Source organism: Phaeobacter sp. JH20_26 (genome assembly GCF_048056275.1).
Taxonomy (GTDB): Bacteria; Pseudomonadota; Alphaproteobacteria; order Rhodobacterales; family Rhodobacteraceae; genus Phaeobacter; species Phaeobacter bryozoorum.
This window is the reverse complement of record NZ_JAYMWL010000022.1, coordinates 1-56,835: the sequence shown is the minus strand read 5'-3', so window position 1 is coordinate 56,835 and position 56,835 is coordinate 1. Positions and strand designations below refer to the sequence as shown.

Below are 56,835 nucleotides of genomic sequence, written 5' to 3'. Positions count from 1 at the left end.
CCCCTGGCCTTTGCTGGGGATCCCGCCGGGCTGGTACAAATCCGACGCCTACCGCGCCCGAGCGGTACGCGAGCCGCGCAAGGTGCTGGCGGAATTCGGCGTGAGCCTGCCCGACGGCACCGCGGTGCGGGTCTGGGATTCTACCGCTGAGGTCCGTTATCTGGTGCTGCCGATGCGGCCTGCGGGCAGTGAGGGGCTGAGCGAGGACGCGCTGGCGGCGCTGGTCAGCCGCGACAGCATGATCGGCACCGGTCTGGCACAGCTGCCCGAGGGGGCAGCGACATGAGCAGGCTGCATGACATGGGCGGGCGATTCGGGGACGGGCCGGTGGTGCCCGAGGCTGAGGATGCCCCGGTCTTTGCCGAAGAGGTTTTTGCCGAAGACTGGCACGCCCGTGCCCTGGCGGTGACGCTGGCCTGCGGCGCGCTGGGGCAGTGGAATATCGACACCTCGCGCCACGCCCGCGAGCGGCTGGCACCGAAGGATTACACGCGGTTTTCCTACTACGAGAAATGGCTGGCCGGACTGGCGACGCTGTTGGTGGAAAAGGGTGTGCTGAGCCGCGCGGATCTGGCGACAGCCGAGGCAGGGGGGCGTCAGAAAGACGGCACGGGCGCAGAGGCCGTGGCCCCGCATCCGCTCGCTGCCCGTGCGCTGAAGGCATCGGATGTGGCCGCAACCCTCGCCAAGGGCGGACCGGCGGACCGGCCCTCTGATGTGCCGGTGGTCTTTGCCCCCGGCGATGCGGTGCGCTGTCGCCGCCCCGGTGGCAACCGGCTGGTGGCGGGCGGTCACACCCGATTGCCCGACTATGCAGTGGGCGCCAGCGGTCGCGTGCTGCGCCTGCATGGGGCGCATGTTCTGCCGGACAGTGCCGCACATGGTCTGGGGGAGGCGCCGGAGCCGCTTTATGCGGTGGTGTTCCCGGCGGCCGAGCTGTGGAGCGCGCCGGAGCATCCGCGCGACGAGGTGGTTCTCGACCTGTGGCAAAGCTATCTGGAGCCGGCATGAGCACAACTGACACGCCGGTGGCAGAGCGCCCGGAACCGGCCTTTGAACAGCCGTGGCATGCGCAGGTCTTTGCGCTGACGGTGCATCTGAATGAAAGCGGGGCGTTGTCCTGGGGCGACTGGGTGACGCGGTTTTCTGCCAGCCTGCGCCGCCATGGGCTGGAGCGCGATCTGAACGGGGGCGAGGATTACTTTGCCGTCTGGCTGGAGACGCTGGAGATGTTTCTGGCAGAGACAGGCCGGGTGGCTCCTGCCGATGCCGAGGGGATGCGCGCCCGCTGGGAGGCGGCTTATCTGTCGACGCCACATGGCATGCCGGTTGAGCTGCCTGCGGATTAGTCGGGCGAGTGGCCGGAAATATCGTCTGCGGAGGGCCGGGCGCAGCTGCACCAGTTCGGGGCGCCACCGCCACGGCTGATGGCGCGGCGCGGGGAGATCCGCACCGGGTCTGGGTCGTTCGGGTCTGGGTCGTTCGGGCCTGTGTCGTTCGGGCCTGTGTCGTTCGGGCCTGGGTGTCTCTTCTGTCGCTCTCTCGTGTCCTTCCTGTCTCTGTTTCGCCGTCCCAGTCTATCGGTCTGTTTGTCTGTCTCGTCTCGGTTGCGGTCTCGCGCTGTGCCAAAAGCAGGGATGGCGGCGCCGCCGGTGGAGGTGGACAGGCCCGGATGGGGCCTGCGCAGGCAGGATATCCTGACACGCCCCCGATGGGATCGGGGCCGGTCTCCTGTGCGTGTGGGTGCGCCGGGCTTAAGTGACCCTGACGCGGGGGATCGATCCGCGCCCAGACTGACATATCCTGGTCCCGAAGGGGTGAAGAGGGCGCGCGCTGCGGACGCAACGGCCCTGCGACGGGCGCTCCACGCGCAACAGCGCTGCGCGGCGGCCTGATCGTCCATTTTCGCCACGCAGCAGGGGGCTTTGCCGTGGATTCCCGCGCCTGCGACGAAAAACCGGTTCCCCTGTCTGCGCGGTCTCGTTATACGGAGCGTCGGTTTCAACCAGCATACATGAGGACCTGAGATGGCCAATGTCGTGGTAGTCGGCGCCCAATGGGGTGACGAAGGTAAAGGCAAGATTGTCGATTGGCTCAGCGAACGCGCTGATGTCATTGCGCGTTTTCAAGGCGGCCATAACGCCGGTCATACGCTGGTGATCGACAGCAAGGTCTACAAGCTGCACGCGCTGCCCTCGGGCGTGGTGCGTGGCGGCAAGCTCTCGGTCATTGGCAACGGCGTGGTGCTGGACCCCTGGCATCTGATGAAGGAGATCGAGACCGTGCGCGCCCAGGGCGTGGACATCTCTCCCGAGACGCTGATGATTGCGGAGAACACGCCGCTGATCCTGCCGCTGCATGGCGAGCTGGACCGGGCGCGCGAAGAGGCGGCCTCCAAGGGCACCAAGATCGGCACCACCGGTCGTGGCATCGGCCCGGCCTATGAGGACAAGGTGGGCCGTCGTGCGATCCGTGTCGCGGATCTGGCGGATGAGGCGACCCTGGTCGCGCGTGTTGATCGTGCGTTGCAGCACCATGATCCGCTGCGCAAGGGTCTGGGCATCGAGGCCGTGGATCGCGACGATCTGATCGCGCAGCTGAAAGAGATCGCCAAGGATATCCTGCCCTTTGCCGCACCGGTGTGGAAAGTGCTGAATGAAAAGCGCAAGGCGGGCAAGCGGATCCTGTTTGAGGGGGCGCAGGGTGCGCTTCTGGATATTGATTTCGGGACCTACCCGTTTGTGACCTCCTCCAACGTGATTGCCGGTCAGGCGGCAACCGGTGTGGGCATTGGTCCGGGCTCCATCGACTATGTGCTGGGCATCGTGAAGGCCTATACCACCCGTGTGGGCGAAGGCCCGTTCCCGACCGAGCTTTTGAAGGAAGACGGCACCCCGGATGCCGATGGCGAGCGTCTGGGCACCCGTGGTCATGAATTCGGCACCACCACCGGCCGTCAGCGCCGCTGTGGCTGGTTTGATGCCTGCCTTGTGCGTCAGACCTGTGCCACCTCCGGCATCACCGGCATTTCGCTGACCAAACTGGACGTATTGGACGGGTTCGAGACGCTGAAGATCTGTGTCGGCTATGAGCTGGACGGCGCGCGTCTGGACTATCTGCCGACCGCAGCCGACCAGCAGGCGCGCTGCACCCCCATCTATGAAGAGATGCCGGGCTGGAGCGAGAGCACCGAAGGGGCGCGCAGCTGGAACGACCTGCCTGCCAATGCCATCAAATACGTCAAGCGCGTGGAAGAGCTGATCGACTGCCCGGTTGCGCTTTTGTCCACCAGCCCGGAGCGGGACGACACCATTCTGGTGACCGATCCCTTTGCCGACTGATGTCGGGCGAGGGTGGTCTGAGCTATAAGGCGCGGCGGCGCTGGGCGCTGGTGATCCTGTTGATTGGCATGCCGGTCTATATCGTGCTGGCGGTCAATGTGATCAGCTGGCTGGACCGGCCGTCGCTGCTGGTTGAGCTGATTGTCTATGTGGTGCTGGGTGTCCTGTGGATCCTGCCGTTCAAATTCGTCTTTCGCGGTGTCGGCAAGGCGGATCCGGATGATGCGGATCAGGATCAGGGCTGAGGCGCCGGGATGAGAGCCGTGGAGGGGCGCTGCCCCTCTTGACCTGACGGTCAATTCACCCCGGAGTATTTCGGGAAAGATGACAGGTCGGCAGTGTCACGCCGGGCTGGTCTCAATCTAAAAAGGCGGCCTTTGGGGGCCGCCTTTTTTAGTGTCATCTGGGTCGGGGATCAGCCTGCGGCGCGGTTGCCAGGCTGGAAGCCGATCTGGCCGGAGGCGGTGAAGCGGCCATTGTCGGCGCGTTCGATCTTGCCCTCGCGCAGGAGCTGGCCAAAGCTGCGCAGCCCGTCCTCGCGGTTGAAGTCGGTGCCATCGACATCGCGGACCTTGTTCATCAGCTGCGGACGCGAGAAGTGATCGCGGCCTTCGACAAAGCTCATGTAGGCGGCGGCGGCTTCGAGAAGTTCGGCCAGTTCCACGGCGCCGGATTTCGCAGCATAGGCCGCAAAGCCGCCGTCGCTGCCGCTGTTGCGCGGGGCCTCTTCGGCCAGCACGGCGGCGGAGACCCGGCGCGGGCGCACGGGGGCGGCGGCGCTGTCGTCGATGCGCTGTTCCTGCACCAGTTGCAGCGGTGCGGGGCGGCTCGCCGGTTTGGCGGGCCGCTGGTCGGCGGTCTCGCGGGATTCGGGGCGGCGCGGGCGCACCACGCTGGCCAGATCGTCACGGTAGACCTGAGCGTCGTCCTCGGCCTCCAGCGCGCCACCGGCGGAGCGCTCGGTCGAGGCCGCAGCCATGACCGCGCGCAGCTGGCTGTAGGTTTCGCGCGAGGTGGTGTTTTCGGGGTCTTCCAGGCGTTCGTCAGCGGCGGCCATCAGACGGGCGATATCGCTGTCGGCGGTGCTGGTGGCGCCGCGTCGGGAGCCCGGCGCCACGGCGGCGGCGGCCTCTGCGGCGCTGTTGAGCGGTGCGTCAGTGCGGGGCGAGGCGCGCACAGCTGCGGCCGGTGCGGCGCTGTCCTCGTCCTCGTCATCCTCGTCGTCAAAGAAGGCCTCATCATCATCGCTGCCCAGCAGATCGGCCTCGACGGCGGCGAGTTCGGCCAGCAGTTCGGCCTCGTCATCAGGTGAGAGGCTGCTGTGGGTTTCTGGGTCGGCTTTGGGCGCTGCACCCGTGCGGGTTTCTGGGCGGGTCTCTGGTCGGGCCTCGGTGCCGGCCTCGGATGTTTCGGCGACCTCGGGCGCCGGGGCGGCGGGTGTCGCCGGAGGGGTATCGGGCACAGTCGCAGCGGCAGTGTCGTCTAGTTTTTCCAGCGTGCCATCGGCCATGGCGCCTTCGATATCGCGGCGCTTGATCCGCAGCACGCGGCCACGTTTGCGGGGCGCGGCGGTTTCGGGCGCGGCTGGGGTCTCGGCGGCGGTCTCGCTCTTTGAGGTTTCTTCCGGGGCGCGCTCGGCCTGCTGGACCTCTGCCTGCTGGACCTCTGCCTTCGCAGGCTGTGGCTGGGCAGTTTCCGACAGGGGCGCGACCCTCTCGTCGAGATCGTCCTCAAGGCTGTCGGCCTCGGTGTCATCCGTGGCGCTGCTGCTGTCGGCGAAGAATTCTTCGGCGCCTTCGGGGACGTTGGGCACGCTGGGTGTCGCAGGAACTGACGGGGTGTTGCCGAGGTCGAGCCGGTTCAGCGCAGCGGCGATGGCGGCGTCATCCTCGTCGTTTTCGTCGAGCTCCTGCGCTGCGATCTGGCCATCTGCGGCGCGCGGAGCGTCGACGGCATCGTGATCGGCGGAGAGCGCGTTGGTGATTTCCTTGACCGCCTCTTCGCGGGCCTGTTCGGCGTGCTGGTCTTCGGTGAACTCATCAACCGGGGTCTTGGCCACAACAGCGCGGATGCGGCGCAGCTTGGCGGCGATGCTTTCGGCGTTGGTCTCGGCATCGGCCGTGGCGGCCGTACCGCTATCGTCTGGGGCATCCTGGGCCGCGAGGGCAGAGGCGGCAGCGGCTGCCGGGGCTGCGGCGATTCTGGCGGCGGCAGAGGTGGGTGCGGCCTGCTGGACCGGCTGCAACTTCACCTCAGCCACAGGCGTCGCCGAGGGCTCTGACAGCGGCGCGCGGGCTTTGGGCGCGCTGGCCGGGGCGGTGCGGGCGGTGGGGTCTGTCGGTTCGGCAGCGCTGACAGGGGCCGGGGCAGCAGGGGCGGCGAGGGCGCCGGTGGCGCGATGCTGCGAGGTCTCTTCGCTGGCCTGCTGGGCAGCGGGGCGGGGCGGTGTTGCGCTCTGCGGCGGTGCGGTCTGTTGCGGCGGCGGCGGCAGGGTGGCGGCGCGCAGGTGGATGCCCTCGGCGCTGGTGCGCGCCTCGACCTGGCGGGCGACCTCACGCTGGGCGATGCGCGCCAGCATTTCGGCGTCCGGCTGCGGCGGTTCGGCCCCGAAGTAGCGGTCATCGGAGGCCAGATCGCGGAAATACTCCGCAATGGCCTTCATCGTGCCGAATGAATCGTCGAACCCCTCCAATGTGCAGGAAAAAGTCCCGTAGGAGACTGTCAAAACCTTATTGTTCTGTACCATCGGATAGGTGTCCTCGCCAAAGTCAGTGCCGTCTACGTTGACCGCCCAGGGGGTCAAATTGCGCCCGAATCCGTGCAATTGATCGTATCATTTTGTGTCCACATTGTGGTCTGTTTCCTTTTCTGCGAGTAATCCCAGCATGAAAGAGCTGATTGTTGAACGGTTTGAGCCGGTAACCCTGGTCGGGGCGGGCGCGGTGGATCCCGGGGATCTGGAGGCGGCGCTGGCGCTGGCACCGGTGCTGGTGGCGGCGGATGGTGGTGCAGCCCATGCGCTGGCGGCGGGGCTTCGACCGGTCGCCGTCATTGGCGATCTGGATTCGCTGTCGGCGGATGTGCAGGCGCAGCTCGCCCCCGGCACGCTGCACCATGTGGCCGAGCAGACCACGACGGATTTCGACAAGGCGCTGCGCGTGATCACTGCGCCGGTGGTGCTGGGGGTCGGGTTTCTGGGCGGGCGGATTGACCATCAGCTGGCCGGGTTCAATACGCTGATGCAGCCACATCCCAGCCCCTGCGTGCTGCTGGGGCCGCAGGAGGTGGTGTTTCATCTGCGCGGCGAGATCGCCCTGCCGCTGGTGGCGGGGGAGGTGGTCTCGCTGTTTCCGATGCAGCGGGTGAGCGGCTGGTCGGAGGGGCTGGAATGGCCCATCGAGGGCTTGCAGCTGGATCCGATGGCGCGGGTCGGGACCTCCAACCGGGCGACGGGGCCGGTTCGGATCCGGGCCGATGGGCCGGGGCTGCTGGTGATCCTGCCACGGGCGCGGCTGGGCGTGGTGGTGGGTGCGCTGGCTGCTGGCTGAGGCTGGCGGGTCAGACGGCCGGCTGTTCCGGCGCGATGGGCGGGTCGCGGGTGAGCAGCGCAGCCCGCTCGGCGGCACTCTTGCGGGATTGGATCTGACGCTCGCGCAGGATCACGAAGAGACCGGCCGCAACGGTGATCACAATCCCTAGGGCGGCAATGCCATTGGGGAGGTCGGCAAAGATCCACCAGCCAAACAGCGCGGCCACCGGAATCTCCAGATATTGCATCGAGGCGAGAGTCGCGGCAGGCGCGTAACGCAGGCTCCAGGTCATCAGCAGATGGGCGGCGGTGCCGAGGCTGCCGATGGCGGCCAGCAGCCCCCATTGTTCGGCGCTTGGCGTCACCAGCGACAGGGCGGGGATGTCCGTGACCTGTCCCAGCAGCAGCACCGGCAGCAGCATGACACAGGCCATGGTGCCGGAGACCGCCTGAAGGCCAACCGGATCGGTGTCCTTGGCGATCTGGCGGGTGACCAGCATGAACAGGGCAAAGACCACGGCAACCATCAGGGGCCAGAGCGCATGCAGGCCAACGGCGGCAAAGCTCGGCTGAATGACCAGAAGCGTGCCGCCAAAACCGACGATGCAGGCCAAGAGGCGCATCATGCCGACCTCTTCGCCAAGTACGTATTTGCCCAGCAGCAGCATGATGAAGGGCATCACAAAGGCGATGGCCACCGCATCCGCAAGCGGCAGGTATTTGAGGCCGGTGAACATCGCGCCGATGCCCGCGATATGCAGCAGGGTGCGCAGGAAGGTAAGCCAGAGCACGCGGCCCCGCATCCGCCACAGGCGCCCGGTGGCCCAGATCAGCGGCACCAGCAGCAGGACCTGCGCGGCAAAGCGGACAAACAGCAGCTGCCCCAAGGGGATATGAGCGCCCAGCAGTTTGGCCACCGCGTCACCCAAGGGGGCGACGATACAGAAGCCGAGCATGAGCAGGATGCCTAGTGAGGGGCGGTCATGAGTCATAACGCCACGCTAGGCGTGGTGGCGGGGGGATGCAAGTAGGGGTTGAGCCCGGCTGCGAAACCCCTGCGTGGACCGGGCCGCTATGGGCCCGATCCTGTGGGATTATGGTTCAGCAGTTCGGCACGTTCACGGCGAGGCCGCCGAGGGAGGTTTCCTTGTATTTGTCGTGCATGTCGGCGCCGGTCTGGCGCATGGTCTCGATACAGGCGTCCAACGGCACGAAGTGCTGGCCGTCGCCGCGCAGGGCCAGCGACGCGGCGGAGACCGCCTTGATCGCCGCGAGGCCGTTGCGCTCGATGCAGGGGACCTGGACCAGGCCTTTGACCGGATCGCAGGTCATGCCGAGGTGATGTTCCAGCGCGATCTCGGCGGCGTTTTCCACCTGCTCAGGCGTGCCGCCCATCACCGCACAGAGGCCTGCGGCGGACATCGCGGCGGCGGAGCCGACCTCGGCCTGGCAGCCGGCCTCGGCGCCGGAAATGGACGCGTTGTATTTGACCAGCCCGGCAATGGCGGCGGCGGTCAGCAGGAAATCCTCAACATGGGATTCGGACGCGCCCGGCACGTGGTCGAGATAGTAGCGGATCACCGCCGGCAGGGTGCCTGCGGCGCCATTGGTGGGGGCGGTCACGACCTGACCGCCGGCGGCGTTTTCTTCGTTCACCGCCATCGCATAGACGCTCATCCAGTCATTGATGGTGTGCGGCGCGTTGATGTTCATGCCGCGTTCAGCCAGCAGCGCATCGTGAATGCCCTTGGCCCGGCGGCGCACCTTGAGGCCGCCGGGCAGGATGCCGTCGCGCTCCAGTCCGCGGTTGATACAGTCGTTCATCACCTGCCAGATGCGGGCGGTGCCTTTGGTAAGGCTCTCTTCGCAGCCGCGCGCGATTTCGTTGGCGCGTTTCATCTGGGCGATGGATTTGCCGCTGGCCTTGGCCATCTCCAGCATTTCGGCTGCGGATTTGAACGGGTAGGGGACGGGATCGCCTTCGTCGGTGGCCTTGCCTGCGGCCAGCTCTTCCTCGGTGAGGACAAAGCCGCCGCCAATGGAGTAGTAGACCTGTTTCAGGATCACGTCGCCCTGGGCATCGGTGGCCATCAGGATCATGCCGTTGGCGTGGCCCGGCAGGGCGTGATCATAATCGAAGATCATGTCGGCCTTGGGGTCGAAATGCAGCGCGCCCAGACCCTCGGGGTGCATTTTATGGGTCTTGTCCAGCTCCGCCAGAAAGGCCTCGGCCTTGGCGTCGTCATAGTCATGAGCGACAAAGCCGCCAAGCCCGAGGATGGTGGCGCGGTCGGTGGCATGGCCGACACCGGTGAAGGCAAGCGAGCCATGCAGCGAGGCGCGCAGCCCGTGAAAGTCGAAGGGCGAGGCGCGCATCAGGTCCAGAAACTTCGCGGCGGCCACCATCGGCCCCATCGTGTGAGAGGAGGACGGGCCAATGCCCACTTTGAACATGTCGAAGACGGAGAGAAACATTAGGTCGCTGATCCTTCTGGCGGCTGCGCGAGATGTGGCTGTGTAAACGGGGTCGGGCCAAGGCCTTCGGCCCTGGCGGCAGTAACTGTGCTGGCGCGGGTCTCAAGCCGGGAGAGCAGCCGGGCGAGGTCCGGGGTGTCGCTCAGCCGGAACCAGCTGCGGTCGCTGTTGCGCGGATAGAGCGCCATCCAGCGCATCATACAGGCCAGATAGAGCGCAAGTGCGCTGGGACCGGCGCGATCATCGCTGGCGGAGGGACCGATGAACAAGGTCGGCGCGGTTGCGCAGGCGGCGTCCAGATTGCGCAGATGCGCCGCGATGCGGACCTTTAGCATGGCCTGAAGCCGGCGCTGGTCGTCCGGCGCCGCACCGATGTATTTTTCAGGGTAGAACAACATGCGCAGATCGGCATGAAGCGTGTTGGAGGCATGAAACAGCCACTTCAGGAAGGCGGCGCGCTGCGGGCTGTCGGGGGCGGGCACCAGCGCCGTCTCGGGGTGTGTGTCGCCCAGCCACAGCAGGATGGCGGCGGTTTCAAAGATCGCACCGTCGGGGGTCTCCAGCACCGGGATCAGCCCGGTGGGGTTGAGCGCACGATAGGCAGCGCTATTCTGCGCACCGGCGCGGCGGTCGACCAGCGCGGTGTCATAGCTGAGGCCCATCTCTTCCAGCGCCAGCCGGATCACCAGCGAGGCATTGTCGGGGGCGTAATGCAGGCGATACTTGTCCATCGTGGAACCATTCTAAGATCTCCGCCGCCATGGGTAACGCCCGTTTCCGACGTTTCCAATAGGAAACACGCAGTTTGCGTAGAAGCTGGCACAGGTGGCGGCGCGAATGATGCGCCGGACGGTTGAATTCCCGATGTCCGTGATCCTACTGTGCGGCGCAATATGCGGAATTGGCTGCAAGGATAAACAGGTGAGAGCGGATGTCGCGCCCTTCTTTTGATGACCTGACAGAGGCCCAGAAACTGCGGTTCGGCAATGGGGTTGGCCCCTATTGGCTGCCGGATCGCCTGCGGGCGCTGATTACCGACACCGCAAGCTGGTTTTTCTGCGACGCCAGCTGGCGGCACCATGATTTCGGCTATGCGGTGGGCGGTGATCGCTGGGACCGGGCGCGCTGCGACTGGAAGTTCTTTGTCGCGATGCTGCATGACGCGGTGACACAGCGCTGGCCCCTGGCGCTGGTGACGGTGCCGACGGCCCTGCTGTTGAGTGTGCTGTTCTATCTGGCGGTGCGGATCGGCGGGCAGTTCGGATCCTTCGACTACCGGGAGGAATACGCGACGCTTGCCGAGATCCTGAACACATCGCGCTGACCTGCCACGATCGTCTGGCCAGATATCCTGCCGGGTATCATGCCCGTTTTTCTGCCCGTATTCTGGAACTGCATTTTATGCCCGTGTTGCGAAAACGTGCGCGCGGGCGCTGGCCTCTCGCGCCGGGGGTGGATTAGGCTTATACCACCAGAAGATAGCTTCAGGGAGATGCTGCCATGACAGGAGAACTATCGCCTATCGACAAGGCCAAGTTCGTTGCCGCCAAACGGGCAGCGGAGATGGTCGAGGACGGGATGCGGGTTGGGCTCGGGACCGGGTCGACGGCGGCCTGGCTGGTGCGTTGTCTGGGTGAGATGGTGCAGACCGACGGGCTGCGGATCAAGGGTGTGCCGACCTCGCGCCGTACGGCGGAGCTGGCGCTGGAAGTGGGCATCGAGGTGGTCTCGCTGGATGAGGCGAAATGGCTGGATCTGACCATTGACGGCGCTGATGAGTTCGACCGGGATCTGAACCTGATCAAGGGGGGCGGCGGCGCGCTGTTGCAGGAAAAGATCGTCGCCACTGCTTCGGACCGGATGGTGGTGATCGCCGACAAGGCCAAGGAAGTCGAGACGCTCGGCGCCTTTCCCTTGCCGGTGGAGGTGATCCCCTTTGGCTGGCAGACCACGCAGGCGCTGCTGGAGGAGACACTGGTGGCGATGGACGTGATGGGCCGCAAGACAACGCTGCGGATGAACGGCGATGCGGCGCTGGTGACCGATGAGGGCAACCATATTCTGGATCTGCATCTCAACCGGATCGGCAATGTGCGGCAGATGGCGCTGGTGCTGAACCAGATCCCCGGCGTGGTCGAGAACGGGCTGTTCGTAGATATCTGTGACACCGTGGTGGTCGGCTATGGCGATGGCAGGGTCGAGGTGCGCGACATCAATGAGGGCACGGTGGAAATCGACCGGCTGGATTTTGTCGAGACCGAGAATCTGTTCACGGATCTGATGGATTGAGGTGAAAGCAGCTTTGTTTTGTCCTGATCGGCGGTAACCATGTCTCAATCCCAAGCGAAACCTTCGGCGCCCATGCTTCACCTGCTCTGCGGAAAGATCGCGGCTGGAAAATCCACGCTGGCCTCGCGTCTGGCAGCGGAACCTGCGACTGTCCTGCTGGCAGAGGATAACTGGCTGGACGGTCTGTTCGCCGATCAGATAGCGTCACCTGCGGATTACATGCGCTGCGCGGCAAAGCTGCGTGCTGTCATGGCGCCGCATGTTGCATCGCTGCTGAAGGCCGGGATCTCGGTCGTGCTGGACTTCCCTGCAAATACGATCGACACCCGCGCCTGGATGCGGGATCTGCTGGATCAGACCGGCGCCGCCCATCAGCTGCATCTGCTGGATGTCCCCGATGATATCTGTCTGGAGCGTCTGCGGCTGCGCAACGCCGGGGGAAAACACCCCTTTGCAGCAACCGAAGCGCAGTTTCACCTTTTCAGTAGCTATTTTGCCCCGCCAACTCCACCGGAGGGGTTTAATCTGGTGATACATCGCGCTGCTGAGTGATCCGGCCGGCCTCTTCACGCGCTTTTCACGGTTTCGCGACTAAACCGCCCTTGGGCATAACAATCAGGGCGCAGTGTCCCCACCTGCGAGACTGGCAATTACCTCTGCGCTATGGGATACCTCGCGCAAGATATGAGAAGGGCGACTTATATGAGCTTTGATTACGATCTCTTTGTTATCGGCGGCGGCTCCGGTGGGGTGCGTGCGGCGCGGGTGGCTGCGCAGCAGGGCGTGAAGGTGGCCCTGGCCGAGGAAGACCGTTACGGCGGCACCTGTGTGATCCGGGGCTGTGTGCCGAAGAAGCTGATGGTGTTTGCCAGCGAATACGCAGGGATGGTCGAGGACGCGCAGGCCTATGGCTGGGATCTGTCGCCCGGCAGCTTTGACTGGGATCGGTTCAAGACCAAACTGCACGTCGAGCTGGACCGGCTGGAAGGGATCTATCGGAACATCCTGAAAAACAACGAGGTCGAGACCTTTGATCAGCGTGCCAAACTGGCGGATGCCCATACGGTCGAACTGGCCGATGGCACCCGCAAGACGGCAAAACATATCCTGATTGCCACCGGTGGCTGGCCGATCACGCCGGAGTTCCCCGGCTCGGAGCTGGCGATCACCTCGAATGAGATCTTCCATCTGGAGAAACTGCCCGAAACCATGCTGATTGTCGGCGGCGGCTATATCGCCTGCGAATTTGCCGGCATCATGAACGGGCTGGGGGTCAAGACCACGCAGTATTATCGCGGTGCGCAGATCCTGCGCGGCTTTGATGATGAGGCACGCGGGCTGATCTCCGAAGAGATGTGCCAGTCCGGTATTGATCTGCATCTGGGCACCAATGTGCTGGAGATGCGCAAAGAGGGCGACAAGATCTGGGTGAAAGCGACCAATGGCGATGAGAACCTGTTCGATCAGGTGATGTTCGCCACCGGACGCAGCCCCAATGCCGACAACCTCGGCCTGGAGGATCTGGGCGTTGCCCGTGATCGCGCGGGCGCCATCGTGGTTGACCAGTACAGCCAGACTGGCGTGCCCTCGATCTATGCGGTGGGGGATGTGACCAACCGGGTGAACCTGACACCGGTCGCCATCCGCGAGGGCATGGCCTTTGTCGAGACGGTGTTCAACGGCAATCCGACCAGCCCGGACCATGACCTTATACCGACGGCGATCTTCACCCAGCCGGAAATGGGCACCGTGGGGCTGAGCGAGGAAGCGGCGGCAGAGCAGGAGGAGATCGAGGTCTATGCGACCTCCTTCAAACCGATGCAGCAGGCCTTTGCCGGGCGGGCGCAGCGGGTGCTGATGAAGCTGATCGTCTCCAAGGCTACGCGCAAGGTGCTGGGATGTCATATTGTCGCCCCCGGCGCGGGTGAAATGATCCAGCTGGCTGGCATCGCCGTAAAAATGGGCGCAACAAAAGAAGACTTTGATCGCACCGTGGCGGTGCATCCGACGATGTCGGAAGAGCTGGTCACGATGAAGACACCGGTGCGGACGGCTTGATTTTTCAGGCAGAACACACAGGTAGAACACCAAGCCGCGATGGGCGGCAAGATAGGGATTGGACACATATGGCGGGCAATAATGGTGGCCCCTGGGGGGGCGGCGGCTCTTCTGGCGGCTCAGGCAACAGAGGCAACAACCAGGGCGGTGACGACAACCGGGGCGGCGGACGTCGTCCTGATGAAGGTCAGATCCCCGAGATCGACGAGCTGGTCAAGAAAGGCCAGGAGCAGCTGCGCGTTCTGATGGGCGGTCGCGGTGGTGGCACCGGCGGCGGCGGTCGCGGTGGTGCTGGCGGCGGCGGTGGCCCGCAGCTGACCAAGGGCACCCTTGCGCTGGGCGCGCTGGCTGCGGTTGGCTTCTGGGCTTTTGCCAGCTTTTACACGGTGAAGCCGGAGGAACAGTCGGTTGAGCTGTTCCTTGGGGAGTATTCCGCAACCGGGCAGCCGGGCCTGAACTTCGCGCCCTGGCCGCTGGTGACCAAGGAAATCCTGCCGGTGACCCGTGAGCAGACCGAAGACATCGGCGTCGGTGGCGGTATCAGCTCCGATGCAGGGCTGATGCTGACCGGCGACGAGAACATCGTCGATATCGACTTTCAGGTGGTCTGGAACATCAATGATCCGGCGAAATACCTGTTCAACCTGCGCGATGCCCGCACCACGATCCGCGCGGTGTCGGAATCGGCAATGCGCGAGATTATCGCCCAGTCCGAGTTGGCGCCGATCCTGAACCGGGACCGGGGCGCGATTGCCTCGCGTTTGCAGGACCTGATCCAGTTCACGCTGGATGACTATGACAGTGGGATCAACATCATCCGGGTGAACTTTGACAAGGCCGACCCGCCCGCATCGGTGATCGCGGCGTTCCGGGATGTTCAGGCGGCTGAACAGGAACGTGACCGGCGCCAGAACGAAGCGGATGCCTATGCTAACAACGCGCTGGCCGAGGCCCGTGGTCAGGCGGCGGAACTGCTGGAGAAAGCCGAAGGGTATCGTGCACGTGTCGTGAACGAAGCCCAGGGTGAAGCCAGCCGTTTCTCTGCGGTTCTGACCGAATATGAAAAGGCCCCGGATGTGACCCGCAAGCGTCTTTATATCGAGACCATGGAGAAGGTGCTGAGCCGCGTCGACAAGATCATCCTGGATGAGCAAACCGGCGAAGGACAGGGCGTGGTGCCATATCTGCCGCTTAATGAACTGCGCCGTGGAGGAAGCAACTGATGCGTAAATCAACTCTCTTGCTGCCCGCGCTGGTGATTGTGGCGATCACTGCACTGTCGTCGGTGTTCATCGTCGACGAGCGCGAAAAGGCGCTGGTTCTGCAGTTTGGCCGGGTTGTCTCGGTCAAGGAAGAGCCGGGGCTGGCGTTTAAGATCCCGCTGATCCAGGAAGTGGTGCGTTATGACGACCGCATTCTGAGCCGGGATATCGACCCACTGGAAATCACCCCGTCGGATGACCGCCGTCTGGTGGTAGATGCCTTTGCCCGCTATCGGATCACCGATGTGAACCGGTTCCGTCAGGCGGTGGGTGCCGGTGGTATCGCAACGGCTGAAAACAGGCTGGACTCGATCCTGCGGGCGCAAACCCGTGAGATTCTCGGCTCTGTCAGCTCAAACGACATCCTGTCCTCGGACCGGGCGGCGCTGATGCTGCGGATCCGCAACGGGGCTATCAGCGATGCCCGTTCATTGGGGATCACCATCATCGACGTGCGGCTGAAGCGGACCGACCTGCCCACCGAAAACCTCGACGCGACCTTTGAGCGGATGCGGGCGGAGCGTGTGCGCGAAGCGACCGATGAGCGTGCCCGTGGTAACGAGGCCGCCCAGCGGATCCGGGCGCAGGCTGACCGGACCGTGGTTGAGCTGGTCTCAGATGCGCAGCGCGAAGCGGAGATCATCCGCGGTGAAGCGGACGCCGAACGCAACGCGATCTTTGCGCAGGCTTATGGCGCGGACCCGGAGTTCTTTGAATTCTACCGCTCGCTCAATGCCTATGCGACCTCGTTGCAGGCCGGGAACTCCACCATGGTGCTGTCGCCGAACAATGAGTTTTTCAACTATCTGAAATCCTCAAGCGGCAAACCGGCAGCGGCTGCGCAGCAATGATCGGCCCGCAGAAGCTTTGCGTGGATTGACGAGACATCAGACAGGGGCTGGCCGTGAGGCTGGCCCCTTTTCTGTAAAAGCTTCCCCGGCGGCAGCTCACCGGGTTTCACTTCGAATTGAATACGTGCAACATTCGTTGTGACGGTTCTTGGAAAGACTACATTAACGCCCATGACCCGCAGCGGATCCAGAGGCGCCCGCCCGCCCAGGCCCGCCGCAGGATATGGAATATGGCGACAACTAAGGAGTAGTTTCGTGCAGCCACAGGCAAAGAACAACACAATCAGCGGCGCCCGCGCCCTTGCCCGCGCCCCCGCGCAGCAGGCGACGCAGTGGCGCCTGCTCTGGCTGGCCATGATCAGCACCCTGATGGTGCTGGCGCAGGTGGCCATCGCCCAGGCCCGGCCTGAAAGCCTGGCCCCGCTGGCCGACAAGGTGAGCCGGGCGGTGGTGAATATCACCACGACAACTGTTGTTGAGGGACGCACCGGTCCGCAGGGCATCGTGCCCGAGGGCTCACCTTTTGAGGATTTCTTTCGGGAGTTTCAGGACCGCAACGGCGATCAGGGCGACCGTCCGCGCCGCTCTTCGGCGCTGGGATCGGGGTTTGTGATTTCTGAAGATGGCTATATCGTCACCAACAACCACGTGATCGAAGAAGCCGATGAGATCGAGATCGAATTCTTCCCCGGTGAAGGCCAGCCGTCGCAGCCGCTGCCCGCAAAGGTGGTTGGCACTGACCCCAACACCGATATCGCGCTGTTGAAGGTCGATGCGCCGATGCCGCTGACCTTTGTCAAATTTGGCGACAGTGATCTGGCCCGCGTTGGCGACTGGGTTGTCGCGATGGGCAACCCGCTGGGGCAGGGCTTCTCGCTGTCTGCCGGGATCGTGTCAGCGCGCAACCGCGAGCTGTCGGGGTCTTATGACGACTATATCCAGACCGATGCGGCGATCAACCGGGGCAACTCCGGCGGACCGCTGTTCAACATGGATGGTCAGGTCGTCGGTGTGAACACGGCGATCCTGTCGCCCAACGGCGGCTCGATCGGGATCGGTTTCTCGATGGCTTCCAATGTGGTCAGCAAGGTGGTGAACCAGCTGAAAGAGTTCGGCGAAACCCGCCGCGGCTGGCTGGGCGTGCGCATTCAGGATGTGACCACCGATGTGGCCGAGGCAATGGGGCTGGACAGTGCCAAGGGCGCGCTGGTGACCGATGTGCCGGAAGGCCCGGCGAAAGAGGCCGGCCTGTTGGCAGGTGATGTCATCCTGTCCTTTGACGGGGTCGATGTGAAGGACACCCGCGGTCTGGTGCGTCAGGTCGGCAATACCGAAGTCGGCAAAGCCGTGCGGGTGCGGGTGTTCCGCGAAGGCAAGACCGAAACCCTGCGCGTGACCCTCGGCCGTCGCGAAGATGCGCAGCGCCAGAGCACGCCTGCCGCTGGTGATGACAGCGCGCCGGATATGGCGGAGAAACAGCTGCTGGGTCTGACCGTCAGCCGTCTGAGCGATGAGCAGCGCAGCGAGCTGAACGTGCCCGATGGCATGGATGGTCTGGTGATCACCTCGGTGGATGAAAGTTCGGAAGCCTGGGAAAAAGGCATGCGTGCCGGCGATCTGATCACCGAGGCGGGCCAGCAGAAACTGACCTCGATCAGCGAGCTGGAAGCGCGCATCGACGAAGCCAAGGAAGCCGGTCGCAAGTCGCTGCTCTTGCTGGTGCGCCGTGCCGGTGAGCCGCGGTTCGTGGCGCTGAACCTGTCGGAGTGATCCGTCAAGGGCCGCCCGTCGGTGGGCGGCCCGATCTGTCCGGTCACCTGCCACAGACAGGCCGCAGACAGGCGCCTGACGTGCGCGTAAGGCAGATACCATAACAAGCAGATACAATAACAAAAGGGCCGGGCAGGGATGCTCGGCCCTTTTGCGTGGATCATCACAGGGTGGCGAAATTGCCCCCGGCCCACAGGTCCGGCGTGTCACGGACTCACGCCGACGGGAGGCGTCTGCACATGGGTCCAATGACCCCAGGCACCCCCCAGGCACCTTCTGTTCGATCCAACAAGCTGTTCGTAGATATCCGCCGCCCCAGATGGCGCATTGGTCCCCGGTTGCGCCCGGCGGATGTCCCTGGGTCCCGTCGAGCCATGTGCCGTGACACATGGCTCTTGATGGGACAGGATGCCGTTGGGATGGAACGGATAACGGCATCCTGTCATGACCATGCCCTGCCCGGAGCGGTCTGGTCTGTAACCCAGTTCACAATGGATTAAGATTTGTCCGATTGCCGATCCCGCGCGCGGCGTGCTCCCCGGCTGGCGAGGGCAGTCTTTGGGAAAAGGTGCGTGGGGAGGATCCGGGGCCTGCGGAGATCCGAGCCTGCGGCTTTGTCAGCCGATGTCGGGGTCCGACAGCAGCCGCAGCGCAGCCCGGTCGCGAATGGTAAGACCGCCACGGCTGATGTCGATCACATCGCTGCGTTTCCACTGCGACAGGGTTTTGGACACCGCCTCGCGGGTGGCGCCGACAAATTCAGCCAGCTCGCTCTGTGACAGCGACAGCCGCCCGTCGCCGCCTTCGGTGGTGAGATACAGCAGTTTGCGCGCCAGCCGCACCGGCATCGGCAGAAACACCTGTTCGCTGTATTGCGTGTTCATCCAGCGCATCCGCTGACCAGCGAGGCGCAGCAGATCTCCGGCGAGCGAGGGATGGTGTTGCAGCTTGGCGAGCACGTCGCCGCTGCGCAGTCGGCGCAGGCGGCTGGGCTCCAGCGCGGTTGCGGTCGCGGTGCGGGGGCCGGGGTCAAACAGGGCGATCTCGCCGAAGACGGCACCGGGGCGCATGATGTCCAGCGACAGTTTGCGCCCGGCAGAGGACAGGGTGGAGAATTCAATCGCGCCACTGACGATGGCATAGAGCGCGTCGCCCTCATCCCCCTGTTCAAACAGTTCTTCGCCAGCCTGCAGGAGGACTTCACTGGCCTGGCTGTCAAGCATTTCCAGCAACCGGTCGGAGGCACCAGAGAGGAACCCGCGGTCGGGCAACAGCCATTTGCGGCGGGCCGAGGAGGCCGCGCGACCGGTGCTGTTGCCGGAGGAGCTGCCCGAACTGTGCAGGGCACCGGTGGCTGGCGATGGGCTCATATCAGACCTTCGGTGCTAGGGGACGGGGCGGGGCGGGGATCAGTTCTCAACGGCTACCAACCCCAGTCTGCGGGCGCTGACCAGTGACAGCTGGTCATTGTCAAACCCGTCGCGTTCCTGAAATTTGCGCACGGCGGCGCGGGTGTCGCGATCCAGGATGCCGGTGATTTGGCCTTGGTAGAGGCCACGCACCGCCAGGGCACGCTGGACCGAGCCGACGAATTGCGGTGTCATATCCACCGGGCAGGGGGTTTCAAACCAGCTTTCGCGGCGCGGGCGCACGATATCCTGTCGGGTCTCGCGGCGAAACCGCGCCGGTTCCAGCACCTGCCCGTCGGCGGCGGTTCTGGCCGGTCGGGTCATCACCTGAACGGTGACGGTTTCGATCACGGCGGGTGTGGTATGGGTGCCCCAGCAGCTGCCGGGGGCAGCGCCGGGCGGGGCGGCGGGAGCATTGCGCGACACCTGCAGGCTGCTGCCACCGGTCTGTGGCGCGGTACAGGCCGCAAGCAGCATCACCAGCCCCGCCGTGGCCGGCAGGACTGTGCCTCGGCAGATATGCCGCAAAAAGGCCTGCCCCAGCCAGGGCCCGTGCGGGCGCAAGAGGTCAGACATGAACAAAGTCCCCGTGTCGAAACACCTGTGTCGAAATACCGGCAGCCGTGATGCCGGGATGGCCCCGCGTCGGAGCGCATCCGGGGCTAGGCTACCGCAGTTCGCGCCCCAGCGCAAAGCCCCGTTATCGCCGGGCCTGTTGGTGTGCTATGCTCTGATGGCTCAGCTGAGGCGCGTGACCGGCCACCAACCCAAAGGGGGAGGACGCAGGGAGGGCGGGGGCCTGGTGCAACGCGGTGCAGGAGTTTTGCCCCGCGGGTGGTTTCTGACTGGCGCGGTGGCCAGCGGTTGGCTACAACCTCGGACGCAACGCGAAAAAGGATGCAGCTGACGATGGCAAAGATCACTTATGTCGAACACAATGGTGCCGAACATGTTGTGGATGTGGCCAATGGCCTGACCGTGATGGAAGGGGCGCGCGACAACAATATTCCCGGGATCGAAGCGGATTGCGGCGGCGCCTGCGCCTGTTCGACCTGCCATGTCTATGTCGATGCCGCCTGGGTTGAGAAGCTCCCCGCCAAGGACGACATGGAAGAGGATATGCTGGATTTCGCCTATGAGCCGGATCCCGCGCGCTCGCGTCTGACCTGCCAGATCAAGGTGACGGATGATCTGAACGGTCTCGTGGTGCATATGCCCGAAAAACAGATCTGATGCGGCTGGGGCCGCAGGCGCGGCGTCATCTGTGGCGCGCCTGGCCCCTGTCTCGACGCCGCGCAGGTCAGGCGCTGCGCCCGTGGCGGGCGGGGTCCGGGGCGGGCCCTGCCATTCCTGGCGCATTGGCGCGGGCGATCTGTGCAGGCGGGCTGCTGTCCGCAATGGTTTCGGCTGCGGCGGCGCAGGATCCGCTCCGGCTGACGAGTGCTGAATTCGCCGCACCCACCGCGCATTATCCGCATGGGGTGCTGGGCGATCACATCGAGTATTCGGCCCTGGTGGTGCAGGACAGCCGGGGCACCCGCCATCGTGTGGCCCTGCCGGTCGCTGGCGCGGTCTTCGAGGACCTGGCGCCACGGCTCTGGGATGTGACGGGCGATGCGCTGCCGGAGGTGGTGGTGGTCGAAAGCGATCCGGGCAAGGGCGCGCAGCTGGCGATCTATGGTCTGCATGACGGGGCGCTGCGCAAGATGGCAGCGACGCCGCATATCGGCACGAGATTTCGCTGGCTGGCCCCGATCGCGGCGGCTGATCTGGATGGCGACGGCCATATCGAGATCGCCTATATCGACCGTCCTCATCTGGCGAAAACCCTACGGATCTGGCGCTATCGCGACGGTGCGCTGCATCAGGTCGCACAGCGGTCCGGGCTGACGAACCATCGCATCGGGGAGGGTTTTATCACCTCGGGGCTGCGGGACTGCGGCGATGGCCCGCAGCTGCTGACTGTGGACGCCGGGTGGAGCCGGATCATGGTCAGCACCCTTGTGGCAGGTCGCGTGATCAGCCGGGAGATTGGTGCATATTTGCCTGCGACGGGTCTGGCGGCGGCGCTGCGGTGCGAGGGGCCGGTTCAGGCCGACTGAGCGGGCAGGCGGCAGATGCTCGGCGCCGCTTCGGTAAAGTTGGGTTTATTTTCTTGCCGGCTGTTGCCGCAGTGCGCCCCTGCGTTGCAGATTTGTTCACCACTTTGCGCGTATTCTCTTGATTAAGACACCCCCCGGATTGCGCTGTCGCAGCCGGTGGCGGAACCCGTTTGCAAGCAGGAGACAGGCGCGTGACCTTTTCACCCTATGTGCTGGGAACCGGTATCGCCGGATGGAATTTTCTGGACCGAACCCGCGCCCAGCAGCAGGAGATTTTTGAAAAATCGCCGATCATTGATCGCGCGGTGCAGGACTTCACGCGGAAAATCGACAATATCCAGACCGCCGATCAGCTGCTCGGCGACTATAACGTGCTGAAGGTTGCCCTGGGCGCCTTTGGTCTGGAAGAGGACATCAACAACCGCGCCTTCATCAAGAAGGTGCTGGAATCAGATCTGTCTGAACCCACCTCTTTTGCCAGCCGGCTGAACGACAGCCGCTATCTTGGTCTTGCGCAGACCTTTGGCTTTGGCAGTGAGAGCGGCCCGCAGCTGCCGAGCACAAGCATAGAAAAACCCTATGTGACGGTCGCCAGCCCGGAGGATCTGCTGTCGAACCAGACCCTGCTCAATCAGGCTCTGGATGACTTTGGCCTGAAGAAATACGCCGGTAACGAGTTCTTTCTGATGCGGGTCCTGGAATCCGATACCACCGATCCGAACTCTTTTGTGAACCGGCTGAGCGATACGAAACTGGCGGATTTTGCCAAGGCGTTCGAATTCAACCGGCCGCCGGATTACAGCACCAGCATGGAGGCGCTGGTGGGCGAATTCCTCGCCGTGAACGATGGCAATGGTCCGGCCAATGCGGATGAGCTGCTGGCAAATGAGGATCTGCTGAAGGCAGTCGTCGACAGTTTCGATCTGGAATATACCAACTCGATCTTCCTCAAGCGGATGCTGGAATCAAACCCCTATGATCCGGAATCGCCCGTCAACCAGCAGGAGGATCCGCGCTATCTGGCGATGTCGCGCGCCTTTGGTTTCGGGATCCCCGATATCAACAGTTTCACCAGCCCCGACGAGCTGCTGTCGCAGCCTGAGCTGCTCGCGGATGTGCTGGAGCAGTTCAACCTGAGCAACCCCGGCGAGGATTATATCCGTGATGTGCTGGTGTCCGATCTCTCGGACCCAAGCTCTTTTGTGAATCAGCCCGGAAATCTTGCGTTCTATAACTTTGCCGAGGCGTTTCAGAACGAATGGCCCACCGCGCCAAGCCGGATGAAGGTGCTGGCCGATGAGGTCGACGGTAAATTGGCGGGCTATGAGCTGCCACGGCGGTTCGTATTTGATTTCGATGCCTTTGAGGCGGGGCTGGATGTGTTCAACATCAGCGAGCGGGAACTTGATTTTGACGTGATGATCAGGGCTTTTGAATCGGATCTGTCCTCCGAAATTTCTTATGCAAACCTGCACCGGGATCCGAATCTGAAGGCCATGGCGCATGCCTTTGCTTTTAACCCCGGTACCAATGACCGCACCTATCCCGCTGGTTTCGCTGAGGAGATCGCTGGCCTCTACAAGGATCGGAATTTTGAGGCCGCCATCGGGGAGAGTGACCCCAACATGCGCCTTGCCCTTGCCTTGGAGCGCGAGCTGCAAGCGATCGCGGATGCCGGTGGCAGCGAAGATGCCCATTGGTTCGGCATCATCGGCTCACCGCCGCTGAAAGCGGTGTTTGAGACGGCATTGGGCCTGCCATCCAGCTTTGGCCAGCTGAACGTGGATCGCCAGGTCGATGAGATGAAAGAACGTGCGCAGTCGTCTTTTGGCACCAGCCATCCGGCGGATCTTCTGAAGCCTGACAAGCTGGACGAGTTCAGAAACCGCTTCCTGCTGCTGAGCGGGCTGAACAGTGATCTGGCGTCGAGCGGCTTCAGCGATCCGGTCTTCACGCTGTTCCGATAGCGCGCGGGCATTGCGACAAAGGTGCCGGGCCAGCGTCGGCCCCTGCGGTCACCCTTCGTGACATTGGCGCCTTACCCGGTACGATCAGGGACGCGGGCTGATCTGATCGGCCCGGCCTGCGGAATTTGTGCCGACGCTCGGCCCCGTGATCGACTTCGGCAGCATGAGGCGCGATCTTTGCCGGAACCGGAACCGGAACCGGAACCGGAACCGGAACCGGAACCGGGGAGGGCTATGGCGGATCAACCCGCGCCCAGCCCGTGACAGCGGTTGGATCTTGCGGGCCCCGGCGCGATTGCAAGCGCATTTCACGCGGTCACGGGCTGGGCGTGCCCACCACATGGGCGCCGTCGATGTCACCCAGAGAGGAGAAAAGCGCGGCGGTATTGCTGACGCCGACCTTCTTCAACAGCCGGGCGCGATGAACCTCGACGGTGCGGTAGCTCAGCTCCAGACTTCGGGCGATTTCCTTGCTGGTCTTGCCTTCGCACAGCAGCGAATAGACCTCGCGTTCGCGCCGGGTCAGGGGCTGATAGGGCCGGGATCGGGACAGATCGGCAAAGCTCCAGACCGCGCGTGCCAGCGGCTCTTGCGGTGTGAAGCTATGGCCACGGACCCGGACCCAGAACAGGCTGCCGTCCTTGCGCCGCATCACCCGTTCGTCCCAATAGGGCGCGCCGGCTCCCAATGTGTCATTTCCCCGGTTGCGCAGGTTGAGAAATTCTTCCTGCGATGGATAGAGAAACGCAAAGAGCTGATCTAGTAGGTCCAGCCGGGTGTAGCCGAACATCTCGCAGAACCGCCGGTTGCAGTCGCGCAGGACGCGGTTTTCGGTGACAACGATCCCCACCGGCAGGAAATCATAGGCGAGCTGCATCAGGTCACGGGTGGCAAAGAGCTGGTCGAGCGTCTCGACGCCGGGATCGCCCATGGGCGCTGTGCCGACGTCGAGGCCGGGGCGGGGCTGCTGGCTATTGGCCGTCATCTGGTCCTGCTGTTCCTGCATATGTCCTGCCTGTCGCGGCGACCGCAGCTCCGCGGCAGGGCTGAGCCTTCGGGAGCGGGGGCGGTCGCTGTTACAAGGATCTTAGCGGAGTGAAGGCAGCGTGAAAACAGGTGCTTGCCAGCCGGCATGCTGATCCTGTCGGCGTGTCAGGAGAGGTAATAGTCGATCGGTTGCAGCGGTGGCGGTACCTCCTCGCCCAGCTTTGGGGCCAGGCTGCGTTCAACGGTCCGGCAGATGGCATCCAGCGGCAGGCCGTTCACCGTTTCGCCAAAGGGGTGAGACAGCTCCTCGGTCACCTCCGCAAGGCCGAAGAAGACATAGGCGACAATGCCGACGAAAATCGGTGTCAGCCAGCCCGCGCTGTCGATCAGCGCAAAGGGCAGCAGCAGGCAATAGAGGTAGGTCGTGCGAAACACCAGCAGCGAATAAACATAGGGCAGCGGCGTGGTGGCAATGCGTTCGCAGCCCGCCTGAGCCAGCGCCATGCTGGCGGTGCGTTCGGCCAGCGCCTTGCGGGCAAACCCATCGTCGGCGGCTGTGGCCAGCGTCGCGGCAAGGGCGTCGAGCGCTGCGCAGGGCGGATGTGGCGCGGTGGTGAAATCGTCGCCTGCCCAGCGGGTTGCGGCGCTGGTGTCGCGTTCTTTGCGCAGGTTGATGCGGTGCAGATGCAAAAACGCAAGGGCCAGCCGCAGGATCCGGCGTCGGCTCTGCGGGTCGGCAACAAACAGGTCCACCTCACGGCTGAGGCTGCGCAGGTCCGCGACCAGCTGTCCCCAGAGCTTGCGGCCTTCCCACCAGCGGTCATAGGCGGCATTGTTGCGAAACCCCAGAAACAGCGAGAGCGCGATGCCAAAGACCGCAAAAGGCGCGGCATTGGTATGGGGCAGGCGGGTGATATCGGCGTCAATCCACAGCACCAACGCCGACAGGGCGGAGAGGCCGAGGATACGGGGCAGAATGCGGGGCAGGACAGAGCCGCGCAGCGCAAACAGCAGCTGCATCAGGCCGGGTTTGTCGCGTAGGATCATCGAAAGTGAACTCCGCTTCGCTCAAAGGCGGGACTAGGGCAATTGCGCAGCTGCCTGACGGGGGATCCGAGACCGGGAACTGAGAGTGCCGGTCCCGAAAGGGGAGGCTCGCCTTGGCGCGCCTGCAACCTAGGGCCCGCCCCACCGCTGCACGTGGCCGAAAACGTCAGACTGGGGGGAGTTTGCGCGGTGTCCTGTCGGATTCGACCGGGCGGGTCTGGACAGCCCGGCGTGCGGTATCCTCACTGGGCGTCGGGGCTTGCCGCTTGCGCCGCCGGGCGCAGCAGCGCCCGGCCATGCCCAACTGTGTTGAACCATCTGTGATGGTTCTGAAACAGACGGGAGTGCCTGCTCGGCCGGTCTTACTTCAGCGCGCGCCAGCCGATGTCGCGGCGGAAGAAGCCCTGCGGCCAGCTGACACCCTCCACCATCGCATAGGCGCGGTCGCGGGCTTCTTGCAGTGAAGCGCCACGGGCGGTCACGTTCAGCACCCGGCCGCCAACGGCGAGCACCTTGCCGTCCTGTTCCTTGGTGCCCGCATGGAACACCATATTGCTGTTGTCTTCGGGCAGCGCGTCCAGGCCTTTGATCTCGGTGAATTTTTCGTAAGATCCGGGATAGCCCTCTGCCGCCATCACCACGGTGATCGCATGGTCATCGGCCCAGTTTACCTGCGCGTCACCCAGGCGGCCCTCGGCGGCGGCCTGCATCAGGTCCAGCGCCTGGGCGCCGAGGCGCATCATCAGCACCTGGCATTCCGGGTCGCCGAAGCGGACGTTGTATTCCACCAGCCGGGGCTGTCCGTCCTTGATCATCAGACCCGCATAGAGCACGCCCTGATAGGGCATCCCGCGTTCCGCCATCACCCGCATAGTGGGCTTCACGATCTCTTCCATCGCCTTTGCTTCGACCTCAGCCGACAGAACCGGCGCGGGAGAATAGGCACCCATGCCGCCGGTGTTGAGGCCGGTGTCGCCTTCGCCGACGCGCTTGTGGTCCTGCGCGGAGCCGATTGCCAGCACGTCCTCGCCATCCACCAGCACAAAGAGGGAGGCCTCTTCGCCTTCCATGAATTCCTCGATCACCACCTCGGCGCCCGCACCGCCGAAGACGCCGCCGAACATGTCGTCGATGGCGGCCATGGCCTCCTCCTCGGTCATCGCGATGATGACGCCTTTGCCTGCGGCCAGACCGTCGGCCTTGACCACTGTGGGCACGCCGTGCTCGCGCACATGCGCCTTGGCGGCGTCCGCGTCGGTGAAATGGCCGTAGCCTGCGGTCGGGGCGTTTGCCGCGTCGCAGATTTCCTTGGTGAAGCTTTTGGAGGCTTCCAGTTTTGCGGCGGCCTCGGAGGGGCCGAACACCAGAAGGCCCGCCTCGCGCAGCCGGTCGGCAACACCTGCGGCCAGCGGTGCCTCGGGCCCGACGATGACGAAGTCGATGGCGTTTTCCTCGGCAAAGCTCACCACGGTGCCGCCGTCCTCGATATCAAAGGTGGCGCAATCGGCGATCTGGGCGATGCCCGCGTTGCCCGGTGCCACGATCAGCTTGTCACATTTGGGGTTCTGCATCACCGCCCAGGCGAGCGCATGTTCCCGCCCGCCACTGCCGAGGATAAGGATGTTCATGTCCGTGTTCTCCGATCTGCCTGCACCAATGGCGCCGTCGGCGGTTGCCGGGGCTTGCCTTGCTTGCGGCGGGTTCTATGCTGCGCGCGACTTCAAAACAAGAACCACCTGTGACGCAGGAGAGCAGCCCGCCGATGTCCGACCTGTTTGACGATCCCACCCCGGCTGACCGGCCCGGGCAGAATGCCCCCGAATTCACCGTTTCGGAAATCTCCGGCGAGGTGAAACGCACGCTGGAGGGCACTTTCGGCCGGATCCGGGTGCGCGGCGAGGTGGGCCGGGTATTCAAGGCGCGGTCCGGACATCTTTACTATGACATCAAGGACGACCGCTCGGTGCTGGCCTGCACCACCTGGAAGGGGCAGATTTCCAGCCTTTCGGTGGTGCCGGAGGAGGGGCTGGAGGTCGTGGTCACCGGTCGGCTGACGGCCTTTGGCGGGCAGTCCAAGTACAACATGAACGTCGACGAGGTGGCGGTTGCCGGGCAGGGAGCGCTGATGGCGCTCTTGGAAAAGCGCAAGATGCAGCTGGAGGCCGAGGGGCTGTTTGCGCCGGAACGCAAGAAACCGCTGCCCTATCTGCCGCAGATCATCGGCGTGGTGACGTCGCCATCGGGTGCGGTGATCCGCGATATCCTGCACCGGCTGCGCGACCGCTTCCCGCGCAAGGTGCTGGTCTGGCCGGTCGCCGTGCAGGGCAAGGCCTGCGCGCCGGAGGTGGCCCGCGCCATCGACGGCTTCAACCGGCTGACACCGGGCGGCGCGCTGCCGCGGCCCGATCTGATCATCGTGGCCCGGGGTGGTGGCTCGATCGAGGATCTCTGGGGGTTCAACGAAGAAATCGTCGCCCGCGCCGCCGCAGCCTCGCAGATTCCGCTGATCTCTGCCGTGGGGCATGAGACGGATACCACGCTGATTGATTTTGTGTCCGACCGCCGGGCGCCGACACCGACGGCGGCGGCAGAGCTGGCGGTGCCGGTGCGGTTGGAGCTGATGGGCTGGACCGAAAATCAGGGCGCGCGGCTGGTGCGGTCTGCTGGTCTGGCGGTGCAGCAGCGGCGCCAGCGGCTCAATGATCTGGCCCGCGCGCTGCCCAAACCCGACACATTGCTGGAAACCCCGCGTCAACGGCTGGATCTGTGGGGGGACAAATTGCCCGATGCGCTGATCCGGGGGGTTGAGCGTCGCCGCCTGCGGCTGAGCGAGGCGGCAGCTGCGCTGCGTCCCAGCACCCTGCGCCAATTGGTCAGCACCCGTGGCGACCGGCTGCGCAACCTCTCTTCAAGGTTGAGCCTGCGCCCGATCCGGCAGGATCTAGTGCGTCAGCAGGACCGCCTCGGCCAGCTGGCCCAGCGGCTCGATACCGTGCAGGCACAGCGGTTGGACCGGCAGCGGCAACGGCTGGAGGCAACCGGGCGTCAGCTGGATATTCTGAGTTACAAGGCCACGCTGCGGCGCGGCTATGCGGTGGTGCGCAGCGGCGAGACGGTGATCACCCGCGCCGCAGAGGCGGCATCGCAGGCGCGGCTTCATATCGAATTTGCCGACGCCGAGATCGAGGTGACCCCAACCGTGACAACGACCGCAACAACGACCGCAGGTGGCGAAGCAGCCCCTGCCGTCAAATCCGATGCGGTCGCCGCCGCGCCATCGTCGGACGACCGGTCCAAATCCACCAGCCAGAAGAGCGACACATCAGACCCGGGGGATCAAGGCTCCCTGTTCTGAGCCGGCCTCTGGCGCGCGCTCAGACGCCGACGTCCGGGCCGAGGCAGAGCATCTCCTGGCCCAGCTCCTCCGCCTCGTAAAGCTCGGTTGCCTCCGGGTCGCCTTCGAACTGGGCAATTAACCCGTTGTCGCCAAATGAAAACTGCCAGCATTGCGGCGTGCCGATCTCGTCATAGACAAAACAGATCTGATCGGCCTGCGGATACCATTCGCCGTTTTGGCAGCGGCCATCCAGAAACGACCATATCACCCGGCGGTTGGGCAGATAGCGCTCAACCCCATAGGGCACGCCATCAAAACCGTAGAACAGGGTGCGGCCCTGGGTGTAGCGGTCGAACTGATCCGCTGTCAGAGGCGCACCGGCGGCGGCCGGACGGCCCTGCAGGGCGCTGCTCAACAGGATCGCCGAGAGAATCAGACAGAGCATTCGCATGGATCGACTGTGCCAGAGCCGTATCGCCCTGACCATGGTTTCCGCAGCGGGGGCGATGACAGGCAGAATCGCGCGATGCCTCGGGCACGGCGGCGCGGGCGCAGGGTTGCGCGGCGTCACCTTTGACCGGGGCCGGTGCGCTGGGCAACATCGGTGCGGAAAAAAGCCGCAGCCTCAGGTGGTTGCCCGGTGCAGATCGGTGCAGATCGGTGCGGCTGAGGTCATTGGCCAGAGCGAGGGAGAGAGTGGGATGCCGGAATTGGGAAACAGCCCTATGGGGGATGCGTTGATTGGCGCGGCGGCGCTATTTGCGCTTGTGTATCTGGGGCTGACGGCGCGGCCGACCAGCGTGTTGCGCAGCGCGACCAAGACCCTGGCGGTGCTGCTGCTGGCGATTGCCGCCTGGCTTGGCGGTGGGCCAGTGCTGCTGACCCTCGCGCTTGGGCTTTGTGCCATTGGCGATTTCTGCCTGTCGCGGGATGGCGAAGGCGCTTTCATGGCCGGGGTCGGGGCCTTTGCAGCGGGGCATCTGGTCTATGTGTTTCTGTTCCTCGGTCAGGACAGCAGCGAGGCCGCGCGGCTATTGCAGATGCCGCAGCTGATCGGCGTTGTGGTGCTGGCGCTGGCGGGCATCGCCATGGCGCGATTGCTGGCGCCGCGTGCCGGTGCCCTGAAAGCTCCGGTGCTGGCCTATGTACCGATCATCATCAGCATGGGGCTGGCAGCCCTGACCCTGCCGCTGGGGGGCAGTCTGCAAGGGCTGGCGCTGGTACTGCCTGCGGCGCTCGCCTTCATGGCGTCCGATATCGTTCTGGCCTTTGAAACCTTTGTGCTGACCGAGGATCACCCGGCGCGGCGGTTCACGCCCTATGCGGTCTGGCCGCTCTACTGGGGGGCGCAGGCGGGGTTTCTGCTGGCGTTTCTGTAGCGGCTTAGGCCGGCTCTTGCATCGGTTTTGTGGCAGCCGGCGCACCGAGGTGCTTTGCACTTGCCGCAAAACCGCATTAGGTGTCCGCGTGACAACTCGCACAGACCCAATATGCGGAGACCGACATGGCGTTTTTCTCAAAACTGAAGGACCGGCTGTTCAAGTCGTCGAACAAGCTTGAGGAAGGGCTTGATGCCATCGTCGAAGAGGGCGCGGCCGCACAACAGCCCACACCGGAGAAGACGCCCGAGGTGCCGCCATCCGCACCGCCTGTCGAGGTGCCGTCTGAACAGCCTGTTGAGGCACCAGAGGCGCCGCCAGTGGAGGTGCCGTCTGAAGCGCCGTCCGAGATCCCCGCAGAGACACCCGAACAGCCCGCCCGCAGAGCAGAGCCGATGGCGAAACCGGCGATGAAGCCGATGCCCGCGCCGACTCCGGACCCGGTTCCGGCAGCGCCTGGGCTTTTGGGGCGTCTGATAGGGCGCGGTATGGCGGATGAGCCGCGCCGCGCGCTGGATGACGACATGCTGGAGCAGCTGGAGGATCTTCTGGTTGCCGCCGACATGGGGGTCGATACCGCGCTGCGTGTCACTGCCAATATGGCCGAGGGCCGGTTTGGCAAGCGGCTTTCGACGCGTGAGATCAAGGAGCTGCTGGCCGCAGAGGTGGCCCGCATCATGGAACCGGTCGCCCGCCCGATGCCAATCTACCAGAAACGCCCGCAGGTGGTGCTGGTGGTGGGCGTCAATGGCTCCGGCAAGACCACCACAATCGGCAAGCTGGCCAGCCAGTTCAAGGCCGCGGGCAAGAAGGTGGTGATCGCCGCAGGCGACACTTTCCGCGCTGCGGCAGTGGAGCAGTTGCAGGTCTGGGGCGACCGTGCAGGTGTGCCGGTCCTGACCGCGCCCGAGGGATCGGATCCTGCCAGCCTTGCCTTTGATGCGATGACACGGGCGCAGGAAGAGGGGGCGGATCTGTTGATGATCGACACGGCCGGCCGCCTGCAGAACCGCGCCGATCTGATGGAAGAACTGGCAAAGATTGTCCGGGTGATCCGCAAGAAGGACGAGACCGCGCCGCATAACACCCTGCTGGTTCTGGATGCCACCACCGGGCAGAATGCGCTCAATCAGGTGGAAACCTTCCAGAAACTGGCCGATGTGTCGGGGCTGGTGATGACCAAGCTGGACGGCACCGCCAAGGGGGGTGTGCTGGTGGCGCTGGCGGATAAATTCGGCCTGCCGATCCATGCCATCGGTGTGGGCGAGCAGATCGACGACCTTGCCCCGTTTGATCCCGAAGAATTTGCGGCCGCCCTGACCGGGCTGGAAACCTCCTGAGCCGCGCGCGCCAGCCGCATCTTCTGGCTGAAAATATCCTCGGGGGTCCGGGGGTGGAAAACCCCCGGCGATCTGTTCTGGAGCAAAGGTACTGCGGTTGAGCGACTGGCTGATCTCTCTGGAGGGGACCGAGGCGGGGCATCATGCGGCGCTTGCGCTGGCGCTGATGGCGGCGATCCTGCACGCGGTGTTCGGAGCGCTGCAAAAGGGGCGATATGACCCCTGGCTGTCGCGCGGTGCAATTGATTTCTCCTATGGGTTGATGGCCCTGCCGCTGGCGCTGTTCGTGGTGCCCTGGCCCGAGCCGCATATGTGGCCGATCTTTGCGGGCGTCTGGCTGATCCATGTGCTCTACAAGATCCTGCAGGGGCTGGCCTATAGCAAGGGCAGCTACACGGTGGTCTATCCGGTGGTGCGCGGCACCGGGCCGCTGTTCACCGTGCTGGGCGCGTCGATGCTGTTTGACGAAGGCTTTACAGCGGTGCAGTGGCTGGGGGTTCTGGTGCTGCTGGCGGGGATTTTCGGACTGGCGCTCTACAATTACCGCAATCTGACCGACAATCGCGAAACCCTGGGCAGCGCCCTGGCGCTGGCGGTGGCGACCGGCGTCTTTGTGGCGCTCTATACCACCTATGACGCCTATGGCATTCGCGCGACGGCGGATCCGTTCACCTTTCTTGCGTGGTTCTTCTTCATCGACGGGCTGGCGATGCCGCCCTATGCCTATCTGCGCTGGCGGGCGATGGTGCCGCGCCCGGACCCCGGCCCTCTCATGGCCAAGGGGCTGCTGGGCGGGCTTATCGCCTTTGGCTCCTTTGGGGCGGTCATGCTGGCCACGCGGCTGGACAAGGTGGGAGAGGCGGCGGTGCTGCGCGAAACCTCCACGGTCTTTGCTGCGCTTATCGGCTGGCTGGTGTTGAAGGAAACCGTGGGGCCGCGACGGATTGCCCTGATGGCTTTGATCGCGCTGGGGGCCGTGATAGTGGAGATGGGCGGCTGATCCGGCTGGCACAGCGGCCAGGCCTCGGCGATCACCGCCGGTGAATTCAGGTTAAGAACAGGAATAGAAATGGCGGGAAAACCGATCAACCGAACCCTTAAACTGGTGCTGGAATACGGCCCGCTGGTGCTGTTCTTTGTCGGCTACCTGCGCCTGCGCGATGAGCTGCTGATGATCGGCGGGCAGGAGTACAAGGGCTTTATCGTGGTGACGGCGGCCTTCATTCCGCTGATGGTGCTGTCGAGCCTGGCACTGTGGCGGCTGACCGGTCATATTTCCAGACTCCAGGTCGGGACGCTGGTGATTGTGATCCTGTTTGGCGGGCTGTCGGTCTGGTTCAATGATGAGCGGTTCTTCAAGATGAAGCCGACGATCCTTTATGTGCTGCTGGGCGGTGCGCTGGCGATTGGTCTGATCCGGGGGGAAAGCTATCTGAAGGTGGCGATGGATGAGCTGATGCCGCTGCAGGACGCAGGCTGGATGATCCTTACGCGGCGGCTGTGTTATTTCTTCTTCGCGCTGGCGCTCCTGAATGAGCTGATCTGGCGCACGCAGAGCACCGACACCTGGGTTTATTTCAAGACCTTTGGCCTGTCGCTGGCGATGTTTGCCTTTTTCATGACACAGGCGCGGGTCTTTCAGGCCTATGCGATGCCGGACGCCGAGGTGGACGAGAGCGAGTGACGCGGGCAGGGCCGCAGCGACCCGTCCCGGTGGTGTCGCTGCGTGTCGCGATCTGCGAGCTGCGGACTTGACCAAACGGCGGTTTGGGCTTATCCGGGACGGATATATCGTGGCGATTTGTTACCGGATTGCGGGCCACGTAAAACAATCCCGCTAAAGAGGTCAGGATGTGAAGGACCCCCTTTCGCTTGGCCGAATGGGGGTTTTTTAATGCGCAACGCGCGCAAGGAGACAGAAGATGAGCGAGACCTGGAACAAGCGCACGAAACTGGTGCATGGCGGCACCCGCCGCAGCCAGTACAATGAGGTCAGCGAAGCGATCTACCTGACGCAGGGTTTTGTTTACGACACCGCCGAACAGGCCGAGGCGCGGTTTATCGAGACCGGCCCCGATGAATTCATCTATGCCCGCTATGGCAACCCGACGGTGGCGATGTTCGAAGAGCGCATTGCCGCGCTGGAAGGGGCCGAGGACGCCTTTGCCACCGCATCCGGCATGGCGGCAGTCAATGGCGCGCTGACCTCGATGCTGAAGGCAGGCGACCATGTGGTTTCAGCCAAGGCTCTGTTTGGCTCCTGTCTCTATATTCTCGAGACGATCCTGACCCGGTTCGGGGTTGAGGTGACCTTTGTCGATGGCACCGACCTTGAACAGTGGCGCGCAGCGCTGCGCCCTGACACCAAGGCGGTGTTTTTCGAGTCGATGTCCAACCCGACACTTGAGGTGATCGATATCGCCGCAGTGGCCGAGCTGGCCCATGAGGTCGGGGCCACTGTGGTGGTCGATAACGTGTTTTCGACGCCGGTGTTTTCCAATGCCATCGCGCAGGGCGCGGATGTGGTGATCTATTCCGCGACCAAACATATCGACGGGCAGGGACGGGTGCTGGGCGGCGTCATCCTTGGCACGCGCGAGTTCATCCGGGGCACCGTTGAACCCTATATGAAGCACACCGGCGGCAGCCTCAGCCCGTTCAATGCCTGGACGCTGCTGAAGGGGCTGGAGACGATTTCCCTGCGGGTCAATGCCCAGGCCGATACAGCGCTGGAACTGGCGCAGGCGCTGAGCGGTCATTCCGCACTCAGCCGGCTGATGTATCCCGGCCTTGAGACCCATGCCCAATACGCACTGGTGCAGCGCCAGCTGGGCGGCAAAGGCGGCACGGTGCTGTCGCTGGACCTCAAGGGCGGCAAGAAGGCTGCATTCAGGTTCCTGAACGCGCTGACCATCCCGGTGATTTCCAACAATCTGGGCGATGCGAAATCCATCGCCACCCATCCGGCCACCACCACCCATCAGCGGTTGTCTGATGAGCTGAAGGCCGAACTGGGCATTACGCCTGGTCTGGTCCGGTTTTCGGTCGGTCTTGAGGATGCCGCCGATCTGATCGCGGATCTGACACAGGCCCTGGCGGTGGCGGAGGCCTGATCGGCTGAATAGCGACGGCGATAAGGGGGCAGGGCGCGCGTCGCCGCTGCCCCCGATGCCAAGCGTGATCCAAAAGGATCTGGCGTCAATCGCCGTAAATGCGCAAAACACGACGCTTTTGAATGATCTGTTTTGCGATCTGCTGCGTAACAGACTAAAACTAATCCTGCTGCCTGATGATCGGGCAGCGTCAGCGGAGGTCTCTGTTTCATGAACTCTCACTCGCGTAATCTGACCAAGGCGCCTGATCGAGCAGATGCAGAGGATGCACTCGAGCTGTTGCGCAAATGGGCCAGCACGGCAACCGAGACCGAAATTGCTCAACTAAACCCTGTGGTTGCGCGACTTCTGCCGGATGCACCCGTTGGTAATTATCCCGATCTGTCGCGCCACTACCCTGAGGAGTTTGAGGCCGATAGCAGCTATCGTGCGACCCTGCCGGACCTGCAGAACGGGCCGTCCAGCCTGATCCGCGGCGCCCATGAGCAGATCCAGCACGTCGGAATTTCCAATTTTCGCCTGCCGATTCGCTTTCACACCCGCGACAATGGCGATCTGACGCTGGAAACCAGCGTGACCGGCACCGTCAGCCTGGATGCCGACAAGAAGGGCATCAATATGTCCCGGATCATGCGGTCGTTTTACAAACACGCTGAACGCACTTTCAGCTTTGAAGTGATGGAAGCGGCGCTTGATGATTACCTCACCGATCTCGAAAGCCTTGATGCACGTTTGCAGATGCGGTTTTCCTTCCCGGTGAAGGTGCAAAGCCTGCGTTCTGGCCTGTCGGGCTATCAATACTATGATATCGCTCTGGAAATCGTGGATCACGATGGCGAGCGGACGAAGATCATCCATCTGGATTACGTCTATTCCTCGACCTGTCCCTGTTCGCTTGAGCTGAGCGAACATGCCCGCAGTGCCCGTGGCCAGCTGGCGACGCCGCATTCGCAGCGCTCGGTGGCGCGGATTTCGCTGGTGCAGGAGCCGGGCGCGCCGGTTCTGTGGTTCGAGGATGTGATCGACCATTGCCGCCGCGCGGTGCCGACCGAGACCCAGGTCATGGTCAAGCGCGAGGATGAGCAGGCCTTTGCCGAGCTGAACGCGGCCAATCCGATCTTTGTCGAAGATGCCGCGCGGCTGTTCTGCGAGGCGCTGCAATCGGATTCCCGTATCGGCGACTTCCGGGTGGTGGCCAGCCATCAGGAGAGCCTGCACAGCCATGATGCGATCAGCGTGCTGACGCAGGGGCCGACCTTTGCGGCGCGCAGCATCGACCCGCGGATGTTCGCAACCCTGATCCATCAGGGGTGATCCGGGCGCGCAGGACGCCAATCGTGCCTGTGGCCCCATTTTCCGACATAGACCCGACACCGCTGCCTGATTAGGCGGCGGTTTTTCGCGCTTTTTACGGGCGCCTCTGCAATGCGGCATTATTTATGCTGCAATGCAAAAGGAATCAGATAGAGTTGCAACCTGTGGGGGTGCGCGCTGCGTCGTTCCCCCTGTCCGAGGGGCGGAGGGGGCCTCGTGCCAGGGCTGTCGCGCCGAGCTTACTGGGTTCGGAAGATGGTCAGACCAATGTCTCTTGTTCATCTGCGCCAGCAAGGCCGTCTGATCGCTGGCCCTGATGTCTGGCGCAGCCATATCGCGGCGGATGCCACCCGCCAAACAGGAGATTTTGATGATCCCTCTACTCGACTTCACCGACCTTCCCCGGACACCTGCTGCATTGGCAGGTACGCTTGTTGGGCGCCAGATGCGGTTCTGGCGTGGGGCCGTGGCCCTGATGGGAGCAATGCCCGCCGCGCAGATGGCGGTTGCCAGCCATGCGATTGCGGTGGGGCTGAACCAGACCCGTGTCAAGACCACCGCCGCGCGCAGCACGGAGGCAGCCAGCCGCAGTGCCGAGCCTGCCGCAATCGCTGCGGAGAAACCTGCGGCCGCAAAACCAAAGCCCGCCCCGCAGCGCAAGCCTGCCCGCAAGAAAACCCGCCCGGCACGGACCAAGGCGGCGACCAGCACGCCGACGGTTGCGCCAACGCCGCAGCCCACCGACAAGGCGGATACAGCCGGGGCGTCCGATTTTTCCAGCAAGCGCAAGGTCGCGACGAGCGAAGCGGATGTGGCAAAACCTGCGGCCCCTGCCGCTGCTGCCGCCGTGACACCCGATACGCCCGCCGCCAAGGCCGCCGCCGCCGGACCAAGCCGCAAAACCACCCGCGCGCCGTCGAAACCGGCAGCGATGCCCGCCAAGGATCCGGCCCCGGCATCTTCGCCTGCATCGCAGCCCGCTGCGCGGGCTCAGCTGTCGCCGGTTGGCGCGAAACAGGCCGGAACCACCAGCACTCAGGCGCTGATGACCGGTCAGGGCGGGGGGGGCGGCACGTCGGCCAGTGCGATGACGGCGAAGGTCGGCACGGTGTCACAGAAGTCGACAAAACCCTAACCCCGGGTCGCAACAGTCGCGCAGTCTCTTGACACTCCGCCCGGTGGAGGCCAACGCTGCGCGCATGTTGGATCTGCGTCCGGTTGGATATGTCATTGGCCTTCTGGTGGCCATCCTTGGGGCAACCATGGTGTTCCCGCTGGCTGTCGATCTATACGACGGGCAGGGGGAATGGCCGGTCTTTCTCGAAAGTGCCGTCATCACCATCCTCGGCGGCGGGCTGATTGCGCTGTCCTGTGCCAATGGGGTGCGCGAGGGGCTGACGATCCAGCAGACCTTTCTGCTGACGACGCTGGTCTGGGTGGCGCTGCCGGTGTTCGGGGCGATCCCCCTGATGCTGGGCGCCACTGAACTGCGCTTTGTCGATGCGTTCTTCGAGGCGATGTCCGGCCTTACCACCACCGGCTCCACCGTGATTTCGGGCCTTGATGGTCTGCCGCGCGGACTGCTGCTGTGGCGGGGCATCCTGCAATGGCTGGGCGGCATCGGCATCATCGTGGTGGCCATGGTGTTCCTGCCGGAGCTGCGGGTTGGCGGCATGCAGATTTTCCGCTCCGAAGCCTTTGACACGATGGGGAAAATCCTGCCACGCGCGCAGGCAATCGCGAAGCAGATTTCGCTGATCTATGTCGGCCTGACCGTGGCCTGCATGGTGGTCTATATGCTGTTGGGGATGCAGCCCTTTGACGCGCTGGTGCATGCGCTGACCACATGTTCCACCGGTGGTTTCTCCAATTATGATGCGTCTTTCGGCACCTTTACCGGCGCGCCTGAATACGCGGCATCGGTGTTCATGATCCTCGCGGCGCTGCCCTTTGTGCGCTATGTGCAGATGGTCAACGGCCATTCCAAGCCGCTGTTTCGTGACAGCCAGATCCAGACCTTTCTGGCCACCATCCTGATCCTTGTCGTGGTGACGGCCTGTGTGCTGGTCTATGTGTTTCCTCACCACCCCGAGCAGGCGGTGCGCGAGGCGCTGTTCAATATCACCTCGATCATCTCCGGCACCGGCTACGCCAGCGTTGATTACATGCAGTGGGGCAGCTTTCTGGTGATGCTGTTCTTCTTTATCGGGCTGATTGGCGGCTGTGCGGGGTCAACCGCCTGTTCGGTCAAGATTTTCCGCTATCAGCTGCTGTTCGCCTCGATCCGGGTGCAGATCCAGCGCATTCATTCGCCGCATGGGGTGTTTGTCCCGCGCTATCAGGGCAGGGCGGTTGACGCCGAGGTGCTGAGCTCGGTGATCTCCTTTTTCATGTTCTTTGTGGTCACGCTGGGGATCGTGGCCTGGGCGCTGGCGCTGACCGGGCTTGATTTTGTGACGGCGGTGTCGGGGGCGGCAACGGCTGTGGCCAATATCGGCCCCGGCCTTGGCGACCGGATCGGGCCTGCGGGCAACTTCTCCACGCTGAACGATGGGGCCAAGTGGATCCTGAGCGCAGCGATGCTGATCGGGCGGCTGGAGCTGATGGCGGTCTATGCCATTCTGACCATCCGTTTTTGGCGCAACTAGGCAGATCGACCGAAACGCGCCGCTTTGACGCATCAAAATTGCGTGTTGCACCGGCGTTTCTGCGTGTATCGCTACAATCCGCAGGCTTGCCCTTGTGGGGCCGCTCGCATAAGAGGCGGGGAGTTGAAACCCGCAAGCGCACGGAGAGTTTTGCCCAATGCCCGTTCTTGTGATGAAATTCGGCGGTACATCTGTCGCCAATCTGGACCGCATCCGCCGCGCGGCGAAACGCGTGGGCGTTGAGGTGGCCAAGGGCTATGACGTGATCGTTATCGTCTCTGCCATGTCGGGCAAGACCAATGAGCTGGTCGGCTGGGTCAATGAGACCTCGCCGCTGTTTGATGCGCGCGAATATGATGCTGTGGTCTCCTCGGGCGAGAATGTGACGGCGGGTCTGATGGCGCTGACGCTGCAGGAGATGGATATCCCCGCGCGCAGCTGGCAGGGCTGGCAGGTGCCGCTGAAAACCACCAGCGCCCACAGTCAGGCCCGGATCGAAGAGATCCCGCCGGAGAACATCAATGCGAAGTTCGGCGAAGGCATGCGCGTCGCCGTGGTTGCAGGGTTTCAGGGGATCAGCCCCGAAGGCCGTATCACCACGCTGGGCCGGGGCGGGTCTGATACCACCGCTGTTGCCTTTGCCGCGGCCTTTGAGGCGGAGCGCTGCGATATCTATACCGATGTGGACGGGGTCTATACCACCGACCCGCGGATCTGCGATAAGGCGCGCAAACTGGATAGGATCGCGTTTGAAGAAATGCTGGAGCTGGCCTCGCTGGGCGCCAAGGTCCTGCAAACCCGCTCTGTTGAACTGGCGATGCGCTACAAGGTGAAGCTGCGCGTGTTGTCGAGTTTTGAGGAACAGTCCGACGAGGCCGGAACCCTGGTCTGCGACGAGGAGGAAATCATGGAATCCAATGTTGTGGCCGGTGTGGCCTATTCCCGTGACGAAGCCAAGCTGACCGTGCAATCGGTCGCCGACCGTCCCGGCATCGCGGCACATATCTTTACCGCGCTGAGCGATGCAGGTGTGAACGTCGATATGATCGTTCAGGACATCTCGGCCGAGGGTCGCACCGATATGACCTTCTCCTGCCCGACCGATCAGGTGGCGCGCGCCGAACAGGCGTTGCAGGCGGTAAAGCAGAAGGGCGAACTCAACTACGCCGAACTGCTGGCTGACCGTGATGTTGCCAAGGTCTCGGTGGTTGGCATCGGTATGCGCTCACAATCAGGGGTTGCAGCTAAGATGTTCAAGGTGCTGTCGGACGAGGGCATCAACATCAAGGTGATCACCACCTCCGAAATCAAGATTTCGGTTCTGATCGACCGGAAATACATGGAACTTGCAGTGCAAGCACTGCATGATGCCTTTGAATTGGACAAGGCGGCCTGATCTGGACCTGGCTGCCTGACACCGAAACCTGTGTGAACGGCCCCCATGGTAAAGACGACCGAATCCGAAAGTCGCAATCTGTTGATGCGCTTGCGCGAGGCGATGGCCGGTGATGATGCCGGTCAGGCCCGGCTGGACAAGATCACCCAGCTGATCGCCGATAGCATGCGCAGCGAGGTGTGCTCGGTCTATCTGTTCCGGGACGAGGAGACGCTTGAGCTCTGCGCGACTCAGGGTCTGAACGTTGAATCCGTACACCAGACCCGTATGCGGATCGGCGAGGGGCTGGTGGGCCGTGTGGCGCGCTATGGCAAGGTGGTCAACACCCCGGATGCCCCCAACGCCAAGGGGTTCCGCTATATGCCGGAGACCGGGGAGGAGCGTTATGCCTCTTTCCTGGGGGTGCCGATTCAGCGGCTTGGCGAGATGCTGGGCGTGCTGGTGGTGCAGTCCAAGGACGCGCGCGAATTCTCCGCCGATGCGGTCTATGCGCTGGAAGTGGTGGCGATGGTGATTGCCGAAATGACCGAGCTTGGCGCCTTTGTTGGCGAGGGCGCGGCACTGTCGCCCCTGCACCAGCAACCGGTTCTGCTGCGGGGAACCATCGCGCAGGAAGGCGCTGTTGAAGGCCACGTCTGGCTGCATGAGCCGCGCGTTGTTGTGACCAATCCGATTGCCGATGATCCGCACCGCGAGCTTGAGCGCCTGCATGAATCGGTCGAGGAGCTGCGGGTCGGCGTCGACAAGATGCTGGAGGTCTCCCAGACCGGTGACAAGGAACAGTTGCAGGTGCTGGAAGCCTACCGGATGTTCGCCAATTCCAAAGGGTGGATGCGGCGGATGGAAGAGGACATCGGCCGCGGTCTGAGTGCCGAGGCGGCGGTAGAGAAAGAACAGTCCCAGGCGCGGGCGCGCATGGGGCAGGTGCAGGATGCCTATCTGCGTGAGCGGCTGAGCGATCTGGATGATCTGTCCAACCGGCTGCTACGGATTTTGACCGGGCAGGGCCGTGAAACCGGTGCAGAGCTGCCCGAGGACCCGGTGCTGATTGCACGGAACATCGGCCCCGGTGAACTGCTGGAATATGGCCGCAACCTGCGTGGCATCGTGCTGGAGGAAGGCTCTGTCGGCTCTCATGCGGCGATCATTGCCCGCGCGCTGGCCATTCCGCTGGTGGTTCACACCAAACGCATCACCACCGAGGCGCTGAACGGCGACCATATCATGGTGGACGGGGAGCAGGGCGTCGTGCATCTGCGGCCGGATGACACCGTTGTGGGGGCCTTTCGCGACAAGATCGCGATGCAGGCCAAGGCGCAGGAACGCTATGCCTCGATCCGTGACAAACAGGCGCTGACCCGCGACGGCACACGTGTGAACCTGCTGATGAACGCCGGGCTGATGGCCGATTTGCCGTCGCTGGAAAACTCCGGTGCCGAAGGCGTCGGGCTGTTCCGAACCGAGTTGCAGTTTCTGGTCCGCAACCAGATGCCGAAACGATCCGAACTGGTGGCGCTGTATCAGCGGGTGTTGGATGCGGCTGGCGGCAAGCGGGTGGTGTTCCGCACGCTGGACATCGGGTCGGACAAGGTGCTGCCCTATATGAAGCCGACCGATGAACCGAATCCGGCGCTTGGCTGGCGGGCGATCCGGGTTGGTCTCGACAAGCCCGGTGTGATGCGGATGCAGTTGCAGGCGCTGATGCGCGCCGCCAACGGGCGTCCGCTGACGGTCATGTTCCCGTTTGTGGCGCAGTTCGAGGAGTTCCGCGCCGCCAAGGCCGAGGTCGCCAAGACGCTGGAACGCGAACGGCGCCTCGGGCATCCGCTGCCGGAAAAACTGGAAGTCGGGGCCATGCTGGAAACCCCGTCGCTGGCCTTTGCGCCGCAGAAGTTTTTCGACGAGGTCGAATTCCTGTCGATCGGCGGCAATGACCTCAAGCAGTTTTTCTTTGCTGCGGACCGTGAAAACGAGAGGGTGCGCAAGCGTTACGACACATTGAACGTGAGCTACCTGAGCTTTATCGCGCAAATCGTTGAGCGTTGCGAGATTTCCGGGACACCGCTCAGCTTTTGCGGCGAGGACGCCGGGCGCCCGATTGAGGCGGTCTGCCTGGCGGCGATGGGGTTGCGGGTTCTGTCGATGCGACCTGCCTCGGTTGGCCCGGTCAAATCGCTGCTGATGCGTGTCGATCTGAATGCTATTCGCAAAATCATTGCCGACGCACGCCACCGAGGCGAACAGACGGTGCGTCCGGCAGTGATGCAATATCTGCGAGAGCTCTGAGCCGGGATCCTTCGCACCATAGTCTGCATTGGGACCGCGCAGCCGAGGCTGCGCGGTTTTTTTTGACTGAGGATCAGGTTAGGGGTACAGCCTATGAGTGTGTTGTGGATAGCCGTAGGTAACGGGTCTGGCGGGTGGCTATGGTTTGGTCTTGATGAATCGTGACTGCGCAATCGAATTTACTCTTTAACATTTTGTTAATACCTTCCAAACTTGACTTATCTCGATATTTTTGTCGGTTCTGAATGTCCCGGCAGGGTGTCTCGTTTGGGTTGAGAATGCCCAAACTGTCCCCCAACTTATCCACAGCGCCGTCCCTGTTGTTCAGGTTGTTTTATCTATCTGAAAACATTGAATTAATTGTGGTTTTGCGGGAGATCGGATGACCCGTTTGAGACAAGTTCTCTACATCAATTGTGGGGCTTATCCACTTGAAATTTATCGGGAAATTATGGCTGAATGGCTTGGGTTTTCCGCGCCCATGGCGATGGCGTCCGAGAAAACCGGGGCAAGAGTCATGCTCTTGCCAGTATTGCAGGGCGGAGATGAATATTCCCTTAACGCGGATCTCCTGCAGGTCTGGCAAAAGCTTCAAGTTTAAAAGTTTAAGCTTGAAATTTATTGCCGTGCGCTTATCCTGTGCTCAGCTTTGATCGCAATAGGGGAGTGGCACCATGAAAATCGCCTGTCTGGGAGGCGGCCCCGCTGGCCTGTATTTCGCGATTTCGACCAAGCTGCGTCAGCCGGATGCCGAAATCACGGTTTTTGAGCGTAACAAGCCCGATGATACCTTTGGTTGGGGTGTGGTGCTGTCTGATGACGCGCTGGACAATCTGGCCGCCAATGATCCCGTCAGCGCCGAGCGGATCCGCGATAAATTCGCCTATTGGGACGATATCGCCGTGGTGCATGACGGCGTGCGGACCGTGTCGGGCGGGCATGGGTTTGCGGGCATCGGTCGCAAGGCGATGCTGGTGATCCTGCAGGAGCGGGCGCGCGAACTGGGTATTGATTTGCAGTTCGAAACCGAAGTCGGATCGGCCGCGAGCTATCAGGCGGATTATGATCTGGTCGTGGCCTGCGACGGGCTGAATTCGCGGGTGCGAACCGAGTTTGCCGCGCATTTCAAACCAAACGTCGATGTGCGCCCTTGCAAGTTTATCTGGTTGGGCACACAGCAGAAATTCGATGATGCCTTTACCTTTATCTTTGAGAAGACAGAGCATGGCTGGATGTGGATCCACGCCTATCAGTTCGACGCTGACACCGCGACGGTGATCGTTGAATGCTCGGCCCAGACCTGGGAAAACTGGGGCTTTGAGGCGATGAGCAAGGACGAGATCCTGCGCACCTGCGAGGCGATTTTTGCCGATCATCTGGATGGGCACGCGCTGATTTCCAACGCTGATCACCTGCGCGGCTCGGCGGTCTGGATCAACTTCCCCCGTGTGCTTTGCGAAACATGGTATCATCAGAACGTGGTCTTGCTGGGCGATGCTTCGGCCACGGCGCATTTCTCCATCGGGTCGGGCACGCGACTGGCCTTTGACAGCGCCATCGCATTGGCGGAGTTCATCAGCACCGAACCGACGTTGGAACAGGCCTTTGTTCGCTATCAGGAGGAGCGGCGGCTGGATGTGCTGCGGTTGCAGTCGGCGGCGCGCAACTCCCTGGAGTGGTTCGAGGATGTGGAACGCTATCTGGATATGGATCCGGTGCAGTTCAACTATTCGCTGCTGACCCGGTCGCAGCGGATTTCCCATGAAAACCTGCGCCTGCGGGATGCGGATTGGCTGGCGTCGGCTGAGAAATGGTTCCAGACGCGGGCGGGTGCCAGCGAGGATGCCCCGGTGCGCCCGCCGATGTTTGCCCCGTACCGGCTGCGGGAGATGCAGCTGAAGAACCGTGTCGTGGTGTCGCCGATGGCGCAGTACAAGGCCAAGGATGGCTGCCCGACCGACTGGCATCTGATCCACTACGGCGAACGCGCCAAGGGCGGAGCAGGGCTGGTCTATACTGAAATGACCTGTGTGTCTTCGCAGGGGCGGATCACGCCCGGCTGTCCGGGGCTTTACGCGCCCGAGCATGAGGCCGCCTGGACGCGGCTGACGGAGTTCGTACACAGCGAGACCGACGCCAAGATCTGCTGTCAGATCGGCCACTCGGGCCGCAAAGGCTCCACTCAATTGGGCTGGGAGACCATGGACGCGCCGCTGCCGGAGGGGAACTGGGAGACGATTTCGGCCTCTGCCATTGCGTGGACTGAGGATAATCCGGCCCCGCGTGAGATCACAGCGCAGGAAATGGAGGCCATCAAGGCGCAATTCGTGGCCGCAGCTCAGATGGCGGATCGCGCCGGGTTTGACATGATCGAACTTCACGCGGCGCATGGTTATCTGATTTCATCCTTCATCTCGCCCAAATCCAACATTCGAACCGATGAGTATGGCGGCGCGCTGGAAAACCGTCTGCGCTACCCGCTGGAGGTGTTTGAGGCGATGCGGGCAGCCTGGCCTGCAAGCAAGCCGATGTCCGTGCGTATTTCCGCCAACGATTGGGTCGGCGATGAAGGCGTCACGCCGGAAGAGGCGGTCGAGATTGCGCGGGCGTTCACCGCGGCGGGCGCGGATATCATCGACGTCTCCGCCGGACAGACCACACCCGAGGCACGGCCGGTCTATGGCCGGATGTTCCAGACACCGTTTTCGGATCGGATCCGCAATGATGCGGGCATTGCGACCATGGCGGTGGGCAATATCTATGAGGCGGATCACGCCAATTCGATCCTGATGGCCGGCCGCGCGGATCTGGTCTGTGTCGGGCGGCCACATCTGGCAGATCCCTACTGGACGCTGCATGAGGCGGCGCGGATCGGTGATCGCCATGCAGACTGGCCGTTGCCCTATCAGGCCGGGCGCGATCAGGCCTGGCGTCTGGCCGACCGTGAGGCGGAGGTGATCCGGGCATGAGCGAGATCTGCGGGAAACATGTGGTGATCACCGGCGGCGGCTCTGGCGTGGGTGCCGCCCTTGCGCGGGGCTTTGCGGCGCAGGGTGCGCGGCTAACGCTGCTGGGGCGGCGCAAGGCGCCGTTGGAGGACGTCGCCGCCGAGGTGGATGGCCTGCCACTGGCCTGTGATGTCACCGATGCCGAGGCGGTGCGCGAGACGCTTGCGGCGGCCCGTGAACAGCAGGGCCCGATCACCATTGCCATTGCCAACGCGGGTGCGGCGCCTTCCAAGCCCTTTGCCAGAATGGATGAGGGCGATTTCGCAGCGGCGCTTGCCGTCAACCTGTCGGGGGTTTTCAACTTATGGCAGGCGGCGCTGCCCGATATGAAGGCCGAAGGCTGGGGACGGATGATCGCCGTGGCCTCCACTGCGGGGCTAAAGGGATACCCCTATGTCGCGGGCTATTGTGCGGCCAAACACGGGGTCATCGGTCTGACACGGGCGCTGGCGCAGGAGCTGGCGCGCAGCGGGATCACGGTGAATGCGATCTGTCCTGGGTTCATTGAGACGCCGCTTCTGGAGCGGTCGATTGCCACCATTGTGGCGACCACCGGCATGAGCGCTGACGACGCGGCGAAATCCCTGCGTGCAGGCAATCCACAGGGGCGGTTCATCCAGCCGGAGGAGGTGGCGGATGCCGCGCTCTATCTGGCCGGGACGGCTGCCGCATCCATCAATGGCAGTGCGCTGCCGATCACCGGAGGCGAGATCTGATGCAGACCGACCGCTCCAAGGACCGGCTGCGGCTGTGGCTCAAGGTTCTGAAGGCCACCCGCGCCGTGGAAAGCGAAATCCGCGAGAACCTGCGGCAGGAGTTCAGCACGACTTTGCCGCGTTTTGACGTGATGGCAGCGCTGAGCCAGCATCTTGACGGGCTGAAGATGAGTGAACTCTCCGGCGTGCTTAAAGTCTCCAACGGCAATGTGACCGGCATCGTCGAGCGGCTGGTGGATGATGGCCACGTGCAGCGTGAAAAGGTCCCCGGTGACCGGCGCGCCAGCCGGGTGCGGCTGACCGAGGCGGGGGTGGCGGAATTTGCCCGCCAGGCCGCCGCGCATGAGGCCTGGATCGACCGGATGTTTGACAGCGTGCAGGAGGCGGAGGTTCAGACACTGTCCGACGCGCTGGATCAGGTGGCTAAACGGCTTGAGAATGAAGGACGCAAGGGATGATCTCGACGGATACCAAGTATTTTCTGTGCTCTGTTGACGCGGGTGTCGCAACGGTTGCGCTGAACCGGCCCGAGCGGAAGAACCCGCTGAGCTTTGAGAGCTATGCCGAGCTGCGCGACTGGTTTCGCGAGCTGCATTACGATGACGACGTAAAGGCGGTGGTTTTTGCACCCAACGGCGGCAACTTCAGCTCCGGCGGCGATGTGCATGATATCATTGGCCCCCTGACGAAGATGTCGATGAAGGAACTGCTGGCCTTTACCCGCATGACCGGCGATCTGGTCAAGGCGATGGTGAATTGTGGCAAGCCGATCATCGCCGCGCTGGACGGCGTCTGTGTCGGGGCCGGTGCGATCATCGCGATGGCCTCGGATATCCGGATCGCCACGCCCGAGGCCAAGACGGCCTTTCTGTTCACTCGCGTCGGGCTGGCGGGCTGCGACATGGGCGCCTGTGCTATCCTGCCGAGGATCATCGGTCAGGGACGGGCGGCGGAGTTGCTTTATACCGGGCGATCCATGAGCGCGGATGAGGGCCATGCCTGGGGGTTTCACAACCGTATCGTGGCGGCTGACGAGCTGATGGCTGAGGCGCGCAACTGGGCCGAGCGGATCGTTTCGGGTCCGAATTTTGGTCATATGATGACCAAAACCATGCTGGCGCAGGAATGGTCGATGTCGATCGAACAGGCCATCGAAGCCGAGGCGCAGGCGCAGGCGATCTGCATGCAGACGGCCGATTTCGAGCGCGCCTATCAGGCCTTTGTGAAGAAAGAAAAACCCCTGTTTGAAGGGGATTGATCCGACCCCCGGAGACCCCGGCGCCGGAGGAGGGCGCAGAGGCCTCCGGCGGGAGTATTTGGGGAAAGATGACAGGCGCTGCCCTGTCCCGGGAGGAGCGATATGGCGGATAGGACGTTTCTGAGCTGGCCGTTTTTCGAAGAACGCCATCGGGCGCTGGCGGAGGAGCTGGAGAGCTGGGCTGCCGGAGCGCTGGCGGATATCGATCACGGCGATACCGACGCGGCCTGCCGGGCGCTGGTTGCGGCGCTTGGTGCAGGCGGCTGGACGCAGCATTCCGGCGCCATGGCCGGAGAGGCGCTGGATGTGCGCACGCTCTGCCTGATCCGCGAAACGCTTGCGCGGCACGACGGTCTGGCGGATTTCGCCTTTGCGATGCAGGGGCTGGGGACCGGGGCGATCTCCCTGTTTGGCAGCGCGGCACAGCAGCAGGAGTGGTTGCCGCTGACCCGCTCGGGCAAGGCGATCGCGGCCTTTGCCCTGACGGAGCCGCAGTCGGGGTCGGATGTGGCCAATTCCACCATGACCGCGACGCTGGATGGCGATCATTACGTTCTGAACGGGGAGAAGACCTGGATCTCCAACGGCGGGATTGCCGATGTCTATACGCTGTTTGCCCGTACCGGCGAGGGACCGGGGGCGAAGGGGCTCTCGGCCTTCGTGGTGCCTGTGGGCCTGCCGGGGTTTGAGGTGGTGGAGCGGCTGGAGACACTGGCGCCGCATCCATTGGCGAGGCTGAGGTTCACAGATTGCCGGATCCCGCGCAGCGCCCTGCTGGGGGAGGCGGGGGCCGGTTTTAAGATTGCGATGTCGGTGCTGGATGTATTCCGCTCCACCGTGGCGGCGGCTGCGCTGGGGTTTGCCCGCCGGGCGCTGGACGAGGCGCTGGCACGGGTGACGACGCGCCATGTGCAGGGCGCGCCGCTGGCGGATTTGCAGATGGTACAGGGCCATATCGCCGATATGGCGCTGGATGTGGATGCGAGCGCCCTGCTGGTCTACCGCGCTGCCTGGGCCAAGGACAGCGGCGCGGCGCGGATCACCCGCGAGGCCGCCATGGCAAAGCTGTTTTCCACCGACCAGGCGCAGCAGGTCATCGACAGGGCGGTACAGCTGCATGGCGGTGACGGCGTGCGGCAGGGCCAGAAGGTCGAGGAACTCTATCGCGATATCAGAGCGTTGCGGATCTACGAGGGGGCTTCGGATGTGCAGCGTGTGGTGATCGCCCGTCAGGCGATTTCCGCGTTTCAAAAAGGGGGCTGAGATGCTGGGACCAAGCGCACATATCGACACATTCACCCGCGATAACCTGCCGTCGGCAGATCAGTGGCCGGAGTTCCTGATGGAGGGGTTCGACTACCCCGAGCGGCTCAATGCCGCGGTCGAACTGACCGATGCCATGGTGGCCAGGGGATTTGGCGACAATACCGCTCTGATCGGCAACGGGCGGCGACGCACCTACAAGGAACTAGCCGATTGGACCAACCGGCTGGCCCATGTTCTGGTGGAGGATCTGGGGGTGAAGCCGGGCAACCGGGTGCTGATCCGTTCGGCCAATAACCCGGCCATGGTGGCCTGCTGGCTGGCAGCGACCAAGGCGGGGGCGGTGGTTGTGAACACCATGCCGATGCTGCGGACGGGGGAGCTGGCCAAGATCGTTGACAAGGCTGAGATCAGCCATGCGCTCTGCGACACGCGGCTGATGGAGGAGCTGGTGAGCTGCGCCAAGACCTCGGCGTATCTGACGTCCGTTGTGGGGTTTGATGGCACCTCCAACCATGATGCCGAGCTGGACCGGCTGGCGCTGGAAAAGCCGGTGAGTTTCGAGGCTGTGGCCACGGGCCGGGACGATGTGGCGCTGCTGGGCTTTACCTCGGGCACCACCGGCGCGCCCAAGGCGACCATGCATTTCCACCGTGATCTGTTGATGATTGCGGATGGCTACGCGGCGGAAGTACTGGGCGTGACGCCCGAAGATATCTTTGTCGGCTCGCCGCCGCTGGCGTTTACCTTCGGTCTTGGCGGGCTTGCGATTTTTCCGCTGCGGTTCGGGGCGGCGGCGACATTGCTGGAGAATGCCTCGCCGCCGAATCTCATCGAGATTATCGAGAAATACCGGGCGACCGTCTGTTTTACCGCGCCAACCGCCTACAGGGTGATGTTGCGCGCGATGGAAGAGGGGGCCGATCTGTCGTCGCTGCGGGCGGCCGTTTCCGCGGGCGAGACGCTGCCCGCGCCGGTTTATGAGGAATGGATGGCGCAGACTGGCAAACCGATGCTGGATGGGATCGGGGCGACGGAGATGCTGCATATCTTTATCTCCAACCGGTTCGACGATCATCGCCCGGCATGTACTGGCAAGCCGGTCCGGGGGTATCAGGTGCGGGTACTGGATGCGGAGGGCAAAGAGGCGCCGCGCGGTGAGGTTGGCCGGCTGGCGGTCAAGGGGCCGACGGGTTGTCGCTATCTGGCGGATACGCGTCAGGACAGCTATGTGCGCGATGGCTGGAACATCACCGGTGACAGTTTCGTGATGGACGCTGATGGCTATCTGCATTTTGCGGCGCGCAATGACGATATGATTGTCTCGGCCGGGTATAATATCGCAGGCCCGGAGGTCGAGGCGGCGCTGCTGTCGCATGAGGCGGTGGCCGAATGCGCGGTCATTGGCGCCAAGGATGAGGCGCGCGGAGAGATTGTGCAGGCGCATGTGGTGCTGGCCGAGGGCAGCAGCCCGTCGGATGTTTTGACCAAGGCGCTTCAGGACCACGTCAAGGCGACCATCGCGCCCTATAAATATCCCCGCGATATCGTCTACATCGACGCCCTGCCGAAAACCGAAACCGGCAAGATCCAGCGGTTTCGCCTGAAAGCGGAGTAGCGCAGGGATCCGCCTCGGGGCTCCGGCTGCTAGAGGACAGGCACCTGTTCCAGCCGCCGTATCAGGTCGGGAGAGATTGCGTCCGGGCCATCGTTGAACTGGGCACGGGAGACGAAATTCAGATGCCGTGAAAGCAGCGTCAGCTTTGCCGAGGAGATCTCTTCGTAGAAGGCCTTCATGTCGTCGCGCGCCATCAGCTCGGTGATCTTGCTGCGGTGGGCGGTGACCGCAGCGTCATGCAGCGCCTTGATCCCCTTGAGCCGTTTGAGCCGGGTCAGTTCCTTTTTCGTTGCCGGAAGGCGGCGCTGTATGGTGAGATCCTGTTCCATGTTGAAGTTCATGCGCATCCAATAGGCCAGTCCCTGGTCGCGCTCCACATGGTTCACCCGGCCACGGTCGCGTTTGACAAGGAAGCTTTCGGTGCTGCGTACGGCGTAATGGTTCAGCGTCACCATGTCGTAGCCGTGGTCGCGAATGCCGAAACGCCAGCCCTGATCGGCCATATCCTCGGGCACCGGCTTTCCCGTGCCTGCCACCCAATTCGGCATCCCCTCTATGTGCCGTTTCAGCGGACGGTGGACGCCAATGCGGTCATAACCTCCGGCGACATGGTCTCCTCGCGTTCGGAACAGGGTTTTGATGCCCCAGGCCTGGATCGGGGCAGGGCAGTATTTGGGCGCGCAATAGGTATGCTGCTGTGTCAGAAGCACGTCCTCATAGGAATCGCGGAAACTGTTGCCGAACAGGCGCCATTGCATCGAGATCATGTCTGGATCACCGGTGGCAGCAAAAAGGCTGTCGAGGTCGCCGTCGCCAACGTGAATGTTCACGAACTCATCCACATCAGAGACCAGAACCCACTCGGCCTCCCGGACCAGATCAAGACCTTCTGCGAATTTCAACGCGCCTTTCTGCGGATTATAGCCGCTGCCCATCTCCTGATAGGGGTTGTCCATCCGGGTGACATAGCCACGGGCCGCCAGCGCATCGAGCAGCTCGACAGTTCCGTCGTCGCAGTCATTGGTGAAAACCAGGATATGATCGAACCCGAGGGCGCGGTGGTGGGCGACCCATTCCAGGATGAAGGGGCCTTCGTTTTTCATACAGGTGATGATCAGATGCTGAGCCGTCTTTGCGGGGCGTGTTGTCATGACCTAGCCCTCTGCCTCGGCGAGTTCGGCACGCAGCCGTTCCAGCGAGTTGCGAATGTTTTTCGCATTGCGTTTCTTCAGCGTGTATTCGCAGACCTGAATGGCCAGTTTCCTGTGGTTTTTCTCCTCGGCCTTCATCAGGAGGTCGTGCTGGTATCGGGGCAGGTCGCGGCGTGCGCGCAGCAGTTGGTAGAACCGTTGGGAGGTGAAACGGCCCTCGCAGATTTCGTTCAGCATCGGTTTGAGGATGTTCATATTGGCCAGCGCCTGCGGCAGCTGGTGGCCGAAGAACGGCATCCTCATCTTGCGGATATTGTCACCTGTGAGCCGGTTCACCTGTTCCACATCCGGCGCGAAATAGGGGTCGTACAGGACCACGACATCCTCTGCCGACTGGGTCGCCTGCGCTGCATCCGCATAACGGTCCTCCCAATCCAGACGCGCGGTCCAGCCCCAGCGGTTGTCATCCGGCAGGATGCGACGGTCGAGCGTGGTCTGCGGCGCGATGGCAAAGACCTTGGAGCCTGGCGCGCATTGCGAATAGGTGAGTGCGCCAAAGGCCCCCATGGAGGCGCCATAGAACAGAACCTCGTCAAATTGTGCAAAGAAGCCGCTGTCGCGCAGCTGGTCAAAGCTGTCATGCACAAAGGGGTTGCGGAACCAGTTCCGCTTGGCGCCGATCACGCCAAGCACCGAACAGCCCATGGTCTGCGACAGCAGCTTGTAACCCCAGGGCCAGCGCTGGCCCTCCTTTTGCTGGACGACATGGATATTGTCGAAGCTGACCACTAGCCGCTTGCCAAAAGGCTCGTAAAACAGCGCGTTGTCCTTGTCCTCCCAGAAGAAGCCGGCACGCTGGGCGGCATGGGCGCGCATGTCGGTGAACCGTGCATCACCGGTCATCGGCTGGGCGCTGTCCGGCGCGTCCGGACGCCTGACGGCGGAACGATCAAGGGCGCCCTGATTTTTGATCTGGGCATTGGTGGCGGCCGGCGCGATCGTGACCACGCGGCTGGCAGGTGCCGGGGCAGGCGCGACGACGGCAGGCGCAGGCGCAGAGGGGCGCTGCATCTTCTGGGCGAGGTCGGCGATATCGATATCGGCTCCCAGCTCGGCCTCGCGTGTTTTCAGGTCCGCAACACGGATCTTGCCCTGCACCATCTCTTTCAGCAGCCGGGTCTTGGCCTTGATCTGGGCGGGAGAGAGCAGCAGCGCCTCCGGTTCGGGGATCTGCACACCTGCCGGGGTGCCTGCCTCGGCCTGATCCTCAAGCTTGGTGAGGTAGATCGCATCCGGGCGCGCGACCTCGGTCAGGTTTTCATATAGATTGGCGTATTCCGGCTGAGATTTCAGATCGTCGATTTTGGCCCTATGCCATTGCACGGCCTCTCCGTGCAGGCGTGCCAGCTGCGGATCCGCCATCAGCTGATCCAGTTCGGCCCGCATCATCGGCAGGCGATTGAGCATCCGCCCGTCGGTTTCCGAGGCGTAGTTGCGGCGCGCCCAATAGTCGATCCCCTGATCCTGCTCGGTATGGTTGATCCGCCCACGATCCCGTTTCACCAGGAAACTGTCGGCCGACCGCAGCACATAGTGGTTCAGTGTCGCCATCCGATAGCCAAGCGAGCGTTTGGTGGAGCGCCAGCCGTTGTTGGTGAGCAGCATATCAGGCATGACGCGCCCGGACCCGTTGACCCAGCGCACCTGCGAGACGTTGTCTTCGTTGTCGATCTTCAGCGGGCGGTGAACGCCTATCTTGGTGTAGGGCGCGGATTTATGCACCATGCTCTTGAACCCCCAGCCAAGCCTGGGTTTTGGGATGAACTCGGGCGCGCAGCGGGTGAACTGTTCGATAATGGGGCGGTCTTCATAGGTGCCGACCCCGCCATTGCCGAAGAATTTCCAGGTAAAGGAGATCACATTCGGATCGCCAGCGGCCCTGAACAGATCGGCAAATCTGCCGTCACCGACATGGATGTTCACAAATTCATCGACATCAATGGTCAGAACCCAATCCGCAGCCTTGAAGGCAGGCTGTCTCATGGCGTCCTCCAGCGCGACATGCTGGGGCTTCTTGCCGGAGGCCGGATCCCAGGGATTGTCAACGCGGGTGACCAGCCCCAGTTCTGCCAGACGGTCCAGCATCGCACCGGTATTGTCGCGGCAGTCGTTGGTGTAGATCAGGAAGTGTTTCGCCCCGATTGCCTTGTGATAGGCGATCCACTCCAGAATGAACGGGGCCTCGTTCTTCATCGAGGTGAGGATCAGGATATTGTCGTGGGAAACCGGCTCTGCCAGCGGCGCGAGGCGATCCCCGAGTGTTTCGGTCCGCAGCTCCAGATTGTCGATCGCCCGCTGGTAATGGGCGCTCTGCGTGAGACGATCCAGCGGCATTTTGAGCAGGGGATGCGCGGTCTGATGTGCTGCTGCCCGTGGCGCCGGAGCCGGGGTTTTTGCGGTTGCAGCCGCGGCTTTGGCAAGTTCGGCCTGAGTGGGTTTGCCCTGTGGGGGCCGGTCCGGGATCGGTGCGGCGGCGGCGTCGATATCATGCCGGACCAGCGCGCGGCCGAGATAGCTGTCGGGATGAGGAATGCCGCCTTCATGGGTGATCAGGCGTCGGCTCAGCCGACGGTTCCACAGATGCACACCATAGCAGCCCTCGTCGATCTTCTTCTCTACGGTATAGCCCGGTGACAGCAGGTTCCGGCGTTCTTTGAAAGAGATCTGAAAGAAGGCCATCTGCGGTTTCACATGCGCCATCTCACCGGTTTCATTCAGGAAATAGGTCAGCGCCGACGGCCCCCAGACGCCCCATTTCAATTCGGAGACATGAACCGGGTTGCCAGCCGCATGAGCCGCTTCCAGGGCCGCGCGTTCCTCACCCTTGACCCAGGGCGGGATCGGGTATTCGTTTTCGCAGAACGTGTTCAGCCGCTGTAGCGTCCGCGAAAACCGGGGCAATCCCAGAACTGCATTACAGACCAGCCGTCCCGGTTTTTCCCAGCCAAAGACCCATTGGTCCTGAAAATCCCAGGGTTTGACGCAGAGAACATCGGCATCCACCCAGATCACATTCTGCATCGAAATCATCTTGTAGCGAAAGGCGTCGGCATGAACCGCAGGCGAGCCGGAGACCTTGTGGCGGATGAAATCCGACGCCGGGAAAATCCGGTTTGCATCCATCAGCTCGACACCCGGCGGGCAGTTGTCGACCGTCTCGTAGGTATAGAGCAGGGTGCGATGCCCGTGATCGGCAAAGGATTTCAGACAGGTTTGCTCAAGATAGCTGAGATTGCCACCAATCCAGAGGGAGGCGATTACCGGGAGGTCAGACATAGTATTGCGCACTGCTTCATTCTTATTCTGGGACTGTCGAAGGGGCGCTGGTCTACCGTCCGGGGCCGCGAGATCCGACGCGCGACCGCTGCCAGCTGCAAAGCTGAGCCTGCAGAACGGTTTTCTGTCCGGCAATGCCCTGTTCGACACTCATCCTCGTGACTGCGAGAGGTTCGCGAAGGGGCGTATCGCCACCAGAGCCCCTCTGATTAAGCAGGGACAGCCCAGGCCGCCCGCACGTCCTCAAACTCGTTTTTATCTAACTACCGGAGCCACTTGACCGTCTGCTTGCGATCATTGCCTGAGGTGACCCCACATGTCATAAGCGGACGATAACCTACCTTCAGGGCGCGTTCAAATGATTGTAAGCCACAAGCACAACTTTGTTTACGTCAAGCCCGGCAAGACCGCGGGCAGCTCGATCGAGCTGGCCATTAGCGCCTATTGCGGGCCACAGGATGTGATCACCAGGCTGCGCCCGCGCGAGGAATATCAGCGCGGCGACTGTGCGGCGCGGATCGAAAACCCACAATTCGTGAATATCAATTCCGGCGAGACCATCGAACTGCAAAACCATTCCAGATACAGCGATGCGCTGCGGGTATATGGCGAGCAGATCGTCGACTATGATGTGGTTTGCACCGAGCGGAACCCGTGGGAAAAGGCGATCTCGTCATTCTTCTGGAAGGGAAACAGGCGCCCCGAACGCCCGGTTGAGCCGCGCTTCAAGAGATTTGTCAACGACGGTCGCTGGCCGCAGGATTTCGATGTCTACTCCGTGAACGGTGTCTGTGTCGCCGATCACATCATCCGGGTCGAACGTCTGAAGGAAGACTACCGCGATTTCCTCGGATCATTGGGCATCGTGATCGAGGGGGAGATCAGCTTCCCGGCCTCTAAGGGCTTTCAGCGCCCCAAGGAGGCGACACGGGAGGTCATGTTCACGCGGCCTTGGGTGATCCGGGCAGTTGAGGAGCATTCCCAAGAGCTGCGCTCGGTGCTGCCCTACCGTTTCGAAGAGCGCAGCGCACCGGAGATCCACCTGAGCCCGGACCGCCGAACGGCCCGCTATCGGTTTCTGGAACAAAACGCCTGCGGTCCCGCCTATTGGCAGCGCGTGCCGACATCCACATCGGCCTGATCCGGGGGGGGGGCAGGCGCAGTGCCGATGAGTTCAGTTGACCGCCTGGAGGGAAGTGCCAGATCCACCTTCAGAGGCGACGCGAGCAAAACAGTCAAAGCTGTCGCGGATCGCGCTGTCAAATCTGACGTCTGGAGGCGAGTACCGGAATCGAACCGGTGTACACGGATTTGCAATCCAGAAAGAGCGTAAGCGAAAACAACGACTTAAGGGTGCAAAGCACCCCCTGACAAAAAGTGAGCAAAAAGCGAAAGTTTCAAAGCCAAATTCGCCGGTTCAAAACGAAAAAGGCCCCGTCACAGCGGCAACTGTGAACCGGGGCCAAATAGAAAAAGCCTGTCAGCTTTCGGAAGACATTAACACAGGCCAGCGCCGCACCGCAAACGCTCAGTCGGCTTTTTCGCGGGATCTGACTGGCGAGGTGGTCCAATGAGCTGGCGCATCGCAAATGAATGTGCCGAGCGCCGCTTTGGCAGCGCTGCACGCAAGCAGATCATCATGTTCCTGGCCGATAAGGCGAGCGATGATGGCTCAGGCATCTGGTGCTCCAAAGGAACGATCCAGCGCCACACAGAGCTCAGCGAGAGCACGGTGAAGCGCACCATCATCGACTTCCTGCGCGAAGGCATTCTGATCGAGACGGGGCGGCGGCACTGCAAGAACGGCTACACCGTCATTTACCGTATCGTTCTGGAGCGCGTGGCCGCGCTCGAACCCACAGCCGAGCCCGACATTGAGACGGGGGTCACTGTGAACCCCGTCCAGCCTGAACCCGGTACGGGGTCCACGGTGAACGGGGTACGGGGTTCACGGTGGACCCCAAACCATCCTAAAACCATCCATAAACCACCTACGCGCAGGCGCGAGGCGGCGGCGGAGGTTGAAGATTTTGAATCTGAGAAGATCTTGGCGGCCTATCCCGAGGACAGGATCCGAGACCGGCGGACCAGTCTGCGCCTGATCGCAGCGGCTGTGAAAGCCGGTGTGGAGCCCGATGACCTGCTTCAGGCGGTCAAAGCCTATGCGAAGGAAAGCGAGGGCTACACGCGCAGCAAGGTCTGCTTCTCAGACAACTGGTTCAAGATGGGGCGTTGGGAGAAGGGGCTTGCCCAGGTACAGGCGGACCGAGAGAAGGCGCGAGCGGCCGAAGCCAAGGGCCGTGCGAGCCTCGCCGAGTGGATCCACGGGCGTCATCCCCTGTGCCGCCACATCACCAACCGGCAGATCGAGGATTTGATTGCATCAAAGCTGGTGACGCCCGAACAGGTTCGTGCTGCGGGGCTGCAGGCGTGAAAAGGATCGGCGTGAACAGTGCGTTTCGTGCGCTTGAACTCAGGGCAAAGCCGTTGAGAATTTGCGTCCTCTGGTCAGCTGTTGATCTCGGTCTCGAAGGTCTCGATCATAGCAATGATTTCATCGAAGGTTGGTGCGTCACCGATGATCA

General features: G+C 63.1%; 48 protein-coding genes and 1 riboswitch (1 of these 49 only partly in view). Of the genes, 36 read left to right on the top strand and 12 right to left on the bottom strand.

What is annotated here, in order from left to right; all coding sequences use genetic code 11:
* From nthA to VWY60_RS17155, 5 genes are all read left to right on the top strand, one after another.
* Positions 1-286, top strand: the final stretch of a protein-coding gene (gene nthA / locus VWY60_RS17175) for a nitrile hydratase subunit alpha (RefSeq protein WP_416541260.1). It extends 341 nt beyond the left edge of the window; only the last 286 of its 627 coding nucleotides appear in the window; the start codon falls outside the window, past its left edge; its stop codon occupies positions 284-286.
* Positions 283-1,011: a nitrile hydratase subunit beta gene (gene nthB, locus VWY60_RS17170; protein ID WP_416541259.1), complete on the top strand. Its 729-nt coding sequence runs from the start codon at positions 283-285 to the stop codon at positions 1,009-1,011. The genes nthA and nthB overlap by 4 nt, the downstream gene beginning before the upstream one ends.
* Positions 1,008-1,349, top strand: a complete 342-nt coding sequence (locus VWY60_RS17165; protein WP_416541258.1) for a nitrile hydratase accessory protein — start codon at positions 1,008-1,010, stop codon at positions 1,347-1,349. The genes nthB and VWY60_RS17165 overlap by 4 nt, the downstream gene beginning before the upstream one ends.
* 678 nt (positions 1,350-2,027) lie before the next feature.
* Positions 2,028-3,341 (top strand): adenylosuccinate synthase, encoded by a 1,314-nt coding sequence (locus tag VWY60_RS17160; protein WP_416535050.1) that lies wholly within the window; start codon positions 2,028-2,030, stop codon positions 3,339-3,341.
* On the top strand, positions 3,341-3,586 hold the full coding sequence (locus tag VWY60_RS17155) for a DUF2842 domain-containing protein (protein ID WP_416541257.1): 246 nt from the start codon (positions 3,341-3,343) through the stop codon (positions 3,584-3,586). The genes VWY60_RS17160 and VWY60_RS17155 overlap by 1 nt, the downstream gene beginning before the upstream one ends.
* A 170-nt stretch (positions 3,587-3,756) precedes the next feature.
* Here the strand turns inward: VWY60_RS17155 and VWY60_RS17150 are convergent, their stop codons facing one another.
* A complete protein-coding gene (locus VWY60_RS17150) occupies positions 3,757-6,087 on the bottom strand; it encodes a chemotaxis protein CheA (protein ID WP_416541256.1) in 2,331 nt (776 codons plus the stop codon).
* 139 nt (positions 6,088-6,226) lie between these two features.
* Between VWY60_RS17150 and VWY60_RS17145 the strand changes: the two genes are divergently transcribed.
* Complete coding sequence (locus tag VWY60_RS17145; RefSeq protein ID WP_416541255.1) at positions 6,227-6,889, top strand: thiamine diphosphokinase; 663 nt, start codon at positions 6,227-6,229, stop codon at positions 6,887-6,889.
* Positions 6,890-6,899: 10 nt separating this feature from the next.
* Here VWY60_RS17145 and VWY60_RS17140 read toward each other — a convergent pair whose 3' ends face one another.
* The 3 genes from VWY60_RS17140 to VWY60_RS17130 form a co-directional block, all read right to left on the bottom strand.
* On the bottom strand, positions 6,900-7,862 hold the full coding sequence (locus VWY60_RS17140; RefSeq protein WP_340546135.1) for a DMT family transporter: 963 nt from the start codon (positions 7,860-7,862) through the stop codon (positions 6,900-6,902).
* 109 nt (positions 7,863-7,971) lie between these two features.
* Positions 7,972-9,345, bottom strand: a complete 1,374-nt coding sequence (locus tag VWY60_RS17135; RefSeq protein WP_416535053.1) for an L-serine ammonia-lyase — start codon at positions 9,343-9,345, stop codon at positions 7,972-7,974.
* On the bottom strand, positions 9,345-10,076 hold the full coding sequence (locus VWY60_RS17130) for a glutathione S-transferase family protein (protein WP_416541254.1): 732 nt from the start codon (positions 10,074-10,076) through the stop codon (positions 9,345-9,347). Before VWY60_RS17130 ends, VWY60_RS17135 begins: the two co-directional genes overlap by 1 nt.
* Before the next feature lie 200 nt (positions 10,077-10,276).
* Here VWY60_RS17130 and VWY60_RS17125 point away from each other — a divergent pair, with 200 nt between their 5' ends.
* From VWY60_RS17125 to VWY60_RS17095, 7 genes are all read left to right on the top strand, one after another.
* A complete protein-coding gene (locus tag VWY60_RS17125; protein ID WP_416541253.1) occupies positions 10,277-10,669 on the top strand; it encodes a hypothetical protein in 393 nt (130 codons plus the stop codon).
* A 176-nt stretch (positions 10,670-10,845) separates the two neighbouring features.
* Entirely contained in the window at positions 10,846-11,634 is a 789-nt protein-coding gene (rpiA, locus tag VWY60_RS17120; protein WP_340546131.1) for a ribose-5-phosphate isomerase RpiA, read from the top strand.
* Between the two features lie 39 nt (positions 11,635-11,673).
* A complete protein-coding gene (locus VWY60_RS17115) occupies positions 11,674-12,186 on the top strand; it encodes an AAA family ATPase (RefSeq protein WP_416541252.1) in 513 nt (170 codons plus the stop codon).
* 150 nt (positions 12,187-12,336) lie between these two features.
* Complete coding sequence (gene gor / locus VWY60_RS17110) at positions 12,337-13,692, top strand: glutathione-disulfide reductase (RefSeq protein ID WP_416541251.1); 1,356 nt, start codon at positions 12,337-12,339, stop codon at positions 13,690-13,692.
* A gap of 68 nt (positions 13,693-13,760) precedes the next feature.
* Entirely contained in the window at positions 13,761-14,915 is a 1,155-nt protein-coding gene (gene hflK, locus VWY60_RS17105; protein WP_061049028.1) for an FtsH protease activity modulator HflK, read from the top strand.
* Positions 14,915-15,805, top strand: a complete 891-nt coding sequence (hflC, locus tag VWY60_RS17100; protein ID WP_340546129.1) for a protease modulator HflC — start codon at positions 14,915-14,917, stop codon at positions 15,803-15,805. Before hflK ends, hflC begins: the two co-directional genes overlap by 1 nt.
* A gap of 255 nt (positions 15,806-16,060) precedes the next feature.
* A complete protein-coding gene (locus tag VWY60_RS17095) occupies positions 16,061-17,575 on the top strand; it encodes a Do family serine endopeptidase (protein WP_416541250.1) in 1,515 nt (504 codons plus the stop codon).
* 617 nt (positions 17,576-18,192) lie between these two features.
* On the opposite strand, the gene VWY60_RS17090 is transcribed toward VWY60_RS17095, so the two are convergent.
* The gene (locus VWY60_RS17090) at positions 18,193-18,945 is read right to left on the bottom strand and encodes a Crp/Fnr family transcriptional regulator (protein ID WP_340546127.1); all 753 of its coding nucleotides are present in this window, start codon (positions 18,943-18,945) and stop codon (positions 18,193-18,195) included.
* Between the two features lie 39 nt (positions 18,946-18,984).
* Entirely contained in the window at positions 18,985-19,560 is a 576-nt protein-coding gene (locus tag VWY60_RS17085) for a peptidoglycan-binding domain-containing protein (protein WP_416539085.1), read from the bottom strand.
* A 333-nt stretch (positions 19,561-19,893) separates the two neighbouring features.
* On the opposite strand from VWY60_RS17085, the gene VWY60_RS17080 reads away from it, so the two are divergent.
* The 3 genes from VWY60_RS17080 to VWY60_RS17070 all read left to right on the top strand — a co-directional run bounded on the left by VWY60_RS17080 (position 19,894) and on the right by VWY60_RS17070 (position 23,053).
* On the top strand, positions 19,894-20,217 hold the full coding sequence (locus VWY60_RS17080; protein WP_340546125.1) for a 2Fe-2S iron-sulfur cluster-binding protein: 324 nt from the start codon (positions 19,894-19,896) through the stop codon (positions 20,215-20,217).
* Entirely contained in the window at positions 20,217-21,086 is an 870-nt protein-coding gene (locus VWY60_RS17075; protein WP_416541249.1) for an FG-GAP repeat domain-containing protein, read from the top strand. Before VWY60_RS17080 ends, VWY60_RS17075 begins: the two co-directional genes overlap by 1 nt.
* 191 nt (positions 21,087-21,277) lie before the next feature.
* A complete protein-coding gene (locus tag VWY60_RS17070) occupies positions 21,278-23,053 on the top strand; it encodes a DUF1217 domain-containing protein (protein ID WP_416541248.1) in 1,776 nt (591 codons plus the stop codon).
* Between the two features lie 316 nt (positions 23,054-23,369).
* On the opposite strand, the gene VWY60_RS17065 is transcribed toward VWY60_RS17070, so the two are convergent.
* The 3 genes from VWY60_RS17065 to purD form a co-directional block, all read right to left on the bottom strand.
* Positions 23,370-23,984 (bottom strand): LuxR C-terminal-related transcriptional regulator, encoded by a 615-nt coding sequence (locus VWY60_RS17065; protein ID WP_416535136.1) that lies wholly within the window; start codon positions 23,982-23,984, stop codon positions 23,370-23,372.
* A 221-nt stretch (positions 23,985-24,205) separates the two neighbouring features.
* Entirely contained in the window at positions 24,206-25,087 is an 882-nt protein-coding gene (locus tag VWY60_RS17060; protein ID WP_340546122.1) for a bestrophin family protein, read from the bottom strand.
* Positions 25,088-25,449: 362 nt separating this feature from the next.
* Positions 25,450-26,715 (bottom strand): phosphoribosylamine--glycine ligase, encoded by a 1,266-nt coding sequence (gene purD, locus VWY60_RS17055; RefSeq protein WP_416541247.1) that lies wholly within the window; start codon positions 26,713-26,715, stop codon positions 25,450-25,452.
* Between the two features lie 134 nt (positions 26,716-26,849).
* Between purD and xseA the strand changes: the two genes are divergently transcribed.
* Entirely contained in the window at positions 26,850-28,442 is a 1,593-nt protein-coding gene (gene xseA, locus VWY60_RS17050; protein ID WP_416541246.1) for an exodeoxyribonuclease VII large subunit, read from the top strand.
* Between the two features lie 19 nt (positions 28,443-28,461).
* Here the strand turns inward: xseA and VWY60_RS17045 are convergent, their stop codons facing one another.
* The gene (locus VWY60_RS17045; RefSeq protein WP_340546119.1) at positions 28,462-28,875 is read right to left on the bottom strand and encodes a hypothetical protein; all 414 of its coding nucleotides are present in this window, start codon (positions 28,873-28,875) and stop codon (positions 28,462-28,464) included.
* Positions 28,876-29,125: 250 nt separating this feature from the next.
* On the opposite strand from VWY60_RS17045, the gene VWY60_RS17040 reads away from it, so the two are divergent.
* The 17 genes from VWY60_RS17040 (at position 29,126) to VWY60_RS16960 (ending at position 49,763) form a co-directional block, all read left to right on the top strand.
* Entirely contained in the window at positions 29,126-29,803 is a 678-nt protein-coding gene (locus tag VWY60_RS17040; RefSeq protein WP_416541245.1) for a lysoplasmalogenase, read from the top strand.
* A 125-nt stretch (positions 29,804-29,928) separates the two neighbouring features.
* Positions 29,929-31,143 (top strand): signal recognition particle-docking protein FtsY, encoded by a 1,215-nt coding sequence (gene ftsY / locus VWY60_RS17035; RefSeq protein ID WP_416541244.1) that lies wholly within the window; start codon positions 29,929-29,931, stop codon positions 31,141-31,143.
* Between the two features lie 97 nt (positions 31,144-31,240).
* Positions 31,241-32,143, top strand: a complete 903-nt coding sequence (locus tag VWY60_RS17030) for an EamA family transporter (protein ID WP_340546116.1) — start codon at positions 31,241-31,243, stop codon at positions 32,141-32,143.
* Between the two features lie 69 nt (positions 32,144-32,212).
* Positions 32,213-32,827 carry an inner membrane-spanning protein YciB gene (locus tag VWY60_RS17025; protein WP_416535063.1) on the top strand — a complete coding sequence of 205 codons (615 nt, stop codon included), beginning with the start codon at positions 32,213-32,215 and terminating at the stop codon, positions 32,825-32,827.
* Positions 32,828-32,926: 99 nt separating this feature from the next.
* Positions 32,927-33,005, top strand: a riboswitch (SAM riboswitch).
* 60 nt (positions 33,006-33,065) lie between these two features.
* Positions 33,066-34,256, top strand: a complete 1,191-nt coding sequence (metZ, locus tag VWY60_RS17020) for an O-succinylhomoserine sulfhydrylase (RefSeq protein ID WP_340546114.1) — start codon at positions 33,066-33,068, stop codon at positions 34,254-34,256.
* Positions 34,257-34,466: 210 nt separating this feature from the next.
* Complete coding sequence (folE2, locus tag VWY60_RS17015) at positions 34,467-35,570, top strand: GTP cyclohydrolase FolE2 (RefSeq protein WP_416535065.1); 1,104 nt, start codon at positions 34,467-34,469, stop codon at positions 35,568-35,570.
* 370 nt (positions 35,571-35,940) lie between these two features.
* The gene (locus VWY60_RS17010; protein WP_416541243.1) at positions 35,941-36,705 is read left to right on the top strand and encodes a hypothetical protein; all 765 of its coding nucleotides are present in this window, start codon (positions 35,941-35,943) and stop codon (positions 36,703-36,705) included.
* 64 nt (positions 36,706-36,769) lie between these two features.
* A complete protein-coding gene (locus VWY60_RS17005) occupies positions 36,770-38,218 on the top strand; it encodes a TrkH family potassium uptake protein (protein WP_340546111.1) in 1,449 nt (482 codons plus the stop codon).
* 157 nt (positions 38,219-38,375) lie between these two features.
* Complete coding sequence (locus tag VWY60_RS17000) at positions 38,376-39,614, top strand: aspartate kinase (RefSeq protein WP_340546110.1); 1,239 nt, start codon at positions 38,376-38,378, stop codon at positions 39,612-39,614.
* 45 nt (positions 39,615-39,659) lie between these two features.
* Positions 39,660-41,900: a phosphoenolpyruvate--protein phosphotransferase gene (gene ptsP, locus VWY60_RS16995; RefSeq protein WP_340546109.1), complete on the top strand. Its 2,241-nt coding sequence runs from the start codon at positions 39,660-39,662 to the stop codon at positions 41,898-41,900.
* 382 nt (positions 41,901-42,282) lie between these two features.
* Positions 42,283-42,501: a hypothetical protein gene (locus VWY60_RS16990; protein WP_416541242.1), complete on the top strand. Its 219-nt coding sequence runs from the start codon at positions 42,283-42,285 to the stop codon at positions 42,499-42,501.
* Between the two features lie 73 nt (positions 42,502-42,574).
* Positions 42,575-44,869 (top strand): bifunctional salicylyl-CoA 5-hydroxylase/oxidoreductase, encoded by a 2,295-nt coding sequence (locus VWY60_RS16985; protein ID WP_416541241.1) that lies wholly within the window; start codon positions 42,575-42,577, stop codon positions 44,867-44,869.
* Positions 44,866-45,624 (top strand): SDR family NAD(P)-dependent oxidoreductase, encoded by a 759-nt coding sequence (locus VWY60_RS16980; protein WP_416535068.1) that lies wholly within the window; start codon positions 44,866-44,868, stop codon positions 45,622-45,624. Before VWY60_RS16985 ends, VWY60_RS16980 begins: the two co-directional genes overlap by 4 nt.
* Complete coding sequence (locus VWY60_RS16975) at positions 45,624-46,082, top strand: MarR family winged helix-turn-helix transcriptional regulator (RefSeq protein ID WP_260104930.1); 459 nt, start codon at positions 45,624-45,626, stop codon at positions 46,080-46,082. Before VWY60_RS16980 ends, VWY60_RS16975 begins: the two co-directional genes overlap by 1 nt.
* Positions 46,079-46,882 (top strand): enoyl-CoA hydratase family protein, encoded by an 804-nt coding sequence (locus tag VWY60_RS16970; protein WP_260104929.1) that lies wholly within the window; start codon positions 46,079-46,081, stop codon positions 46,880-46,882. Before VWY60_RS16975 ends, VWY60_RS16970 begins: the two co-directional genes overlap by 4 nt.
* A gap of 102 nt (positions 46,883-46,984) precedes the next feature.
* Positions 46,985-48,145 (top strand): acyl-CoA dehydrogenase family protein, encoded by a 1,161-nt coding sequence (locus tag VWY60_RS16965; RefSeq protein WP_416541240.1) that lies wholly within the window; start codon positions 46,985-46,987, stop codon positions 48,143-48,145.
* 1 nt (position 48,146) lies between these two features.
* Positions 48,147-49,763: an AMP-binding protein gene (locus VWY60_RS16960; protein ID WP_416541239.1), complete on the top strand. Its 1,617-nt coding sequence runs from the start codon at positions 48,147-48,149 to the stop codon at positions 49,761-49,763.
* Positions 49,764-49,792: 29 nt separating this feature from the next.
* Here the strand turns inward: VWY60_RS16960 and VWY60_RS16955 are convergent, their stop codons facing one another.
* Both VWY60_RS16955 and VWY60_RS16950 read right to left on the bottom strand, forming a co-directional pair.
* Positions 49,793-50,914 (bottom strand): glycosyltransferase family 2 protein, encoded by a 1,122-nt coding sequence (locus tag VWY60_RS16955; protein WP_416541238.1) that lies wholly within the window; start codon positions 50,912-50,914, stop codon positions 49,793-49,795.
* A 3-nt stretch (positions 50,915-50,917) separates the two neighbouring features.
* On the bottom strand, positions 50,918-54,250 hold the full coding sequence (locus VWY60_RS16950) for a glycosyltransferase family 2 protein (protein ID WP_416541237.1): 3,333 nt from the start codon (positions 54,248-54,250) through the stop codon (positions 50,918-50,920).
* 358 nt (positions 54,251-54,608) lie between these two features.
* On the opposite strand from VWY60_RS16950, the gene VWY60_RS16945 reads away from it, so the two are divergent.
* On the top strand, positions 54,609-55,391 hold the full coding sequence (locus VWY60_RS16945) for a hypothetical protein (protein ID WP_416541236.1): 783 nt from the start codon (positions 54,609-54,611) through the stop codon (positions 55,389-55,391).
* Positions 55,392-55,820: 429 nt separating this feature from the next.
* Positions 55,821-56,684 carry a hypothetical protein gene (locus VWY60_RS16940; protein ID WP_416541235.1) on the top strand — a complete coding sequence of 288 codons (864 nt, stop codon included), beginning with the start codon at positions 55,821-55,823 and terminating at the stop codon, positions 56,682-56,684.
* The last annotated feature ends 151 nt before the right edge of the window (positions 56,685-56,835 follow it).

What these genes read in the sequence shown, in the direction of transcription:
- nthB (WP_416541259.1), top strand. Translation starts at nt 283, where the DNA reads ATGAGCAGGCTGCATGACATGGGCGGGCGATTCGGGGACGGGCCGGTG.
- VWY60_RS17165 (WP_416541258.1), top strand. Translation starts at nt 1,008, where the DNA reads ATGAGCACAACTGACACGCCGGTGGCAGAGCGCCCGGAACCGGCCTTT.
- VWY60_RS17160 (WP_416535050.1), top strand. Translation starts at nt 2,028, where the DNA reads ATGGCCAATGTCGTGGTAGTCGGCGCCCAATGGGGTGACGAAGGTAAA.
- VWY60_RS17155 (WP_416541257.1), top strand. Translation starts at nt 3,341, where the DNA reads ATGTCGGGCGAGGGTGGTCTGAGCTATAAGGCGCGGCGGCGCTGGGCG.
- VWY60_RS17150 (WP_416541256.1), bottom strand. Translation starts at nt 6,087, where the DNA reads ATGGTACAGAACAATAAGGTTTTGACAGTCTCCTACGGGACTTTTTCC.
- VWY60_RS17145 (WP_416541255.1), top strand. Translation starts at nt 6,227, where the DNA reads ATGAAAGAGCTGATTGTTGAACGGTTTGAGCCGGTAACCCTGGTCGGG.
- VWY60_RS17140 (WP_340546135.1), bottom strand. Translation starts at nt 7,862, where the DNA reads ATGACTCATGACCGCCCCTCACTAGGCATCCTGCTCATGCTCGGCTTC.
- VWY60_RS17135 (WP_416535053.1), bottom strand. Translation starts at nt 9,345, where the DNA reads ATGTTTCTCTCCGTCTTCGACATGTTCAAAGTGGGCATTGGCCCGTCC.
- VWY60_RS17130 (WP_416541254.1), bottom strand. Translation starts at nt 10,076, where the DNA reads ATGGACAAGTATCGCCTGCATTACGCCCCCGACAATGCCTCGCTGGTG.
- VWY60_RS17125 (WP_416541253.1), top strand. Translation starts at nt 10,277, where the DNA reads ATGTCGCGCCCTTCTTTTGATGACCTGACAGAGGCCCAGAAACTGCGG.
- rpiA (WP_340546131.1), top strand. Translation starts at nt 10,846, where the DNA reads ATGACAGGAGAACTATCGCCTATCGACAAGGCCAAGTTCGTTGCCGCC.
- VWY60_RS17115 (WP_416541252.1), top strand. Translation starts at nt 11,674, where the DNA reads ATGTCTCAATCCCAAGCGAAACCTTCGGCGCCCATGCTTCACCTGCTC.
- gor (WP_416541251.1), top strand. Translation starts at nt 12,337, where the DNA reads ATGAGCTTTGATTACGATCTCTTTGTTATCGGCGGCGGCTCCGGTGGG.
- hflK (WP_061049028.1), top strand. Translation starts at nt 13,761, where the DNA reads ATGGCGGGCAATAATGGTGGCCCCTGGGGGGGCGGCGGCTCTTCTGGC.
- hflC (WP_340546129.1), top strand. Translation starts at nt 14,915, where the DNA reads ATGCGTAAATCAACTCTCTTGCTGCCCGCGCTGGTGATTGTGGCGATC.
- VWY60_RS17090 (WP_340546127.1), bottom strand. Translation starts at nt 18,945, where the DNA reads ATGAGCCCATCGCCAGCCACCGGTGCCCTGCACAGTTCGGGCAGCTCC.
- VWY60_RS17085 (WP_416539085.1), bottom strand. Translation starts at nt 19,560, where the DNA reads ATGTCTGACCTCTTGCGCCCGCACGGGCCCTGGCTGGGGCAGGCCTTT.
- VWY60_RS17080 (WP_340546125.1), top strand. Translation starts at nt 19,894, where the DNA reads ATGGCAAAGATCACTTATGTCGAACACAATGGTGCCGAACATGTTGTG.
- VWY60_RS17075 (WP_416541249.1), top strand. Translation starts at nt 20,217, where the DNA reads ATGCGGCTGGGGCCGCAGGCGCGGCGTCATCTGTGGCGCGCCTGGCCC.
- VWY60_RS17065 (WP_416535136.1), bottom strand. Translation starts at nt 23,984, where the DNA reads ATGGGCGATCCCGGCGTCGAGACGCTCGACCAGCTCTTTGCCACCCGT.
- VWY60_RS17060 (WP_340546122.1), bottom strand. Translation starts at nt 25,087, where the DNA reads ATGATCCTACGCGACAAACCCGGCCTGATGCAGCTGCTGTTTGCGCTG.
- purD (WP_416541247.1), bottom strand. Translation starts at nt 26,715, where the DNA reads ATGAACATCCTTATCCTCGGCAGTGGCGGGCGGGAACATGCGCTCGCC.
- xseA (WP_416541246.1), top strand. Translation starts at nt 26,850, where the DNA reads ATGTCCGACCTGTTTGACGATCCCACCCCGGCTGACCGGCCCGGGCAG.
- VWY60_RS17045 (WP_340546119.1), bottom strand. Translation starts at nt 28,875, where the DNA reads ATGCGAATGCTCTGTCTGATTCTCTCGGCGATCCTGTTGAGCAGCGCC.
- VWY60_RS17040 (WP_416541245.1), top strand. Translation starts at nt 29,126, where the DNA reads ATGCCGGAATTGGGAAACAGCCCTATGGGGGATGCGTTGATTGGCGCG.
- ftsY (WP_416541244.1), top strand. Translation starts at nt 29,929, where the DNA reads ATGGCGTTTTTCTCAAAACTGAAGGACCGGCTGTTCAAGTCGTCGAAC.
- VWY60_RS17025 (WP_416535063.1), top strand. Translation starts at nt 32,213, where the DNA reads ATGGCGGGAAAACCGATCAACCGAACCCTTAAACTGGTGCTGGAATAC.
- metZ (WP_340546114.1), top strand. Translation starts at nt 33,066, where the DNA reads ATGAGCGAGACCTGGAACAAGCGCACGAAACTGGTGCATGGCGGCACC.
- folE2 (WP_416535065.1), top strand. Translation starts at nt 34,467, where the DNA reads ATGAACTCTCACTCGCGTAATCTGACCAAGGCGCCTGATCGAGCAGAT.
- VWY60_RS17010 (WP_416541243.1), top strand. Translation starts at nt 35,941, where the DNA reads ATGATCCCTCTACTCGACTTCACCGACCTTCCCCGGACACCTGCTGCA.
- VWY60_RS17005 (WP_340546111.1), top strand. Translation starts at nt 36,770, where the DNA reads ATGTTGGATCTGCGTCCGGTTGGATATGTCATTGGCCTTCTGGTGGCC.
- VWY60_RS17000 (WP_340546110.1), top strand. Translation starts at nt 38,376, where the DNA reads ATGCCCGTTCTTGTGATGAAATTCGGCGGTACATCTGTCGCCAATCTG.
- ptsP (WP_340546109.1), top strand. Translation starts at nt 39,660, where the DNA reads ATGGTAAAGACGACCGAATCCGAAAGTCGCAATCTGTTGATGCGCTTG.
- VWY60_RS16990 (WP_416541242.1), top strand. Translation starts at nt 42,283, where the DNA reads ATGACCCGTTTGAGACAAGTTCTCTACATCAATTGTGGGGCTTATCCA.
- VWY60_RS16985 (WP_416541241.1), top strand. Translation starts at nt 42,575, where the DNA reads ATGAAAATCGCCTGTCTGGGAGGCGGCCCCGCTGGCCTGTATTTCGCG.
- VWY60_RS16980 (WP_416535068.1), top strand. Translation starts at nt 44,866, where the DNA reads ATGAGCGAGATCTGCGGGAAACATGTGGTGATCACCGGCGGCGGCTCT.
- VWY60_RS16975 (WP_260104930.1), top strand. Translation starts at nt 45,624, where the DNA reads ATGCAGACCGACCGCTCCAAGGACCGGCTGCGGCTGTGGCTCAAGGTT.
- VWY60_RS16970 (WP_260104929.1), top strand. Translation starts at nt 46,079, where the DNA reads ATGATCTCGACGGATACCAAGTATTTTCTGTGCTCTGTTGACGCGGGT.
- VWY60_RS16965 (WP_416541240.1), top strand. Translation starts at nt 46,985, where the DNA reads ATGGCGGATAGGACGTTTCTGAGCTGGCCGTTTTTCGAAGAACGCCAT.
- VWY60_RS16960 (WP_416541239.1), top strand. Translation starts at nt 48,147, where the DNA reads ATGCTGGGACCAAGCGCACATATCGACACATTCACCCGCGATAACCTG.
- VWY60_RS16955 (WP_416541238.1), bottom strand. Translation starts at nt 50,914, where the DNA reads ATGACAACACGCCCCGCAAAGACGGCTCAGCATCTGATCATCACCTGT.
- VWY60_RS16950 (WP_416541237.1), bottom strand. Translation starts at nt 54,250, where the DNA reads ATGTCTGACCTCCCGGTAATCGCCTCCCTCTGGATTGGTGGCAATCTC.
- VWY60_RS16945 (WP_416541236.1), top strand. Translation starts at nt 54,609, where the DNA reads ATGATTGTAAGCCACAAGCACAACTTTGTTTACGTCAAGCCCGGCAAG.
- VWY60_RS16940 (WP_416541235.1), top strand. Translation starts at nt 55,821, where the DNA reads ATGAGCTGGCGCATCGCAAATGAATGTGCCGAGCGCCGCTTTGGCAGC.